Source organism: Paenibacillus sp. J5C2022, assembly GCF_025567625.1.
GTDB lineage: Bacteria > Bacillota > Bacilli > Paenibacillales > Paenibacillaceae > Pristimantibacillus.
The window spans coordinates 56,537-114,207 of record NZ_JAOQJC010000001.1 but is presented as its reverse complement, the minus strand read 5'-3'; the positions used below and the strand labels follow the sequence as shown (position 1 = coordinate 114,207).

The window sequence follows — 57,671 nt, the reverse complement described above, 5'->3', positions numbered from 1 at the left end:
GGGCGAAGCCCGGCTAGCGCCTCTAGAAGCGTCGATTTCCCGGCACCGTTTTGTCCGGTAATGAGCGTGATGTCCCCAGCCTTTATCGTTAGATCGATGCGACTAAGAATGACATCCCGATCATCTCCTCCCGCTACCGATACTTGTCGCAGTGACCAATCACCCATATCGCTTCACCGCCTTCAACAGCTGCTGAGGGGTGAACGGGAACGGCTCCAGCTCGATTCCCCGCTTCTGAAGCTCCCATGCCGCTTGGGCCGCGAACGGCGCAGTCAAGCCCAGCTGATTCACCAACCACTCATAACCGCTTGAGCCCGATTCGCGGAACAGCATTCCGGCCATCCCGTCATAGCGAATGACGCCATCTGCCAATACGATTACACGATCGTCGGAGAGCAGCTCCTCCGTCTTCTGCGTCACCCATATCACAGTTGTGCCCGCTTCATGCAGTTCTCTCACACGCCGCAGTACGTAGTCGGAAGCTTCCGTATCCAGCATGGAAGTCACCTCATCCAGTAGAAGCAGGGAAGCATCCACCGCGAGACATCCGGCAATAGCGGCAAGCTGCTTCTGCCCTCCCGACAACGTGTGTACCGGCTCTTTCATAACCGCGCCGAGGCCAAGCTGCATTAGAGCGCGCTCTGCCCGCGGGATGATCTCTTCCTGCGGAGCGCCGAATTGCTCCAGTAGCAGTACGACATCCTCCCAGGCAGTGCCTCCGATGATGCCCGCATCGGGCTGCTGCATCACAATGGGGACGAATCCATCCTGTAACCAGCCTAGCTCCCTCTCTCCTGTAATCCCCTTCTTCAATCGCCCTGCTATTGCTCCAGCAAGCGTGCTCTTCCCGCTGCCGTTCAAGCCGAGCAGTGCTACCCATTCTCCAGTTCTGATCGCAAGGTTAATATCCCTTAACAATTGCGGTCCCGCTTCATTCGTGTAGGTTTCCGGGACATAACTTAAGTTTTTCAAACGCACAGCATCCATCACTATTTTTTTCTCCTCAACTCTTCCCATAATCGCAAGTCTATGCTACAATCCACTTTGTTAACTTATTTTTAATATTAATAGGTTAACAATTATTATGCAATACATAAAGGAGACGAAATCAGAAATGAAGAGCACCAATATCCGTTCACTGGTCTACACCGCATTATTCGCTGCCTTGTTTATCTTGTTCAGCATGCAGCAGATGAAACTCAACTTTACCCAAATTCCGATTACGCTGCAGACACTCGCAGTCATATTGGCCGGTTTATTTCTCCGTCCCCGCGACGCGTTCGCCAGCATATTTGTCGTCATCATTCTTTGCGCTATGGGACTTAACGTTTTTGGCGGCAAGGGCGGAATCTCGCATTTATTGGGGTATACTGGAGGTTTTATCGCCGCTTTCCCAATCTGTGCAATGTTGATCAGCATCGGTGTCGGCAAATGGCTGAACAATGACAAGCTGCGCGCTAACAAACTGCTATCATTTCTCGCATTGTTCCTCTTGTTCGAGGTGTTCGGCTCCTTGCTCGCTTACGTTCCAGGAGTGCCTTGGATGATGCATGTGCTGGATTTTCCGCTCTCGAAAGGACTTGCTGCAGGCTTCTATCCGTTCCTGCCCGGAGATGCGATCAAATCGGTTGTCGCGGTCATCATTGCATTATCTCTGACACCGCAGATCATGAAAATCCGCTCCTCCGCGAAACCGTCAAATTGAGAAATCCACTACCGAAGTCCCTTCAAAGATAGGCGGCCAAGGTAAACAAAAGCCGCTTGCCTTATCGGGATAACCCCGATAGGAGCAAGCGGCTTCTCTGTGCTGCACGCATGCGAGATTAATCGCTGCAAGTTTCCGGATCGGGAGCGACAGCATTTTCAACATTGATTTTTTCCGATACCGTATCTCGGATGATGGATACGACCAATTGGAGCAAATAGTTGATATCTGCCTGACTTTGCTGGAATTGCGTTACGATCGGAATACCGTCCAACTCATCCTGCAGCGCCTCCATCTCGCCCTCTATCTTTTTGACCATGTCCGGATTTTTGAACGTCTTTTCGAAGGCGACAGCTTCTTTTTGCTTCTTCTTTATTTGCGCAATTAATCCCTGTATGCGCGTATTGCCGTTAATCTGGGCTTCCGCAAGCCGATACTGCTGCACTTCCTCCGAGCGGAATATCGCTTCCGACAGTTCTTTGGCTTTCGCCATAATATCTTCCTTCACGATCACGTCGCGGGAATGAATGGAGGGCATATCGGACTTGCCGCCGCCATGACTGCATACTGCGCCATCTTCATGTCCTGCCTTCAACTGTTGCTCTGCCATCTGTCATCTCTCCTATATATGCCGTTAGCTTACGGCTTCATCTTGAGCTAATTGCGTTGGTTCTGCTTTAATATACCAAGTCTGCGCATCCGTCACCCGGGCCTGAATGAACTGGCCAATCCATTCCTTCGGTCCCGGCAGATGCACCAGCTTGTTGCTGCGGGTACGACCGGACAGCATCTCGGAATTGTTCTTGCTCTCGCCTTCAATCAGCACTTCCACGATCTGTCCGCACATCTCTTCATTCTTCTCGCGCGCGATGGCAGCCAGCAGGCTGTTCAGCCTGCGAAGACGCTGCTTCTTCTCTTCCTCGGGAACATTGTCTTCCATCCCTGCGGCAGGCGTGCCTTCTCGAGGCGAGTAGATAAAGGTGTAGGCAGAGTCGAAGCCGACTTCCTCGACGAGCGATAACGTATCCTGGAATTGCTCCTCAGTCTCTCCCGGGAATCCGACGATAATATCCGTTGTCAGCACTGCATTGGGGATGGCCGCTTTAATTTTGCTTACCAGCTCCAAGAACAGCTCACGGGAATATTTCCGACTCATTCGCTTCAATATATCTGAGTTGCCGGATTGCACCGGCAGATGAATATGCTCCACCAGATTGCCTCCGGTAGACAGCACTTCGATCAAGTGATCATCGAAGTCACGCGGATGGCTCGTCATGAACCGAACACGTGGAATGTTGATTTTGGACATATCGTTCATCAGATCTCCGAACCGGTACTGGATATCTTCGAAATCCTTGCCGTAAGCGTTGACGTTCTGGCCCAGAAGCGTAATCTCCTTATAGCCTTGCCGCGCAAGCTCGCGCACTTCGGCAATAACGTCCTCGGGACGCCTGCTGCGCTCCTTGCCGCGCGTATACGGCACGATGCAATACGTGCAGAACTTGTCGCAGCCGTACATGATGTTGACCCAGGCGCGCATTCCTTCCCGCTTCTTCGGCATATTCTCGATGATGTCGCCTTCCTTCGACCATACCTCGACGACCATTTCCTTGCCGAAGTAAGCTTCCTGAAGCAGAGCAGGCAGCCGGTGAATATTGTGCGTGCCGAATATGATGTCTACGAAAGCATGCTTCTGCAGAATGCGGCCAACGACGGATTCCTCCTGCGACATGCAGCCGCATACGCCCAACAGCAGATCAGGTTTCTCCGTCTTAAGCCCCTTTAAATGTCCCAACTCGCCGAACACTTTGTCTTCCGCATTTTCGCGAATCGCACAGGTATTCAACAAAATGACATCCGCCTGATGACGATCTTCCGTCGCCGTATAGCCCATCTCCTCGAACATGCCCTTCATCACTTCGGTATCATGCTCGTTCATCTGGCATCCGTACGTATAGATCAAGTAATAGCGGCCTTCTCCGAAACGTCGAAGCTGTTCAGGAATGGAGAAGTCGTAATGCACCTGTACTTCTTCCTTGCCCCTCTTCTTCTCTTCTCTATAGGAAGGAGCGGAGTTGACCGTAATCTCGCGTCCGCTAATCCGGTATGTCGTCTTTCCTTCCTCTTCACGAACGACCTTCGCACTGGAGAAGTCGAAATACTTGGAGTAGTCCTTGCCGGACTTCGAAGATTCCGTTCCCGCTAATGCAGCCGTTTTCTTGTTCACCAGTTTCACGCCCCTCTTTTTATAGCCGAAATTCTCAACTTGTAAACAGACATTATTGATTATACCATTTTGGCAACTTGTAATCCATGCATGCCTACGAAAAAGCCGCCTCTTCATTAGGCAATTTGCTAGCCTCCCCGGAACTTGCGCTTTATGTATACAAGAAGGCTGCGACAAGTTGCCGCAGCCCCGATCCCTACCTTGTTAGTCAACAATATCGGCCAGATCGCCGTTATTGACGCCGGCAGCGTTCGCCTCATCCGTATCGATATGCATATCCAGCGCGTACTGGTCCGATACGCGGGCGATCACATTCTCGAATATGACGCCTCGGTCGCCGCCTACGCGAACTCTAAGCCTCTGCTTGTCCTGTACGCCCATGCGCGCTGCATCTTCGGTATGAAAGTGAATATGACGAGCAGCTACGATGACACCTTCTTCAATGGCCACTTCTCCCGCAGGTCCTTGTATCGTTATGCCCGCAGATCCCGCGATATCGCCCGATTCTCGCACTGGCGGCTTGACGCCAAGCGCGAATGCATCTGTACGGGATACCTCCAGCTGTGTCGCCTTGCGGGTTGGACCCAGTATTCTCACTTTATTGAACGATCCCTTCGGACCGACAACCGCTACAGTTTCATTTGCTGCGTATTGGCCGGGTTGAGACAACGGCTTCATCTCCGTAAGTTTATAGCCCTCGCCAAACAATAACGCGACATGCTCCTCAGACAGATGAATGTGTCTTGCTGATACGCCTACCGGCACTTTTTTTTCCATGATGCTGCACGCTCCAATTCCTGTTCTGATGGCTTCATCGTTCCTTTTATATAGCAAAAAGGCATACGACCTCATGCTGAGCCATATGCCTATCATATCATTTATTTGAATTCTGCGACAAGCTGATTGAACTCTTCCTCTGTAATTGCCGCATTCTGCTTGGCAAGCGCCTGCTCCTTGAACCCAGGAATAAGATTCTCGTACGATCTGCGCGACTTATCCTGATAGATGAGTCCTGTCAGCATACCTTCCGTCTCCATAATTTTGTTCATGGCTTGCATCCGGTTGGCCGGGTCGTATTCCGGGAAGTCTTCCAGCTTGACAATGTTCTCCTTGAACCAATCGTACGTATTGATTTTGTTGAACGTCACGCACGGGCTGAACACATTGATTAGCGAGAACCCATCATGCTGAATGCCCTGCTCAATCAAGCTAGTCAAGCCTTTCAAGTCGCTGGAGAACGATTGTGCCACGAATGTGGCTCCCGCCGACATAGCAATTTCGAGCGGAGACAGCGTAGACTCGATCGAGCCCTGCGGCGTTGATTTGGTCTTAAAACCTTCACCGCTGCGCGGCGATGTCTGTCCCTTCGTCAGACCGTATATTTGATTGTCCATGACAATATAAGTGAGGTTGAGATTGCGCCGAATCGCATGCACCGTATGGCCCATGCCGATCGCGAATCCGTCGCCGTCGCCTCCGGAAGCGATTACGGTCAGTTCGCGGTTGGCAAGCTTCACGCCTTGTGCAATAGGCAGCGCCCTGCCGTGAATGCCATGGAAGCCGTACGCATGAATATACCCGGATATCCGACCCGAGCAGCCGATGCCAGAGATGACCGCTACATCCTCCGGCTCCAGACCGACATTGGCAGCCGCACGCTGTATGGCGGCTTGTATGGAGAAATCTCCGCAGCCCGGACACCAATTCGGCTTCACATTGTTCCGGAATTCCTTAAAAGTAGCCATCTTTAGATCAGCTCCTTGCATGCTTGGTATACTTCCTGCGGCAAGAACGGATTGCCGTCGTATTTCAACAAGCTTTTGATTTTGTCCCCGTAACCGACGTGCATCTTGATCTGACCTGCGAGCTGACCGGTTGCATTGTTCTCTATGACGACCACTTGCTTCGCTGCATTAACATATGGCTTCAATTGTTCGCTCGGGAATGGATGAATTTGACGTACTGTTATATGATTGTTTGTTACCCCGTCATTGTTCAGTCGCTCTCTCGCGGCATCAATCGTTCCACCTGTAGAGCCCATTCCGATGATAAGCAAGTCGGGAGAGGCATGCGGCGCATCCGTGCGCAGCCCTTCCCTAATATAGAGACCATCCAGCTTGCCAAGCCGCTTATCCATCATCCGACGACGGTTATCCGCATTCTCGGACGGACGTCCCGTCTCATCATGCTCGACGCCTGTCACATGGTGAAGGCCGCCCTTCTCGCCAGGCAATACACGCGGCGACACGCCGTCTTCGGTAATCGCATAGCGCTTGAACAGCTCCTTGTCCTCCAGTTCCGGTACGTCCTGCACAAGTTTGCCACGATTGATCTGAATACGATTGTAATCCAGCGGTTCACAGGACTGCTTGCCTAGTGACAGCTGGAGATCCGTCATCAATATGACCGGCACTTGATATTGGTCGGCCAAGTTGAACGCTTCGATTGTATCGTAGAAGCAATCCTCGATCGAAGCGGGTGCGATGACCACCTTGGGAATTTCACCGTGTGTGCCGTATACCATGGCAAGCAGATCGGATTGCTCCTGCTTCGTTGGCAACCCTGTCGAAGGGCCGCCGCGCTGCGTATCCACGATAACAAGCGGCGTCTCCGTCATCCCCGCGAGCCCAATTGCCTCCATCATCAAGGACAAGCCGGGGCCAGCTGAAGCCGTCATCGTACGCACGCCGGCGTAATTGGCACCGATCGCCATCGTTGCCGCAGCGATTTCGTCCTCCGTCTGTATCACTGTGCCGCCGAACTTCGGCAGCTTCTTAATAAGATATTCCATAATCTCGGAAGCAGGCGTGATCGGATAAGCCGACATAAGCCTGCATCCTGCTGCAATAGCGCCAAGCCCGATCGCTTCGTTGCCGATCATGAACAGCTTCTGCTTGCCGTCCGCCTCCTGCAGCTTAAAGTCGTCCAGCGGGCCGCCCGCCAGGTCCAGTACATAGTCGGCCCCAAGCTTCACCGCTTCAATATTTTTATCTACAATCGCTCTGCCCTTTCGGCCGAACTCCTCTTCTACCGCTCCGTTGAACACTTCAAGCGGCAAGCCGAGCAGCGCCCAGGAAGCGCCGGAAGCGACCATATTTTTCATTAATGAAGTGCCGAGCTCCTCAGCCAACTTCGTAATGGGTACCGGGAACAGTCTGGCATCGATGCCTTCCGGCACGACGGGATTGAATTTTGCGTCGGCTACAATGACTCCTCCCGCCCGAAGCTCGCCGACATTCAGGTCGATGCTCTCTTGATCGAACGCCACCAGAATATCGAGGTCGTCCGAGATGGCCCTGATCGGTTCAGTGCTAATACGAATTTTATTGTTAGTATGTCCGCCCTTGATCCGAGACGAGAAATGACGATATCCATATAAATAATAGCCTAGACGGTTTAACGCCGTGGAAAAAATCCGGTCGGTACTCTCAACGCCTTCGCCTTGCTGACCGCCGATCTTCCAAGACAATTGACTAATCAAAGTGCCCATCTCCTCTTTTTTCATGAAATCTCAACAAATCGACATTTCAACCCATTATATAATAGAAGCGAGAATAGTCACAACAATTTTATGTCTCCACAGCGCAGATTGCAAGGGGTCTGCGAGGTTTTAAAGCATAGTTTGTTGCGATCATTCCCATACCCTTATGAGATGGGACGAGCCTGCTACTTTGGCGGCAATTGTTGAAGCAAGTATCGCAGGGCATTGCCTGACAGGAAGCCTTCCGTCTGGGCAGAAGAGTAGGTATTCAGCAGCGCTTCCCGCAGTGCCGGGAGATCGCCCGGATGAGCCAGTCCATTTATGTAGCTGTCGATGCCGTCAAAGTCCGAGCCCAGCATAATATGCCGCTCTCCTCCAAGCTCGCATATATGATCGATATGAAGCAGAAGCTGCTGGATCGTCACCCCGTCACCTTCCGCTGTAAACCATGGTACATAAGTGACGCCAATCATGCCGCCGGATTCGATGACGGCTCGAATCTGCGAGTCCGTCAAGTTGCGGGGATGATTGCATATGGTGCGCGCATTGGAATGGGAAGCTACGACCGGTCGATCGGATTCCGCGAGCACATCCCAGAATGCGCGTTCAGACAGATGAGAGACATCAACGATAATTTTCAGCTCATTGCACGTCTGTACGAATTGTCTTCCCGCTTCCGTCAGTCCGCCGCCTCTTCTCTCCATTATGCCGTCGGCTGCCCAATTGGCATTGTTCCAGGTTAAGCCTGCCGCCCGTACTCCAAGCTCATACAGCAACGGCAGCAGCCAGACATGACCCTGAAGACCGTCAACGCCTTCCAGCGACAGCAAGGCGCCAATCTTCCCCGTGTCCTGACAATGCTTCAGATCCGCCGCGCTCCGAACCTCGTGTAACCCTTCGACAGCCAGCACCTTCGTTCGGAACAACGATATGGATTCCAATATCGGCTCTATACGTCCGCCAAGCTTTGGCGAGATAAAGACTGCGAACGTCTGCAGCAAGGCATCCGACTGCTTCAGGCGCTCGTAAGTTACATCAAGCCCGACACTGCCCTCTCCTTGAAATTCCTTATCCGGATGATTCAACAACTTGCTCAATACATCGCAATGAAAATCGATGCTCCGCATTTCCATCCCCTCCTCATTATGCGCATAGCAAAAAACCTGTCTACAGTGTAAACAGGTGAAGGCTTTCATTCTCTTCGAGTTCCAATAACGAAATGGTACATTCTCGCAACCGGTCTCTCTTCATGTTGTTATCTCGGCTCGACAATTAACTTGATTGCCGTTCTGTCTTCACCGTCAATGACGATATCGGTGAAAGCCGGTATGCAAATCAGATCCACGCCGCTTGGAGCGACAAATCCTCTCGCAATCGCAACGGCTTTTATCGCCTGATTAAGGGCGCCTGCCCCGATTGCCTGCAATTCGGCGCCGCCGCGTTCGCGAAGAACTCCGGCCAATGCGCCTGCTACGGAGTTGGGATTGGACTTTGCTGATACCTTTAATACATCCATGAAAAGTACCTCCCCTGGAATGTTGGATGGACTCCACTTCTAAAATACTATTCGAGAGAGGTAGAAAAATTCCTTCTTTCTTGCTACAGCAACAACCAATCTTCTTCCGTCATGCGGATTTTCTCCAGGCGTTCGGCCCTTCCGGTCGCATCGTCGATTTGCACAAAAGCGCCATGCAAGTGCCACTTGCCCTCGTCCACAACAAAGCGTGCAGGCAATCCGGTTTTAAATTTATACAAAACGGAATCGCGCTGCATGCCCAGCACGCCTTCTTTGGAACCAACCATGCCGGAATCCGTCAAATATGCTGTGCCTCCTGGAAGGATCGTATCGTCATTCGTCTGCACATGCGTATGCGTACCGACGACGAATGAAGCGCGGCCGTCCAGATGCCAGCCCATCGCTATTTTCTCCGATGTCGCTTCCGCATGGAAGTCGACGAGTATCGCTTTCGTCTTCTCCCGCGCTTGCTCCACTAGCTCATCCGCCTTGCGGAACGGACAATCGTTGGGCGGCAAGAACGCTCTCCCCTGCAAATTGATGATCGCCAACTGCTTGCCGCCGGCCTTTATCATTGCCATACCTTGTCCCGGAGCTTCCGGCGCGAAGTTGGCCGGACGGACGAGTCGTGGTTCATCGTCAATCCACTCGAACAAGTCTCTATTGTCCCATGTATGATTGCCCATCGTTATGCCATGGATTCCCCATTCAAAAAACTCGTTGGCAATTTTTCGTGTAATGCCTCGGCCTGCCGCAGCATTCTCCCCGTTGGCTATAATAATGTGGGGATTGTACTTCTCACGCAATGACGGCAGCACACGCTTGACCGCATCCCGTCCCGCATTGCCGACAATATCGCCAATAAACAGCACCTTCATTCCTTACACTTCCTTACATCATTATTAATACGAAAGAAGTGGCTGTTACCAGCCACTTCTCTCGGCAATTACTTCGCATATTCGACAGCACGCGTCTCGCGAATAACGGTGACCTTAATATGTCCCGGATAATCCAGTTCACTTTCGATCTTCTTCGTAATGTCGCGAGCAAGACGGAACGCTTCCGTGTCGTCAATCTTCTCCGGTTGAACCATGACGCGAACCTCGCGTCCGGCCTGAATGGCATAAGATTTCTCCACACCTTCGAACGATTCCGTAATACCTTCAAGCTTCTCCAGACGCTTAATATAAGTTTCCAGCGTCTCGCGGCGAGCGCCTGGTCTTGCGGCTGACAGTGCGTCTGCTGCGCCGACCAGCATAGCGATAACGGAAGTAGCCTCCGTATCGCCGTGATGTGAGGCGATACTGTTGATGACAACGGGATGCTCCTTGTACTTCTTCGCCAGTTCAACGCCGATCTCCACATGAGAGCCTTCCACCTCATGGTCAAGCGCCTTGCCTATATCGTGCATCAAGCCTGCACGCTTGGCCAGCGTTACATCCTCGCCAAGCTCGGCAGCCATCAGACCAGTTAAATAGGCAACCTCCATGGAATGCTTCAGCACATTCTGACCGTAGCTTGTCCGGTACTTCAAGCGGCCCAATATTTTGATCAGATCAGGATGCAAGCCGTGCACGCCGACCTCGAACGTCGCTTGTTCACCATACTCGCGGATACGTTCATCGATCTCCTTGCGCGACTTCTCCACCATCTCTTCAATTCGGGCGGGATGAATGCGGCCGTCAGCGACCAGCTTCTCCAGAGACGTACGGGCAATTTCGCGTCTAATAGGATCGAATCCGGACAATATGACCGCTTCCGGCGTATCGTCGATAATCAGATCGATACCGGTCAATGTTTCCAGTGCACGAATATTCCGGCCCTCGCGTCCAATAATGCGCCCCTTCATCTCTTCATTCGGCAAGGTGACCACCGATACGGTCGTCTCCGCCACATGATCCGCGGCGCAGCGCTGAATGGCAAGCGAGATAATATCACGTGCCTTCTTGTCCGCTTCTTCCTTCGCATTCTGTTCAATTTCTTTGATCATCTGAGCAGTTTCATGACGAACTTCCTGCTCAACATTGGTAAGAATGATGTTCTTCGCTTCTTCCATTGTCAAGTTGGAAATCCGCTCCAGCTCGCTAAGCTGCTGCTTATAGATGGAATCAATCTGCTCTTGCGTTTCTTCGATTCTTTTCTCCTTGCTGGCTACAGTTTCTTCTTTGCGTTCTAGCGCATCTAATTTCTTATCCAGCGACTCTTCTTTCTGAAGCAGACGTCTTTCAAGACGTTGCACTTCGTTGCGTCGCTCACGAATGTCCTTTTCAGCTTCAGAACGTAGTCTGTGGACTTCGTCTTTCGCCTCAAGTACGGTTTCTTTTTTCTGTGCCTCCGCTTCCTTCTTCGCGTTCTCTATAATTTGAACTGCGGCTTGCTCGGCACTTGAAATTTTCGCCTCGGCAATGGACTTTCGAATAAAATAACCAATCCCAAAGAAAATTGCGCCAACAAGGACTGAAACCAAGAGTACGATCCACAAGTCGACCATCTTGTTCACCTCCTTGCTGCATACACCAAGGCATTGCTTGGGATGATATTAGGTTTTAACCGGTTCCATACCGTTTCATCTTACGCCATTTGACGAAATAATCCGATTTGAATCAACTTTTGGAAGAAAAATCGATTCAAATATAGAAGGAATACATCATCATTTTATCTTTTCATAAAATCAATTGTCAAGCAAAAACGGCTGCCGGCTTATCCCGGAAGGATGAAGAACAAGTGCATTTCTTCTTAAATGTCCTCCTCCCATTCCTCATCATCTCCCAGTTTGACCGACTTTAACGCCTCTTTTACAACATGGCCCGGAAACCCGCGGCGCAGCAAAAATCCCATCAGCTTGCGGCGCCGCTCCGCTTCATCGCCCTTCAAGCTTCTCGCTTTCTTCTCTGCCAGCTTCTTCGCCGCCGCTAATTCCTCTTCATCCGAGATCGCGGATACCGCTTCCGATGCAGCTGACTTGGACACTCCGCGCACACCCAGCTCCTGTCGGATCATCAGCCTTCCCTTCAGACTGTTGCGCATTCTGGTCTCAGCGAATTGCTGCGCATATTGTACATCATCGACAAGTCCTTCCCGTTCCAAACGGTCCAATGCAAACTCAATATGCTCGATTGCCAGCTCTTTGCGTTCCAAATACTGATGAAGCTGCTTTCTAGTGCGCGGCTTAGCCCCCAAGTAGGAGAGGGCCTTGCGATAAGCTTCGAATCGTTCGTCTTCCCGCTTGATCTCCGCTATTAACGCTTCCTGTAATACTCCGCCTTTCATCAAGCGGTAGCGGATAAGAATATCCTCATGAACGGTTAATACCGGTTCTTCTTCGCCAATATAAATTTCGTACCGCTTCTTGTCCTTCTTCTGCTGGCGAACACTGACAATGATCCAATCCTCCAGCCTTCCGCCTTCCCTCAATGCTCACCAGCTCCATCTCCTATAAAATGAAAGCCGCCCCCAAGCAGCGGGAGCGGCGATCTATTACAGCAAATCTCCGAGTACCTCTTCTTCGTCAGCATCTTCAGAGAGCTTCGCTCCCGGAGCGATTACGCCCAAATTGCTGGCTTCCCTAATCTTCGTCTCAATCTGCGAAGTAACTTCGGGATGATCCTTCAAGTATTGCTTCGCGTTCTCCCGGCCTTGTCCCAGCCGTTCTCCTTCGTAAGAGAACCAGGCACCGCTCTTCTGCACGAGATCCATCTCCACGCCGATGTCGATGATGCTGCCTTCCTTGGAGATGCCTTCACCGTACATAATGTCAATCTCCGCTTGCTTGAATGGAGGAGCCACCTTGTTTTTCACGACTTTGATACGCGTACGATTGCCCACCATATCGTTGCCTTGCTTCAAGGTCTCGATTCTGCGAACATCCAGCCTGACGCTGGCATAGAATTTCAATGCGCGTCCGCCAGGCGTCGTCTCCGGATTGCCGAACATGACGCCGACCTTCTCGCGCAGCTGGTTAATGAAGATGGCGATCGTCTTGGACTTGGCAATTGCGCCGGACAGCTTCCGCAGCGCCTGGGACATAAGCCGAGCCTGCAAGCCGACATGGGAATCTCCCATATCCCCTTCGATCTCCGCCTTCGGCACAAGCGCCGCGACGGAGTCCACGACGACAATGTCCACAGCGCCGCTGCGAACGAGCGCCTCCGCAATCTCAAGCGCCTGCTCGCCCGTGTCCGGCTGAGAGAGCAGCAGTTCGTCAATGTTGACGCCTAGCTTGCTGGCGTACAGCGGATCTAGCGCATGCTCCGCGTCTATGAAGGCAGCTTGTCCGCCTGCACGCTGTACCTCTGCAATCGCGTGAAGAGCAACCGTCGTCTTACCGGAAGACTCCGGCCCGTATACCTCAATCACTCTTCCCCGCGGAAATCCCCCTATGCCGAGGGCAATATCTAAAGCAAGTGAGCCGCTAGGCACGGTTTCCACTTGCATATGTCCCGATTCACCTAATTTCATAATAGAGCCTTTGCCGAATTGCTTCTCAATTTGACGAAGAGCATTGTCTAACGCAGCGCGACGATCACTCAATCCATTCACATCCTTCATGATTTATATTAGTATGATACCTCTTTTCGAAGCCGTTGCCAATAGTTTTTTCGAACAAACATTCGTAAATTTTATCATCCTTCCAGCTCCGAAAAGAAAATAAAAAAACCGCAGCAAAGTAATCTTCGCCACGGTTCTTCCGATAACTACCTATAAGTATAGCGCCATCCATCCCGCAAGGCAACCCGAAAATTTGACATTTTTTTGTACATCGCACGCCTCATACTATGAACCGGACCGTTCGCCATCAGCGTTATCGCTGCTCTCCTTAAGCGATTGCCACAGCCGATAAAGCACTGCCTTGACGGCACGCAGCCGGATAGAGCTGCGATCTCCACTGAGATGGGTCGTGTGAACGATCGTATCCTTCCCCCGCTCCGCGATGGCGAAGTAGACAAGTCCCACAGGCTTTCCTTCCGACGGTGCCGGACCCGCGACTCCCGTCAGCGAGATACCGTAATCCGCGCCGGCTATGTCCATCACGCGCTCTGCCATCATCGCTGCCGTAGTCTCGCTAACCGCCCCTGGCGCTCCTTCACCCTCCAGTTGCTCCATTGGGATGCCAAGCAGCTTGTGCTTCATCTCGTTCGTATAGGTTACAACGCCGCCTACGAACTCGCCACTGCTTCCAGGAACGCTTGTAACAAGCTCGGCGAACAATCCGCCGCTGCAGCTCTCCGCGCTTGCCAGACGCCGTCTGGAGGCTCTGAGAAGGCGAACGATAACTTCCTCGATTGGCACATCCTCTTCCGCATACAGGTGGTCCCCCAGTCTTCTGCGAATCTCGCCGACAGCTTCATCAAGCTTTCCGTCAGCTGCGACAGGATCTGAAGCCTTCGTGGATATGCGGATGGCCACCTCGCCTTCCTTGGCATAAGGTGCGAGAGTGGGATCGCTCTGTCTCTCGATGAGATCGATCAGCCGCTCCTCCAGACTGGATTCGCCGATTCCGGCGAATTTCAGTAAGCGGGAGTACAGCGGCCGCGACTCCCCAAGCATCGCCGTCAGCCATTCCGATGCCGCTCCTTCCAGCATCGCCTTCATCTCTCTTGGCGGACCGGGCAGCAGCACATACTTGGTGCCGTCCGCCTCCAGCGCATTGCCGACAGCCAAGCCCACCGTATTCTCAAGGGGATGGCTGTCATCCAGCATCAAGGCTTGACGGCGGTTGCTCTCCACCATCGCGATTCCGCGGGATGCGAACATTTCTTCAATGACCGCCATGGAAGGCTCATGAACGACAAGCTTGCGATTCAAGTACTCCCCCAGCACATCTTTGGTCAGATCGTCTTGGGTCGGTCCGAGCCCGCCCGTGAACAACAACAGATCCGCTCTGCTTCGCGCGATCTCGATCGCCTGACGAAGACGCTCCTTGTTGTCGCCCACTACCGTTTGGAAATAGACGTCAATGCCCAGCTCGGCCAGCTTGCGCGATATATCTCTGGCATTCGTGTTTACAATTTGCCCCAACAATAATTCCGTACCTACTGCAATCATTTCCGCTTTCATCTTACCCCTCCATCCAAACTGCGAATCGTATGACAAGCTTATTCTAATCAGACAGACAAGAAGCACTTCTATTGCTAAGATCAGCAGAAGTGCTTCCGGTGATTACTCGACAGGTATGAGATGCTTGTTCTTGACGAAGTAGTCAATGCCCGAATAGACCGTTATAATCGCGGCGACCCAGCTTGCAATAATGTCGAACGGGAAGTGGATCAGCGCGAACGGGAAGTTGTTCAGCAGCAATGCGACTATCATCGTAATTTGGATGGCCGTCTTCCATTTTCCCCATTTGCTCGCTGCCATCACGGAGCCTTCCAGCAAAGCGATCTGCCGCAGGCCCGTCACAGCGAACTCGCGGCTGATAATTACAATCGCAATCAGCGCATTCAGCTTATCCATCTCTACAAGCGAGATCAATACCGCCGCGACCAACAGCTTGTCCGCCAGCGGATCAAGCAGCTTGCCCAGATTGGTAACCAGCTTGTTCTTGCGCGCAATATATCCGTCCAGCCCGTCAGTACTGGCTGCAATGATAAAAATAAGGGCCGCTACTATCTGATTGTAAGTGATCGCAAAGTCGGAAATGCGCAGTGTACCCAAGTCAAATTGCACAAGCAAGAAGAACATAATGACCGGAACGAGAAAAATTCTGGCCAGTGTTATTCGATTCGGCAAATTCACGCAATTCCCTCCCCGGAAAGGTCAAACTCGTAGGCGTGCGTGACCCGAACTTTGCCAATGGAGCCGATCTCGGTCCGGCAGTTCGAAATGTATACTTCCCCGTCAATTTCCGGCGCATCGTACATGGAACGTCCGATATACACATCGCTTCGGCCGTCGTAGCGCTCGACAAGCACATCTAATTCCTTGCCGACGAAGCGGCTGCTGTTGTCTCTGGAGACGACGCGCTGAAGCTCCATTAACGTATTGACGCGCCATTCCTTCACGTCATCAGGCACATGATCCGGCAGTCTGACAGCCGGCGTATCTTCTTCGCTTGAATAAGCGAAAACGCCAAGTCGGTCGAATTTCATTTCCTTCACGAATTCACACAACGCATTGAAGTCTTCCTCCGTCTCGCCTGGAAATCCTACAATGAGGCTTGTCCGAATGGCTACGTCGGGAATGGCGCTGCGGATTTTGGCAATCAGCTCGCGTGCATCCTTTTCCCTGCCTGGCCTGCGCATGCGCTTCAGTATGCGATCCACGCTGTGCTGAAGCGGTATATCTATGTATTTGCATATTTTCGAATTGGATGCAATCGTCTCGATCAGCTCGTCGGTGAAAAATCCGGGATAGGCGTAATGAAGACGCACCCATTCGATCCCTTCCACCTCGCTCACGCGCTGCAGCAGCTGCGGAAGCATGAACGTATCGTACAAGTCCGTTCCGTAATTCGTGGAGTCCTGAGCAATCAGACTGATCTCCTTTACCCCTTGCGATGCAAGCTGTCGCGCTTCCTCCACAATGGATTCCATCGATCTGCTGCGGAATTTGCCCCGCATGATCGGAATGCTGCAGAAGGTGCACGCGTTATCGCAGCCTTCGGCTATTTTCACGTAAGCGGTATAACGAGGCGTCGTCACGACCCGCGGCATGCTTTCCTCGTAGTTGAATACGGGATTGCCCACCATTATCGGTTTCTTGCCGCGAAGCGCTTCATCGACGATTTCATTGATATGATGGAAGTCTCCCGTTCCGACGATACCGTCGATTTCCGGCATCTCCTCCATCAGCTGCTGCTTGTACCGTTGTGTTAGGCAACCTGACACAATCAATGCTTTTAGCCGTGCCGTTTCCTTCAAGTCAGCCATGTTCAATATCGTATTGACGGACTCTTCCTTGGCCGCGTCGATGAAGCCGCACGTGTTCACGATAATGACTGTCGCTTCCTCCGGCTCTTCGACAAGCTTGAAGCCTCGTCCATGAATTAGACCAGACATGATCTCAGAGTCGACCAAGTTTTTCTCGCACCCTAACGTGACTACCTTTACTCGTTCTGTCATTTCCCTTTGTTCCAATCCCTTCTGAAATTCCTATTCTTCCCCGATTGCCTCTGTCAGGGGACGCAACAACAGTGACTTAGTGCCTCCATTATCGCCATCGGGAACAATCACGCCATTAACCGTGATTTCGGTATAATCGGCGCGGCCGGTTCGAATGTAGATGTTCCCGGTCAATTCGTAAGTGAGCACATCGTCCTTGCTCGCATTGGCATAATAGAGCCTCTTCCCGCTCTTGTTGCTGCCTTCATACACTTCCAGCCATGTACGGCCGGCCAGCTTCAGCTCCACTTTACGAGCAATGCCTGCAGGACCGATATCGTATGTATCAACGGAGCCTGAATTGCCGCTCAATGTAACGGTAGCCGGCGCAGTTGACGGCTCTGGCGTCGGTTCAGCAGTCGCTGTTGGCGTCTCCTCTCCGGCAGTCGCATTATCAGTAACCCCTCCCCCAGACTGAGGCGAATCCGTCTCGTCGGTGAAGGGCTCGTTCCCTACTTTTTGCGGAGAATCAGTATTGTTGTTTAAAGCATAATACCACACGACAGCGACGATTAAAATGAGAAAGCTCCACATTAATAAATTAAACCCGACTTTCCCCAGTTTCTCGGAAGCGGGCGATTTCATTCGCTGGGGTTTTCTGGCAGGAAGGGGCTCATTGGACTGTTCGGCTTGCGCGACTGAGGGAACCTCATGCTGATAATAACGAAGCACTTCATCCGCATCCAACCCTACTGCCTCCGAGTAATTTTTCACAAATGCACGCACGTAAAAATTACCCGGCAGCACACGATAATCTCCGGATTCGATTGCTTCAAGGTAACGTTTTCTAATTTTGGTCAATTCCTGTATATCATCAAGCGTATAGCCCCGCTCTTCTCTCGCTTTGCGAAGCAGCGCGCCGAGTTCTGACATGGATAGGCCTCCTTCCGATGAGATGGGTGTTAAAATTCGTCTGAATAGTTGGCTGTAAAGGTCTCATAGGTGATCTCTTCTTCAGGCGTGTTCCGAAGCTCGACGATGATGTCGAAGTGACTGTAATCGTAATGGGACTCCTTCACAAATATGTCGGGATGCTCGATAACTTTCGTCGACGGCATCGTCATAATTTCCTGCAGCAAGCCGTGATGCCTCTCGTTGGATCGGATCGTGCTGACAATCCCGTCAATGATGAAGATGTTGTTGGGGTCCATCTCCTCCTCCGACAGTTGGCTTCTGACCGTCTGGCGCAGCAGCGTGGAGGATACGAATGTCCATCGCTTGTTCGAGCACACGCTTCCCGCGATGATGGACTCTGTCTTCCCGACGCGCGGCATCCCCCGCAGACCGATCACGTGGTTTCCTTCGCGCTTGAACACCTCGCCTAGGAAGTCGACAAGCAAGCCAAGCTCGTCCCGTGTGAACCGGAATGTTTTGCGGTCATCGGAATCGCGTTCTATGTACCGGCCATGACGAACAGCCAGAATGTCAACAATCGTCGGCGTCCGAAGCTTGTTGACCGTTATATTGTCCACCTTCTTCAACATCTTCCCGAGCAGCTCAATTTTCTCGTCGTCATTGGTTTGCAGCAGCATGCCTCTCGTCCGGTCTTCGACGCCGTTGATGGTCATAATGTTGACCTCAAGCATCCCCAGCAATGAGGCGATATCGCCAAGCAAGCCTGGGCGGTTTTTATGTATTTTGTACTCCATGTACCACATTTTTTGTTCCAATCTGCTTCACCGCCTATCGCTTTTTCATATTTTATTATAAAGGAAAATAAGTGCATTGTGCAGCATTCATTTGCATACTGCTTACTTGTCTATTCTACAAATTTCGGCACAATCCTGCAAACGATAGTAATCATGGCAGAAAAGCCTCCATGAGGGAGGCTTTTCTCATTTTACACCATTTAGTTGCGTACGGACGCGTCCAACAAGCATGATCGATATTAGAGCTACGATTTCTCGACGAGCTTGACCATCAGCCCTGCCATCGTTTTGCGTTCCGCTTCATCGCCTACATCCCAAAGCTGTTTCAGGACACGTTCTTCATTGTTTTGGGGATCGACCTTCTCATCGAGAAATGAGCCGATTTCGAATGCCAGGTTAGCGATCGTCTCGTCCGTTAAGCCGATTTTTTTGCCCTGCGCAACCCGATCCTTCAAAAAATGCTTCCATGTCTCGAACTTGGAAAGGACAGTTGACATGTCTCTTCGCCTCCTATAGTGGTGTTGGAAAAGAATCATCAACAGTCTTAGTATGTACGGATGGCGAAACGAATATGCGGGAGAATGACCGAAGCATCATTGTATTTAAGTAAGCCACCCGCCGTTCGGACTTATTATCTGTCCGGTAATATAAGAGGATTCCGGAAGCGACAGAAAGTAAACGAGCGAGGCGATTTCTTCGGTTGAAGCAAATCGCCCTGCTGGAATTTCCTGCTCCAGCGCAGCGCGTTCTGCCGCATCAAAGCTCTCCATCATCTGAGTATCCACAGCTCCGGGAGCGACCGCATTCACTGTTACGCCGGACGGAGCCAATTCCTTGGCAAGCGCTTTGGTGAATGCGTTCATGCCCCCTTTCGTCGTGGAGTACAATACCTCGCATGACGCTCCGGACAGCCCCCATACGGAAGAGACGTTAATAATCCGACCGTATCGCTGGCTGGTCATATGTGGCATGAATAGTTGAGAAGCCAGGAACATTCCCTTCAGATTAACAGCCATGACGTCATCCCATTCCTGCTCCGTTACATCCGCCAGCAGGCCGTAATGGGAGATGCCCCCGTTATTGACCAGCACATCCGGTCTAACGCCATGCGAAGCCAGCTTGTCGCGCATGCGAAGCAACTGATCATAGGAACGCAAATCCGCTGAGATGGTCATGACATTGGCGCCCAGCGCCATGCATTTGCGGGCCGTTTCATTCGCTTTCTCATGTGAGTTCAAATAATGAATGACAATATTGACCCCCTCCGCGGCGAATCGCTTCGCTATAGCAGCGCCGATGCCGCGGCTTCCCCCGGTAATCAATACCGTCGTTTCCTTTAATGTCTTCAATTCGCAGGCTGCTCTACAATGGATACAGCCATCTGATCGAAGTCGAACAGCTCTTGCAAGCGTGCGTTCACTTCGTTCAGCGTACAGTTCTCGTAACAGGCCAGCACATCGAACATATCGTTATCCCTGAAGCGGTATCTGGTGAACTCGCCTGCTATAGACTCAGGGGAATTGAGCATACGCAAATAACTTCCGATCTTCTTCTTCTTCGCCCGTTCGAACACCGCTTCTGGCACTCCAGACGACTTCGCTTCCTGTATTGCCGCACGTATCGCTTCAATCAACTGATCCGGATCTTGTGTATCGCCGCCCATAACGGAGAAGGCATAGCCCTTGCCGGCGTTATATTCGTGCCCGAAGGAATCAGAGATAAGACTCTGTTCGTACAGATTCTGATATAGCGCAGAGCTTGGTCCGATCAACGTCTCAAGCATTAGTTTCGTTGCGATTTCCCGGCGAAGCTGCTCCTTGCCGCCCCCGGCAGGCGCATGCTTCTCCTTGAATCCGATCATGCATTTGGGCAGTGAGACGGGAAGCTGAGACACTTTACGCGGAATTTTCACGCTGGTCGGCTCTTCCTGGAAGTAACGATTAATTTCTCCTTGCGGCTTGAAGGATTTGGCGGCTTGATTGCTCTTCACAAGCCGGAACACTTCTTCCGCCTCAACGCCGCCAACTACGAATAGCAACATGTTGGACGGATGATAGAACGTCTCATAGCAGTGGTACAGCGTCTCCTTGTCGATCTGGTAAATGGAGTCCACCGTACCCGCTATATCGATGTGAACGGGATGATGATGGTACAGCGCGTCAATTAACCCGAAGTATACGCGCCAGTCCGCATTGTCCCGATACATGTTGATCTCTTGCTCGATGATACCCTTTTCTTTATCTACATTTTCGTCCGTGAAATAGGGATTTTGTACAAAATTGATCAGTGTCTCAAGGTTTTCGTATATTTTCTCTGTTGCTGAGAACAGATAAACCGTTCGGTCGAACGTGGTATACGCATTGGCAGAAGCGCCCTGCGAAGCGAACACCGCAAATATGTCCCCTTCCGGTTCTTCAAACATCTTGTGCTCAAGGAAATGAGCAATTCCGTCCGGGACGCGTTCAACCTGCTGTTCCTCCACCGCGAACTCATTGTCGATTGATCCGTATTTCGTCGAGAAGGTGGCATAGGTTTTGTGAAAGCCTTCCTTGGGAAGAACGATAACTTCCAATCCATTGTCAAGCACTTCACGGTACAACGTTTCTTCTACATGCTTATAGGATAAAGTTTCCATTCGTTTACCCCTCCTTCCGATCGCGAAGGAAGTAGATCGTATCCAGCTGGACGCGACTGGCTACTTCCATAATATCCTTCGGCGTTACCGCTTCAATGCCTTGCAGCAGCTCATCGGCGCTTCTGAAGTTGCCTGTCAGGACGCCGTTGAAATCATAGGCGAGCATCTCGTAAGCGGAATCCTGCATTTCACGAAGATGATTGGAGATCATTGCCTTCGTCTGGTTCATCTCCAGCTCGGACAGCTTGCCGTCCCGCATGCTCTGCAGCTGCTCCTTGATGATCTCGACAGCTCGCCCGTAGTTGGCGAATTCAATACCCGATTGAATCGTGCACAATCCCTTATGCCCGTCAAGGCGCGATGAAGCGTAATATGCAAGGCTCGCCTTCTCGCGGACATTGATGAACAGCTTGGAATGAGGGAAGCCCCCCAATATGCCGTTATACATAAGAGCGGCCGGATATAGCGGATCGGAGTAGCCGATATTCGTACGCAAGCCCATATTCAGCTTGCCCTGACTAATATCCATCTGGTCAACGACCTGCTTTACTTGCTGCACATCATGCATGACGTGCGGAATGCCGTAAGCGGCCGGTTGGCGGTTCGAGAGCTTGAAGTGCCGGGCAACCAAGGACTGAACCTCTTCAAGCGTCGTATCTCCCACAACATACAAGTCCAATGCGGCTTGCTCCGTCCAATCCCGATATTGTTTATACAGGGAAGAAGGCGTAATCGCCTCAATATCCCCTCTTTGTCCCAGCGGATGGAGCCGATAAGGTTCGCCGGCGCACATTTCTTCCATACATCGTTCGGCTGCATAGCGAATTTTATCGTTGACGATAGCTTCAAGCCGCTTGCGAAGCGTCGTCTTCTCCGCTTCGATATAGCTGGATCGGAATGCGCCGTTATCCAGCAACGGATTGCTGATTACATCTCCCAGGAAAGCAATGGAAGACGCAAGCAAAGACGTATCGGTGGACACGAAGCGGTCATTAATAACATCCATTCGGAATTGCAAGATCTGAGACTCACCGCGCTTGAATACGTCGAAGCCGAATCCCGCGCCATACAGATCGTCAAGCTTCTCGCGGAATTGTATCGTCTCGGGCGTACTCGCCGTTCCTCTGCGCAGCACGAACGGAATGAGAGCTACTGGCGTCACCGTATCTTCTTGAAGCGGCACGCCCGCGAACAAGGAAATGGCAAACGTTTTGAATCTTTTCGTCGGCAGCACATGAAGACGTATGGCATGCTGCTGCCCTCTTTGAAATGAGGTCACGCGGTTTGCTCCTTTCAACATTGCCGTTTTCATTATTTTACCCCATCGGAAATGGAAGAAGCAACCACATCCGCTTATCGCGAATGCAGCTGCTCCCCTTCCTTGTACCGCCAATATTACATGCAAAAGATATGTTTACCGATCGTTTTCACCTGCGGTCTGGTCCATATCCATTTGGAAGTGGCTGTAACAGGATTGAAGTAGTAGAGACACCCACCTGACGGGTCCCAACCGTTAATCGCGTCCATGACCGCGTCTCGCGCTTTCTCATTGGGTGTCAAATAGATCTGTCCGTCAGCGACAGCCGTAAACGCACGCGGCTGAAAGATAACTCCGTATACCGTATTGGGAAAACTCTGCGATTTCACCCGGTTCAAGATGACTGCGGCAACCGCTACCTGACCTTCGTAGGGTTCGCCTCTAGCTTCGCCATATACGGCGTTCGCCATAATTTGAATGTCGTTGCTTGTCAAGCCAAGCCGATTGGAAGGGGCGAGATTGCTTCCTGATGATGTACCGCCGCCGGTACCGCCTGTACTTGGCTTGTTCGTCGCACCAGGTTTCCAGTTTTTCGTAGCGTTGACAAGCTTCTGCTTCGTCTTCGCCCCTACTAATCCGTCCGATTTCAACCCGAACTTCCATTGGAACCATGTAACGGCTCCTTTCGTCTTGGAACCGAACACACCGTCGATCTTGCCGTCGTAGTAACCCAAAAACGTTAGACGTCCTTGCAGCTCGTACACGTCCTGACCGGTTGAGCCAACCTTAAGTACCGCATTGCTGAACGTTTCCGCCGTGTTGCTGTTCCCCTTGAGCAGAGGATAAGAGCCTATCACAAGCAGGGCAACGAAGAGGATTGCGACAATTCTATATGTTTTCATTGGGATCTGCCTTTCTCTAGCTAGTTAGTCCGCCTTGGGAAGCGTTGCATGACACTAGTATGAGAAAGTAATCCATCTTCTATTCGTCTTCTTTGCTGTTATGAACTCACCCGCGATGCCTGATATTGCTCCGCCGTCATAAGCACCTCGCGCGGCTTGCTCCCTTCATACGGTCCAATTATCGACTTGGCCTCCAATTGATCGATTAACCGGGCAGCCCTTGTATAGCCGACACGAAGCCTGCGTTGAAGCAGCGATACGGAGGCTTGCTTGGCTTCCACTACGATAGTCGCCGCCTGGTCGAACAGCTCATCTTGCATAATCTCTTCTTCCGTCGATTCCTCGTCGATCTCGGGGACGAGATCTTCCTTGTATTCCGCTTCCTCTCCCTGATCCCTTACGAAGGAGACAAGCGATTCCACCTCCTGATCGGAGAGGAACGCACCTTGCACCCGGATTGGCTTGGACATTCCGACGGGCAAGAACAGCATGTCCCCTCGGCCGAGCAGCTTCTCCGCTCCGGCCATATCCAATATCGTTCTGGAGTCGACCTGTGAGGAGACGCCAAAAGCGATGCGCGACGGAATATTGGCTTTAATTACTCCGGTGATGACGTCGACAGACGGCCTTTGAGTAGCAATGATGAGATGAATGCCGGCGGCGCGGGCCATCTGCGCCAGTCTGGCTATAGCATCCTCTACATCGTTGGCGGCTACCATCATCAGATCGGCCAGCTCGTCCACGATAACGACAATATAGGGCAGCAAGGCAGCGGGATTATCGGCCATCAGTGTATTATACCCTTCAATGTTGCGCGTTGACGATTTGGAGAATAGCTCATAGCGCTTCTCCATCTCCACGACAATCTTCTTCAAGGCAAGCGAAGCCCGCCTCGGATTGGTGACGACGGGAGCGAGCAGATGAGGAATGCCGTTATATACATTCAGTTCCACCATCTTGGGGTCAATCATGAGAAACTTGACTTCATCCGGCTTGGCTTTATAAAGAATGCTCGTTATAATGCCGTTAATACAGACGGATTTGCCGGAGCCTGTAGCTCCCGCAACAAGCAGATGGGGCATCCGCGCCAGATTGCCAACGATCGACTGACCGGCGATGTCTCGGCCGAATACGATCGACAGTTTCGCCGTTGAGTTCTGAAAGGCCGGCGTCTCCATCACCTCACGCATCGTGACGACGGACACTTCCGTGTTGGGCACTTCTATTCCTATTGCAGATTTGCCCGGGATAGGCGCTTCCATTCGAATATCCTTCGCCGCCAACGCCAACGCTATATCGTCGGTCAGACCGACGATCCGGCTGACCTTTACTCCCGTAGCCGGCTGAACCTCGTAGCGGGTTACGGCAGGACCGCTGACCACATCCAGCACTTTCGCGCGTACTCCGAAGCTTTCAAGCGTTGCTTCCAGCTTCCTTCTTGATTCGTATGTATCAGTGGCATTGCCGCCCTTACCCAACCCGCTAGGCTTGTGCAGAAGCGTGTAAGGGGGCAACTGATAAGGCTTCGACTTGTTTTCCGGTACGCTTGACATCGCATCTTGTGCTGCTTCCCCTGCTTCATCCGACAGCAGCGCTTCGCTGCTTTCTGCAGTTCCGCCCTTATCGTACGAAGGGAAATCATCCTCTTCACCGCCAGATGCTTCCTTGGTCTCCCCTAATGCATTCGCCGTCTCATTGGAGTCTGCCATCTCGCTTACGCTGCTGGTACGTTGCTCACTGCCGTGCTGATCTTCCGGCTGTTCATGGTTAGATAGCTCCGGCATTGGAGCCTCAGGCTGCTTTGGTGTTAGCTCATCATCGGCCCACGGCGGATTCTCATCCGACGAAGAGGGTGCATTGGGGCTATAGTTGTCACCGGTCTTCTCCCATGCGGGATCTTGTTCCGTCTGCCATGATGGCAAGTTGTCTTGATCCGCTCCATTGGGATGCAACCACTCATCCGCATGCACCTCCGCTGCTTTGTTCTCCTTCTCCTCATCGTTGTGCCAAGAGAAGAACAGTGATTTTCGCTTCTTTGCAGTAGGCTGAACATAGAGATGCTCATCTTCGTCGTCATCGATCTTATCTTCATGAGCCGGGATTGTCTTTGCCGCCGTTACAGCCGCCTTTCTTCGCGCCGCCAGCTGATCACGCTTTGCCCTCAACAGCTTGAACATCGTCGCCGCGTGCGTTTTGACGGTTTTCAAGAGCTCTACGTAAGATTTCCCGGTTATCAGCATTAACGCAATAGCATACATCACAAAGTTAACAATAAGCGAGGCATAATAACCGAACAATGTGAACAGGATGGAATATTGCAACGCTCCGGCATACCCGCCGCTTATCGATTTATCCCGAATGGATACTTCATGCTCGGGCAAAGTGTAGATCAGTTGATCCTTCAGACTGCGGTCAAGTGTGACGAGTATCGCCTTCCCGCTTAGCGCTTCGCGATCCAGCCCTTCATACCTCGCGTTGATCTCGGAGATCGAGCTGCTCAGCGTAAGGGCAAGCACGAAGATAAGCAATCCCGTTCTTCGTTGCGTCCAGCCCTTCGGCCAAGCGCGCTTGACCATCACGGCAAGTCCGACAAATACGCCGACCAGCGCCAGCACAAAGTAAAATTTGCCTAGCAAAAGGCCGAAGAGCTTCGATAATGCACGGCCGACCGTAGCTTCTCCCGACAACGCAATGATGGAAATGGTAATGAGCAATATTCCGTATACTTCGTATTTTAGTGCTGCGCCAATTGATTTTTTGCGTCTCTTTTTTTTCGCCACTGCCTTCACCTCTGGATTCCCATTATAGCATAGGTAAGAGGTGTCGGCTATTGAAGGAAGGGAGATCGTGCCAATGAGATCAACTTGGCTAGCTGTAGTGAATGTAGCTTCCCGGAGTCAGCTCCGGATTCAAATAATCGTTCAGGGAGCAGTCCAGCAGCCGAACGATTTTCCCGATTCCCGGTGCTACAGGTGTTATCTGCATTCGAATGCCCTGAACAGTTACTTCCTGAAAATGTTCCTGTGCATCTTCTAATCCCTGAAGCACCATTTCAAGCGGCATCGTCGTATGAAGCATCATTGTACGACTCCTCCGATCGCATTTCCTCTTCGCTGCTCGATCATTTCGTTCAACGTTTTCAGCGCATCTCCCAATCCCCCTACTGCATCAATCAACCCATGCTTAACGGCATCGATTCCGATAACGGTCGTGCCGATATCCCGCGTCAGCTCACCTGTTTTGAACAGCAGCTCCTTGAACGTTCCCTCGGTGACATTGGAATGCGAGATCACGAATTTGACTACCCGCTCCTGCATTTTGTCCAAATATTCGAATGTTTGCGGCACTCCGATGACAAGCCCGGTCAGTCTGATGGGATGTATCGTCATCGTCGCGGTTTCCGCAATGAACGACTTGTCGCCCGCCACAGCGATCGGCACCCCGATCGAATGGCCGCCTCCCAACACCAGTGTCACGGTAGGTTTGGACAGCGAGGTAATCATCTCAGCAATGGCAAGTCCCGCTTCCACATCTCCCCCCACAGTATTCAGAACGATCAGTACCCCTTCAATTTTCGGATTCTGCTCGGCCGCCACCAATTGTGGAATAATATGCTCGTATTTCGTCGTCTTGTTCTGAGGAGGCAAGATGAGATGCCCCTCCACCTGTCCAATGATTGTCATGCAGAAAAGATTGGATTCCAGCGGGCTGGGAGGAGCGGCCGTTCCAAGTTGCTGTATATTGTCGGCAACCGTTCCCTTTCCTTTATCTTCTCCTGGCGGTACAGTTGATGGCGCTGGCCCCGGCTGATCCGAGCGATACGGCGTGTCGTAATTGGTCATGACGGTTCATTGTCCCCTTTGCTTCATAATGACAACTTGACACAGCATAGTATAAGAACATACGGAAATTTTATGCCCGGCCAAAATAACCCCACAAAGTGAGGCTTCGCGACCCCGAAAATTATAATTTCTAATAAAGGAATAAAGAACCGCTCTCCCTCTTCGTCAAGGGAAAGCGGTTCTTATGAGTGATGGGTCGGGATGATTAAACTTCCATGATGATCGGCAGAATCATTGGGCGGCGTCTTGTCTGCTCATACAGGAAGCGGCCAAGCGCATCTTTGACATTTGTTTTGAGTGAAGCCCACTCGTTCACTTTGTCATTCATGAGCTTGTTCAGCGTTGATGTGACGATGCGGTTGGCCTCATCCAGCAAGCCTTCGGATTCACGGACGTAGACAAATCCGCGAGAAATAATGTCCGGTCCGGACAAGATGGTCCCGTCTTGCTTGCTTAATGTAACCACGACAACAAGTATGCCGTCTTGGGACAACAGCTTGCGATCACGCAATACAATATTGCCTACGTCGCCGACGCCCAGACCGTCAATCAATACGTTGCCTGCTTGAACCTTGGAGCCTTTGCGTGCAATGCCGCCTTGAAATTCCACAGTATCCCCGTTATCCACGATGAAGATATTGTCGGGATCGATGCCGATGGCTTCGCCCAGCCTGCCATGATGGCGGAGCATGCGGTATTCGCCGTGAATCGGGATGAAATACTTCGGCTTGATCAGATTCAGCATGAGCTTCAGCTCTTCCTGGCTGCCGTGACCGGAGACGTGTACGCCCGATACGGAGCCGGGACCGTAGATCACGTTGGCGCCGAGTCTGAACAATTCGTCTACGGTACGACCCACATAGCGCTCATTGCCAGGGATCGGCGTCGCGGCAATAATAACCGTATCCCCAGGCAATATATCCACTTTGCGGTGTGTGGAACGCGCCATGCGCGTCAATGCGGACATCGGCTCGCCCTGGCTGCCTGTACACAATATGACCACTCGGTCCGCAGCCATTTTGTTCACTTCTTCCGGCTCGATAATCATGCCATCCGGAATGTCCAGGTAACCCAGCTCGGAAGCGATTCCGACGACATTGACCATACTGCGGCCGACGACTGCAATTTTGCGTCTTGTCGTAATCGCTGCGTTAATAATTTGTTGAATACGATGCACATTGGAAGCGAATGTCGCGACGACTACGCGCTGCGTAGCCTTCCGGAATATATCCTCCAGCTCGTTGCCCACATTGCTTTCCGAAGGCGTATAGCCAGGGCGCTCAGCATTGGTGCTGTCTGACAGCAAGGCCAGAACGCCTTTGCTCCCGATCTCGGCAATGCGCTGCAGATCGGCGAATTGGTCGTTCACCGGCGTGTGGTCGAATTTGAAGTCGCCGGTATGGACGACGTTGCCTTCCGGAGTCTCCAGGCATACGCCTACGGAATCCGGGATACTGTGATTCGTCTTGAAGAAGCTGGCCGTAATGGTTCCCATCTTGACTTCGGAAGTCTCGTTGATGAGAATACGCTTCGTCTCCCCAAGCAGCCCTGCTTCCTTCAGCTTGGCTTCGATCAGCCCTAACGTCAGCTTCGTACCGTACACCGGCACATTGAGATGTCTTAACACATATGGCAGTCCGCCAATATGGTCTTCGTGACCGTGTGTAATGAGAATGCCGCGAACCTTGTCGCGATTATCCGTCAAGTACGTAATATCCGGGATGACGATATCAATGCCAAGCATGTCCTCCTCCGGGAATTTCAGTCCGGCATCCACGACAACGATATCGTTGTTGTACTGGATGACATACATGTTCTTTCCGATTTCGCCTGCTCCACCTAGTGCGAATATAAGCAATTTATCCTGGTTGTTCTTCTTTGACAAGTGTATCTGTCCCTCCTAATTGTTACTAATAAAATAATTCTGTATCCAAAAAGCCATAGCTGACTTAGCCGTCAGATGCCGCTCTAACGGTTATGTTCAATGGATATTTCATTTGCCGCACCCATACACTTGCATTCATTATACATGATGAAAAAGCTGGAATACAAGTCGAAGCCGATAATCTCTTTTCAATTTACGTTGCCCCAAGCTCAAATGCCTTACACAATGCTAAAATATCCCTACAAAGTGGGGCTCTACTTCGAAGCTTACTGGGGTACTTTGCGGGGACCCCGGAACTTATAAATTCTAAATAATGCAAAAAAAGACGGCCAAAAGCCGGAAATGGCGGCGCCGGGAATCCGGCACCGCCATTTCCGTAACAGCGCTGACTGAAAATTCATGTTAATGAATAAGAGCCCTTATAAATTCCGCTTCCGCTTCATTCACTGTAACCAGCGGCAGCCTTACATCGCCCACCGGAAGCCCCTTCAATCCCAGCGCATATTTCACGGCAACGGGGTTAGGAACAGGATGCGGACATTGGAACAACCCCTTGAAGACAGGGAACAGCTTGCCGTTCAATCTGGCCGCTTCCTGCACATTGCCCTGCAGGTACGTCTCGATCAGCCGCTTCATCTCTGCACCAACGATATGGCTCGCTACGCTGACTATACCGTATCCGCCCACAGACAAGACAGGCAGCGTAGCGCTGTCTTCCCCGCTGTATACTTTGAAGCCGCTAGGCGCAGCGCTGACAATCTGAATCAGCTGATCGACAGATGCGCAATCCTTCGTCGCCACCACATTCTCGATCAGGGCAAGCCTCAGCGTCGTGTCAACGGATATGTTGACACCAGTGCGTCCTTCGACATTATACAACATAATCGGCAAGGAAGTGCTCTCGGCTACCGCTTTAAAGTGCTGGTATAATCCTTCCTGCGACGGTTTGTTGTAATAAGGAGCGACGAGCAATATACCGTCGACGCCGCAAGCTTCTGCAGCTTTCGTCAAGTGGATGGAATGTGCTGTATTGTTGCTGCCCGTCCCTGCGATGACTTTGCAGCGGCCCGCCGCATGCTTGACGACAAACTGGAATAACTCCAGCTTCTCCTCCTCGGATAGCGTTGGAGACTCGCCCGTTGTGCCGGCAACGACCAGGCTGTCGCTCTGCTGCTCCTCAATCAAGTAATCAATCAGCTTGCCTGCCGTGGGCCAATCAATTGCGCCTGACGCATCGAAAGGGGTCACCATTGCTGTTATCAATCTTCCGAAATCCATCTCGACTCCTCCTATAATAGTGGTGAATCAATCCATCTTGCTTATTGGAACTAGCGGTGAAGATCGAATTTGGCGTGCAGCGCCCGAAGTGCTTTCGCCATATCCGCCTCCCGTACCAGCACCCAGATCGTCGTATTGGAATCAGCCGATTGCATAATGGTAATGCCTTGCTCCGTCAAAGCTTCGACAATTTGCGCCATTACGCCCGGCTGTCCGTTCATGCCGCCTCCGATGACGGATATTTTGGCGCAGCCCGGTATACTCTTCGGGTGAAATCCCGCATCAGCCAACAGTTCTACCGCTTTGGCAGCCTGCTCATCGAATACGGTATAAAGCGCTCCGTTCGGGGTGACATTAATAAAATCCACACTAATGCCGTGCTTCGCCATCGTTCGAAAAACCTGCAGCTGCATGTCGTTGCGATTGTCCAAAGCCTCCACTGCAATCTGAGTAACGCCGCTTACCTGCGCTATGCCGGTTACATGGCGATCTGATACGAATGCCGCATGGATACCCGTCTGATCGGATACCAGCGTACCGGTCCCGCTTGCAAAAGTAGAGCGGACGCGAACGGGGATACGCGATTGCTGGGCAATCTCCACAGCCCGGGGATGAATCACCTTCGCGCCTTGCCGTGCCATATTGCATATTTCGGCATAACTGACGGACGGCAGCGGCTTGGCTTCATTCACATATTTGGGATCAGCTGTCAATATGCCGTCTACATCCGTATAGATATCCACCATCTCGGCGCCAAGCGCCGCTCCAAGTGCAGTTGCAGTCGTGTCGCTGCCTCCGCGCCCAAGCGTCGTCAGATCGCCGAGCGAATTCACGCCTTGGAATCCGGTCACGATGACAACCTCTCCCTCCTGAAGCAGCTTCAGGATACGATCGGGCTGTATCCGCTTGATCCTTGCGGAGCCGTGCTGGTCGTCCGTATAGATGCCTGCACCTGCACCAGTCAGCACTGATGCGGATATGCCGTGCTTTCTTAGCAAGCTGCATAATACAGCGGCAGATATGATCTCGCCGCAGCCAAGCAGCAAGTCCAGCTCTCGAGGCGGCAAGCTGTCGCCATTGTCGCGGATATATTGGATGAATGTATCCGTCGCATAAGGCAAGCCCCTCCGGCCCATCGCGGACACCACAACGACTGTAGCATAACTGGCTTCCCGTTCCCTGGCGATGTGCTGAATAACACATTCCCTTGCCTGCTCGTTAGACAGCGAGGTGCCTCCGAATTTCTGAATGAGGATGCGCATGTCAGAATCCTCCATCATCGATCAGAATAATGGGACAATTCCGATTAGACGTCATGTGCCATGACGCCTCTCGACGAGCAGAGGCTGCAGCTGCTTGCCTTGCAGCGCCGCTTCGCAAGCTTCCATCGCCAGATCCATGCGGGCAACCAGGGAATTAGGCTTCTCCAGCGGATTATCTTGGCCGAACGGCACAAAGTAAATATGTTTAGCTACCAGCAGCTTAGCGATGTTGGCAGCATTTAAACCTAGTCCGTCATTCGTCGATATAGCGAGCACGATCGGCCTGCCGTTGCGCATCTGCGCTTTGGCCGCCATCAGTACGGCGCTATCTGTAATTGCGTTGGCCAGCCGGCTTGTCGTATTGCCTGTGCACGGCGCGATGACCAACACATCAAGCAGCTTGGATGGCCCAAGCGGCTCTGCCTGAACGATTGTCGATATAATTTCATTGCCCGTAATCCCCTTCAACTGCTCCTGCCATTGCTTGGCAGTGCCGAATCGGGTATCCGTTGTGACAAGCGTTTGGGACACGATGGGCACAACGTTCGCGCCAGCATCGACGAACCGTTTAATCTCCGGCATCACTTCTGCGAATGTGCAATGCGAGCCTGACAGCGCATAACCTACAGTTAATCCATCCCAGTTCATTGTCCATTCCCCCGCTTGATGGTATCGTCCATAATCAACTGACTTAAGCATTCCGCCATAATTCGTCCAGCTGTTTTGGGAGCTACGATACCCGGAAGACCGGGGGAGAGCATAGCCTTTATGCCACGCTTCTCGGCAAAGCGGAAATCTGTCCCGCCCGGCTTCGAAGCGAGGTCGATAATGACCGCTCTGGATGGTAAATTCGCTATAATTTGCGCTGTGACTATCATAGTCGGAATTGTATTAAAAAGCAAGTCAATATTGCTGACATGCTTCAATAAATCACGGATGTATATTGGCTCAAATCCCATCTCCTCCGCTCTTGCATATAGCTCGGATCGCCGAACGCCGACCTTCACCTTCGCTCCCAATCCTTGCAAAGTGCGCGCCATTGTAAATCCGGTTCGACCAAATCCCAGAACCATGGACGACGATCCATGTATCGTAATGTCTGTATGCTGAATGGCCATCATCAGGGCGCCTTCCGCCGTAGGAATCGAATTGTAGATGGCTACGTCGTCACGGTCGAACAATTCCACAATTGCAAGCTGCCTCTTATTGCATAACTGGCGCAAATAAGGCTTCGCCATACCTGTATATACCGTGCAATGCTTGGGCAGCCGGGACAAATGATCTTCTGTCAATATCATCTCGCAATCGCTGAATACAGCATGGATGCGGCCTGAGTCATCCGTTCCCACTGCCGGGAGCAGCAGGGCGTCAACCTCCTCGAACAACGCTTCGTCATAGTCAGCCTGAAGAGCCCCGTGAAGTGACGTCGTCAGACCGTCGAACCCGCAAACGATCACCGTTGCATCCAGCTCGCATAGCTTCCGAATCACCTCCAGCTGTCTGGCATCGCCGCCGAGCAGCAATACACGAACGCCTGTAAGCACTGGCTTCACTCCTTTCCGGCAATTAGGTATAGACCATCCTATGCTTGCGCCCAGCTTGAGGTGAATTAAGACAGAAACAGCAACAGGCGTGCGCGATGATCGCTCATCGTGCACGCCTGTATTTATAATGACATCCTGCAGCAGGAATGCCGCTTGCCGTTATACGCCGGTATGTCCGAAACCTCCGGCGCCGCGTACGGTGTCGGGCAGCTCCCCGGCTTCCTCAATCGAGACTGCGGGTACAACCTGGAACACCATCTGGGCGATTCTTTCCCCTCGGATTATATTGAAAGGCTCTTGTCCCAAATTGACAAGCAGCACCTTCACCTCTCCTCTGTAATCCGCATCGATCGTTCCCGGTGTATTCAAGCAAGTAATGCCATGCTTGTAGGCCAATCCGCTGCGCGGCCTGATCTGCGCTTCCAGCTCCATCGGCATAGCCATAGCGAATCCGGTAGGAATGAGCTTGCGCTCCCCCGGCTGCAGCGTAACCGGCTCCTGTACAGCCGCCTGCAGATCGAAGCCTGCCGCCCAATCCGACATTTTCTTCGGTATGGCAATATCTTCATTTCCTTCCAATCTCTTAAACAGTACCTTATACAAGCTGATCCCTCCTTATGCCGATAGCATCCTTGTCGCTGCTTCCAACCATCGCTACCGCGAACGGAGCAGACAGGATCGATTTTATCACTTCCCGAATATCTTCTTCCGTAATCCCGTCAATGCGCTTCAGCAGTTGATCCATCGTGATGTGGCGGCCCAGCATCAGCTCATTTTTGCCGATCCGGTTCATTCTGCTGCTGGTGCTCTCCAGTCCGAGGATAAGCGATCCCTTCAACTGCTCCTTGCCGCGACTCAGCTCTTCGGAGTGCAAGCCGTTCAGGGACAGATCGTGAAGCTGCTCCATCGTCAGATCCAGCACGTCTTTCGTCTGCTTCGGAGCCGTCCCCGCATAGATCGTGAACAACCCGGAATCCGCGTACGAAGTGTGATAGGAATAGACGGAATAAGCAAGTCCGCGCTTCTCGCGGATTTCCTGGAACAGTCTTGAGCTCATTCCTCCGCCAAGCGCATTGTTCAGCAGCACCATGGCATAAAGCTGTGAATCGCCGATAGGACGCCCTTGGAACGACAGGCAGATGTGATTTTGTTCCGTCTTCTTCTTGAAGAAGATGTAATCTCCCTTGAATGAAGGCGCAAGCACTTTCGCTTCCGATGCGGAATGAAGCGAGAAGCTGCCGAAGTGCCGCTCCAGCAGCTCCAGCAACGATTTCTCTTCCACATTGCCCGCCACGCTCACTACCGTGTTCTCAATCGTATAACGCTCCGACATATATTGACGCAATTCTTCCGATCCCATGGCAGTCAGCCGTTCCTCCAGCCCCAATATGGAGTAAGCAAGCGGATGATCGCCGAATGCAGCTCGGGCAGCTTCATCGTGAACCTTGTCGTCCGGCGTATCCTCATACATCGCAATCTCTTCCAGAATAACGTTCTTCTCCTTGGCCAGCTCTTCCGCATCCAACTGAGAGTTGAAGAACATATCCGACAAGGTGTCAACTGCGATAGGCAAATGCTCGTCAAGCACCTTGGCGAAATAACATGTGTATTCCTTCGATGTGAACGCATTGACATTGCCTCCGATTCCGTCGAACTGGTCCGCAATGTCTTTCGCCGTGCGTTTACTCGTTCCTTTAAACATCATATGCTCAATAAAATGCGAGATCCCGTTATTGTCCAATGATTCATTACGCGAGCCCGTCTTCACCCATATCCCGAAAGATACGGAACGGACCGACGGGATATATTCCACCACAACACGCAATCCGTTGCTAAGCGTATACTTGTTCACATGCGTCCTCCTACTAATGCGAGTTCAATTTAAAACATCCTTATAAGATGAATGATTTCACTATATCAGATAACGTTCTGCTGCTCAACCGCGGGTTGCGTTCGCTTGGATGATAACGTCTCGCTCACCGTTCCGATTGCAAGACCTTTCTCCCTCGCGATGTCAATCATCCCTGCCAATGAGTCTCTCGTTGTTGCAGTGGGATGCATAAGAATTAACGCTCCGGGCTCCAGCTTGCTCCTCACTTTCCGGAGTACGGCTTCTGCGGGCGGTTTTCTCCAATCAATCGTATCGATTGTCCATAACACCGTCATAAGCCCTTGCTCTCTCGCTATCTGAACGGTGGCGTCATTGTAGGAGCCGGACGGCGGCGCGAACCACTTGTTGTCAACGCCCAATCGCTCTTTAAGCAGTCGTTCCGTCTTCACAATCTGCCCTCTTTGCTCTTCCCTGCCGAGCGCTCGCATGTCGGGATGGGAGTATGCATGATTGGACAGCTCATGGCCATCTTCTTGTATCTGCTTGGCAAGCTCCACATTGTTCTTCAACCAGCTGCCATCCAGAAAGAAAGTCGCTTTCACGCCTTCCTGGCGAAGCGTATGCAGAATGGGTTCCAAATATTCGTTGCCCCATGCGACGTTAATCATGAACGAAATCATCTTCTTCTCGCTGTTGCCGCGATAGATGGGAACCGAACCAAGCTGTCCCAGGCCGATCTCGGGCTCGATCTCCTTATAACGATAAGGGATCGCGCTGCCAAGGGGCATTTTCAAAGCCGCCTCGTACGTGCGATCGATATCTACAGCAAGACCATTGTAACCCGGTATCGCTTTCCATACCCGGTCAATCGTTGCATTAATCGGTGGCTCGTAATGGGTTTCCGCCTCTGTAACGATCGTGTTGTACAGCTCCTGTTTCTCCTCTTCGCTGAAGCCCCGGAACGTTCCGAATGCGAGTGCGGCTTCTCCGTGCTTCACCGCATTAATATATCGTCCCACGCTTCCGTTCATTTGGACGAACACCATAAGCATAAGCATCGTTGCCGCTACCGTTGCCGCTTTCCGAATCCGCATCTCCATCTCACTCCCGATTCATAGCCTGTTAACAGAAGCAGTGCGCATGAACATCATGAACACTCTTACTGTCATTTGTATGTGAATAGGGACAAGGTTATTCGGCGAGTGGCACAATAAAGTAATCCCGAAACTTATTTATAATGTAAAAAAAGAGACAGATGTAATCTGACTCTTCGGTGTTTGCTATTGGGGCTCGAAGCTTACGACTTCGGAGCCTCTTGGGCGACTAATACCGCTTTGCGTGACAAGTTGATCCGTCCTTGTCCATCGATCTCCGTCACTTTCACAGTAATCTGATCTCCGATCTTGACGACATCCTCACATTTCGCTACGCGCTCCGTCGATAGCTGGGAGATGTGCACGAGTCCATCCTTGCCGGGCAAAATTTCCGCGAATACGCCGAATTTCTCAATCCGTTTAACGGTTCCTACGTAGATTTCACCGACAACCACTTCCTTGACGATGCCTTCTATGATGGATTTCGCTTTCTGATTCATCTCTTCGTTCGAAGAAGCGATGAACACCATGCCATCCTGCTCGATATCGATTTTCACGCCGGTTTCTTCAATAATTTTGTTGATGATTTTTCCGCCGGCGCCGATAACATCACGGATTTTATCCGGATTAATACGCATCGTGACGATTTTCGGAGCATATGGCGACAGGTTCGTACGGGACTGGGAGAGCACCTCGAGCATTTTGCCCAGAATGTGCATCCGTCCTTCTCTGGCCTGCTCTAGCGCTTCCTTCAAGATGCTGCGGTCGATGCCGTCAATTTTGATGTCCATTTGAATAGCCGTCACGCCGGCGCTTGTGCCTGCGACCTTGAAGTCCATATCGCCGAGATGATCCTCCATGCCCTGAATATCGGACAGAATGGAGACGTGCTCTTCATTTTTGACCAGCCCCATCGCGATGCCGGCAACCGGCGCTTTAAGCGGTACGCCTGCATCCATCATGGCCAGAGTGCTTGCGCAAATACTCGCTTGCGATGTGGAGCCGTTGGACTCCAGCACCTCGGACACCAGACGAATCGTATACGGGAACTCTTCTTCCGAAGGGATAACCTTCGACAACGCCCGCTCACCTAATGCGCCGTGGCCGATTTCCCTGCGTCCCGGCGGACGCAACGGGCGCGCTTCGCCTACACTGAACGGCGGGAAGTTGTAGTGATGCATGAACCGCTTCTCTTCTTCCGGAGAAATGCCGTCCAGAATCTGCACATCGCCCATCGCCCCGAGCGTACATACGCTGAGCGCTTGCGTCTGTCCGCGTGTGAACAGTCCTGAGCCGTGCGTGCGCGGCAGCAGCGCAACATCGCACTCGATCGGACGAATTTCATTCAGTGCTCGTCCATCCGGACGAATTTTGTCATGAGTGATGAGCCTGCGCACTTCCTCTTTGACAATATCGTACAGCACTTCCTTGACGTCCGCCATCAGTTCCGGCGTATCCGCGTATACATCCCCGAAGTGCTCCACCGTCTCGCCGTTGACAGCATCGATCGCTTCCTGACGGGCATGCTTCTCTGGAATTCTTATCGCTTCCACAAGCTTGTCGGAGGCATATGCGCGCACTTCGCTGTTCACTTGATCGTTCACAGTATGTAATGCGACTGCCATCTTCGGCTTGCCTGCAATAGATTGAAGCTCCTCGATCTTCGCCACGATGGACTTGATCTCCTCATGTCCGAACATGATCGCTTCCAGCATCACGTCCTCCGGCACTTCATTGGCTTCCGCCTCAACCATCATGATGGCGTCCTTCGTACCAGCGACGACAACGAATATGTCCGTCTCCTGTTCCTGCTCAACCGTCGGGTTGATCAGGAACTCGCCGTTGATCCGGCCTACGACAACGCCGCCAATCGGTCCGTTGAACGGTACATCCGATATGGACAACGAAGCGGACGTTCCGATCATCGCTGCAATTTCCGGCGAGCAATTCTGATCCACGCTCATGACGATGTTGGCGATTTGCACATCGTTCCGGAATCCGTCCGGGAATAGCGGACGGATCGGTCTGTCCGTCAAGCGGCTGGACAGAATCGCTTTCTCGCTCGGTCTTCCCTCCCGCTTAATGAATCCTCCCGGGATTTTGCCTACGGCATAAAGACGTTCTTCATAGTTGACTGTCAGCGGGAAGAAATCCAGATCTTTCGGCTCCGATGAAGCCGTTACAGTACAGAGAACGACGGTGTCACCGTATTTGACAGTGACAGCCGCATTTGCCTGCTTGGCAAGTCGGCCTGTTTCCAATATGAGCGGCCTGCCGCCCAGCATCATTTCTACTCGATGCATCATTAACCCTCCTTCTCACATTCCAACATCTATTACAAAAAGCAACCCGAATCCCCCAAAACCCGTATACCGGATGGCAGGACAGCAGGTTGCTTTTCTTCTCGCAGGTTTTAACGGCGAAGGCCGAGTTTTTCGATCAATGCGCTGTAACGTTTGACATCCTTGTTCTTCAGGTAAGCAAGCAGCTTACGGCGCTGACCTACCATCTTGAGCAAACCGCGACGGGAATGATGATCCTTCTTATGTTCCCGAAGATGCTCCGTCAAGTTCACGATGTTCTCCGTCAGGATAGCGACTTGAACCTCAGGGGACCCTGTATCGCTTGCATGGGTTTTGTGAGTTTCAATCAGTTCTTGTTTACGCTCTTGTGTAATTGCCATCCTTGTCCACCTCCTTGTCGTAATCGCCTTGAGCCTCGCTGCCGTCGGTGAGATCGGATAGCCAAGCCCAGGTTTAGTATATGCGTGCGATCCACCCATACGGGATGGTCACAACCACAACATTCAACATTATAGCATACACCATGGACGCTTGTCGAGAAATTGCTTCTACTCCATTTCAAGAAGCTCTTCCGCCACTTTAGAATCGGAACGTATCTGGCCTATCAGCTCGTCAATTGAGCTGAACTTCTGTTCCGAACGGATAAACGCTATGAATTGGACTGTAATCGACTTGCCGTAAATGTCATTGTCGAACTGGAATACATGCGCCTCCATGACGGGAACAATCTCGTCTTTATTGAAGGTAGGCTTCATGCCGTGATTCAGAACGCCGTTGTAAGAAGCGCCGTCGATCCAGACCTTCACGGCATAGACGCCCAGCCGGGGAGCGACATAAGGATGATGCAGTTGCAGATTGGCTGTAGGGAATCCGATCGTGCGGCCTCTGCCATCTCCGTGCACAACTGTGCCAGTCACTTCATAAGGTCTTCCCAGCAAGGCGTTCGCTGTAGCGATATCGCCGTTCTCCAGCGATTCCCTCGTATACGTGCTGCTGACCTTCAACCCCTGCTTGACAAGCAGCGGCTCCACAATATGCACATCAATGTTGGGCGCACCAAGCTCGGCAAGCAGCTCTGCAGTGCCCGCTCCCTTGTGGCCGAATGTGAAATCGAAGCCGACCGCCGCATGGCTGACGCCGAGACCTCTCAAAATATCGTCCACGAACATGGCTGGGGATACAGCTGCAAAACGGTCATCGAAATTCATCACGAATACGATATCTACGCCCAGATTTCGAAATAGCTCCGTCTTCCTCTCGAGCGGCGTAAGACATTGATAGTAATGCTCCCCACGACCCAGCACTTCGCGCGGATGAGGGTGGAACGTCATCACCGCCGATTGCAAACCATGTCTTCTCGCTTGCTTAACGGCTTCCGAGATCACATTCTGATGGCCTCTGTGTACGCCGTCGAAATGTCCGATCGCAATTGAAACGCCTGCGTTCAGCCCCAACTCCGCCGCATTATTCATTGGATAGGTTAGATGAATGATTTCCATCGCTGACACACTTCCTGTTTACATTCTTATGAGAATATCTTGGCCGGACTGATCCTGCCGTTGACCCGATCGTTCTGGAACAGACCGACGAATCGCCGTCCCTGATCGTATACGCGAATGATATCCCCATCTTGCACATGCTCCGGTATGACGATATCCCTTGCAGCGATCTTAATTCCGCGCAATGCCTTCTCCGCCAATTGTGAAGACAGTGTCACTTCAGCCAGGTGGGACACAGCTTGATCAGGAGCGATCAGATGCTTGTCCAGCTCCCCGCTGCCGTGTAAAGCCTCAATCTGCTCGATGGTCAGGCAGTCAGCTTGCGTTAGCCCGCCGGACATCGTCCGCACCAGCTTCACCATGGCGGCAGGTACGCCCAGCGCTTTGCCGATATCTACACATAGTGTTCGGATATAAGTTCCCTTAGAGCAAGTAACCGCGAAGGCAATCTCGGGATAATTCTTGTCCAGTTCCGTCTTCAACAAGCTAATGTCGTGAATACGTACAATTCTAGCTTTGCGTTCAACCGTCTGTCCCGCCCGGGCAAGCTCGTACAGCCGTTTCCCGTCCACCTTAACAGCGGAATACATCGGCGGCACCTGCTCCACTTCGCCGAGGAACCGTTGAAGGACTTCCCGGACTGTGTACTCAGATAAGCCGGTCACCGGTTGCTCCTCCAACACCGTACCCGTCATATCCTCCGTATCCGTAGCGACGCCCAGCTTCAATACCGCTTCGTACGATTTGGGTCTCTCTTGCATATATTCCACCACTCGGGTGGCACGTCCCAGACAGAGAGGAAGTACGCCGGTCACCATCGGATCGAGCGTACCGGTATGCCCGATTCGCTTCATCCGAACAATTCTGCGAACTTTGGCAACCACATCGTGTGACGTCCAGCCCTCGGGCTTCCATACCGCCAGTACACCGTCCATCTCTTACATCAACGCCTTTCTTGCCGCTTCTACCAATTCCGCCATCGCATCCTCTAGCGGCTGCTCTATTCTGCAGCCTGAAGCGCGCACATGTCCGCCACCGCCGAACTGCTTGGCTATGACGGCGACATCCGCCTTGCCCGCGGAACGCAAGCTGGCCTTCACTCCACCGTCATCCGTCTCCTTGAACAGAATGCCAATCTCTACGCCATCGACGTTGAGCGCATAATTCACGATGCCTTCCATATCTTCCGAGACGGCGCCGCACTGCTTCAGATCGTCCTTCCGGATGTACAGCCAGCCGATCTCGCCATTGTCGCTGAACATCAAGCGGGATAGCGACAACTGAAGCAGCTTGAGACCCGCCATCGTCATCTTCTCCAGCAAGTGGTCGGCGAGCTCGCTTCCGGAGACGCCGACGGCCAGCAGCTTGGCAGCAATCTCCATTACCTTGGGACTCGTATTGGAATAGCGGAAGCCTCCCGTATCCGTCAGCAATCCCGTATAGATCGCATTGGCGCAATCCAGGTCGGGTGAATAGCCGGCTTGGAGGAGCAAGTCGTACAGAATCTCCACTGTCGCGGCGGCATCCGGCTTGACGATGTTGACGGTACCGTAATCGTTATTCGTCGGATGATGGTCGATATTGAGGAGCGGGCATCCTTCCGGAAAGAGTCGGGAAGGCAGTCCGATACGTCTGAAATCTGCACAATCAAGCGCGATGACGGCATCGAATGCGGGCCACTCCACCTGTTCGTCGCGATAGACACGAATAAGGTCATAATGGTACAGATAGCTTAGCCGGCCGGGCAGTTCACTTTCGTTCACCAGCACCGCGCGCTTGCCCATCTGCTGGAGCAGCCAGCTCATAACCGACGTGGAACTGATGGCATCGCCATCCGGCTGAACATGCGATACAACAAGGAATGAAGCATTGTCCTTGATAAAGTCCAATGCCTCATCCAACTGCTTACTATAGCTCAATGCCCCACTCATTCAGGCTCATTCCCGGCATTGATTTCCTCCAGCAGCGATTCAATCCGGCTGCCATACTCAATGCTGCTGTCGAATTTGAACAGCAGCTCTGGCGTATGCCGCAATTTTATCCGCTTGCCCAGCTCGGAGCGAAGGAAGCCTGTCGCTTTCGCAAGCGCTTGAAGCGTCGCTTCCTTCTGCTCGTCGCTGCCCAGCACGCTCAGGTACACTTTGGCTTGAGACAAGTCATTCGTCGTTTCCACGCCGGTAACTGTTATAAAGCCAATGCGAGGGTCCTTGAGCTCCTTTTGAATAATCATGCTGAGCTCTTTTTTAATTTGTTCGCTAACACGTCCTACACGGACTTTTGCCATGACTTACTCACCTCTCTACCGATTCCATGACGAACGCTTCGATTACGTCTCCTACATTAATATCGCTAAACCTCTCTAGCGTTATACCACATTCGAAGCCTTGCGTAACTTCCTTCGCGTCGTCCTTGAACCGTTTCAGAGAATCCACCTTGCCGTTGTACACGATAATGCCGTCGCGGATGATACGCGCTTCAGCAGCCCGTGTAATTTTGCCGTCGAGCACCATACAGCCAGCGATGGAACCGATTTTGGATACTTTAAATACGTTTCTGACCTCGGCATGACCAATCACGCGCTCACGATAGATCGGATCAAGCATGCCTTTCATCGCTTGCTCAATCTCATCGATCGCCTTGTAGATGACCTGATGCATCCGAACGTCCACTTTCTCCTGGTCGATCGTCCGCTCGGCTTGCGGATCAGGTCGCACATTGAAGCCGATTACGATCGCATTGGAAGCGGAGGCCAGAATAACGTCGGATTCCGTAATGGCGCCTACGCCTTTATGAATAATTTTCACCCGAACGCCTTCCACGTCAATTTTGGCCAGTGACCCCTTAAGTGCTTCTGCGGAGCCTTGTACGTCAGCTTTAATAATGACGTTCAGATCCTTCATTTCGCCTTCCTTGATCTGATTGTACAGATCATCCAGCGTTACGCGGGTATTGGCGCCCATCTCCGACTGGCGATGCTTGACCGCCCTGCGGTCGGCAATTGCGCGGGCTTTGCGCTCGTCCTCGAACGCCATGAACGGATCGCCCGCAAGCGGTACCTCCGTCAAGCCAGTAATCTCTACAGGAGTGGATGGTCCTGCTTCCTTCATGCGGCGTCCGCGATCGTTCACCATCGCTCTTACGCGTCCGAAGCAATTGCCCGCTACGAATGCGTCGCCGATCTTCAGTGTGCCGTGCTGCACGAGAATGCGCGCCACAGGACCTTTCCCTTTGTCCAGCTCAGCCTCGATCACTGTCGCTCTTGCACGTTTGTTCGGATTGGCTTTATAATCGTTCACTTCCGCTACCAGCAAGATCATCTCAAGCAAGTTCTCCAGACCGATGCGCTGCTTCGCGGACACTTCCACGAATATCGTATCTCCGCCCCACTCCTCGGGAACCAGCTCATATTCCGTCATTTCTTGCTTGATCTTATCGCTGTTCGCTTCCGGCTTGTCAATCTTGTTCACCGCTACGATAATCGGCACACCTGCAGCCTTCGCGTGGTTAATTGCTTCCACGGTCTGAGGCATAATCCCGTCATCGGCCGCTACGACGATAATCGTAATGTCCGTCACCTCCGCGCCGCGTGCGCGCATGAGAGTGAACGCTTCGTGGCCAGGTGTATCCAGGAACGTAATTTTCTTGTTGTTGATTTCCACCTGATAGGCGCCGATGTGCTGCGTAATGCCTCCCGCCTCGCCGCCTGTCACGTTCGTTTTGCGGATGGCGTCGAGCAGCGTTGTCTTACCATGGTCGACGTGTCCCATAATGGTTACGACAGGCGGACGCTCTTTCAGATTCGATTCCTCGTCTGTTTCTTCGATCGTTTCGAAATCGTCTTCCTCGACCGGAATTTTCACTTCTACTTCCACGCCGTATTCAGCGGAGATAAGCAGAATGGTGTCCAAATCGATCTCCTGATTGATAGTCGCCATTACACCCAAGAACATCAGCTTCTTAATGACTTCGGAAGCGTCCTTATGCAGCAGTTTGGCCAGATCGCCGACCGTCATCGTGCCGCGTACAATAATCTTCTTCGGTGTATTGTCGATCTTCTCGCGCGGCGGCTGCTGCGACTGACCTCTTCCGCCACGGCCTCTTCCGCCGCGTTGATTGGATTTGTAGTTCGGTCTGCCGTCGTCGAATCGCTTGCCGTTGCTGCCGTTTCGCGACTTGTTGTTCTTGGAGCCCTTGTCGGAGGATGGGCTGTTGCCGCGCGACTGCTCGAATCTGGATTCGAACGCGCGGGGTTGTCCGCCGCCTTGTCCTCCTTGCGCGCCTTGTCCGCCGCCTGCAGGTCGGCTGCCTCCTCTTGCTTCTTGACCGCCGGCATTGCCTCCGCGGCTCGCGTTGCCGCCGCCGCTTGCATTTTGCCTGACTTGTCCTTGTCCTGTTCCGCTCCCTTGCCTATTGCCCGGATTGCCGCCAGGGCGGCCTGCGCCGTTGCCTGCCGGCCGCTTGTTGCCTCCGCCGGCGGGACGGTTGCCTTGCTGCTGACTTCTTTGATCACGTTGTTGGTTGCCGTTTTGGTTTTTCGTTGTCGTATTAATAGAGTTCATAGTCCCCTGTCTATCGTGTGATGTATGGTTATTTTGCTGCTGCCGATTGGCAGGAGCCGTTGTCGTAGACACCGTTGCACCGCCGCTTTCTTGCGCGCGCTTCGCCGCAGCATTTGCTTTGATATCGCGGAAGAAGCCTTCCACTTTGCTTACCATCTCGTTCTCCATGACGCTCATGTGATTGTTGACGGGCAGGTTCAAGCGCTTAAGGATCGTAATGATTTCCTTGCTGCTCATATTAAGCGATTTCGCGTACTCGTATACGCGCAGTTTGTCTTTATTATCTTTGTTCTCCTGTTTGCTCAAGTAGGATCCACCTCCGTATTTGGGCTCAGATGATTGGCAATCATTTTTCCGAATTGCATATCCGTCACCGCCAGAACGACGCGTTCCGGTTTTCCGATGGCTCTCCCCAGTTGTTCACGGTCGCTTGCTTCGGTGAGTGGAATACCGTAGGTACTGCATTTATCCCGAAATTTTTTTTTCGTATTGTCGGAGGCATCGCCGGCAAGGACGACCAGATGGGCTTTCCCCGTCCGAACCGCCTTCAGCACGGTCTCATCCCCCGTCACCAGCTTGCCCGCCCGCATCGCCATGCCGAGCTGCGACAGCAACTTGTCCGGCTTCATTCCCCCGCCATCTCCTTGCTTGCCAAGAATTGCTCTTCCACCGCGATGAATTCCTTCTCCAGCTCATCGTAGATCGGCTCGCCTACGGGCTGCTTCAAGGCGCGATCCAGCGCCTTCGACCGCTTGGCCAGCCGGAAGCACTCCACCTTGCCGCACAGATAAGCTCCGCGACCGGCCTTCTTGCCGGTGAGATCGATGCTGATCTCTTCCGACGGTGTCCGTACTACGCGGATGAGCTCCTTCTTGGGCATCATTTCCTGACAAGCGACGCATTTGCGGAGCGGTATTTTTCTCGTTCTCATTGTACACCCTCCTTTAGCTTGACGGAGCTTAGTCGAAGGAGACGGAATCCTGATGCATCATCGTTGCGCTCGTGGATTTCGGTCGGCCATATTCCTGCTCAGCTTGCGTCTCGCTCTTAATATCGATCTTCCAGCCTGTCAGCTTGGCAGCCAGCCGGGCATTCTGACCTTTAATGCCGATCGCAAGCGATAGCTGATAGTCCGGTACGATGACTCTGGCCATCTTCTCCTGCTCGAATACGATAACCTCCAGCACCTTGGAAGGACTCAGTGCATTGGCTACATACTCCTCCACATTCTCGGACCAGCGGACGATATCAATCTTCTCGCCCTTCAGCTCGCTCACGATCGTCTGCACTCGAATGCCCTTCTGTCCGACGCAAGAACCTACCGGATCGACTTCTTCGTTGCGGGAATGAACGGCGATCTTGGAGCGGAAGCCGGCTTCCCGTGCAACCGAGCGAATTTCTACGACACCATCGTAAATTTCAGGTACTTCCAGCTCGAATAAGCGCTTCAGAAGACCAGGATGAGTACGCGAGAGGATAATTTGAGGGCCTTTCGTCGTGTTCTCTACTTTGGTAATATAGGATTTCACGCGGTCCAAATGCTTGAATTTGTCTGTCGGCATCAGTTCCGTCAGCGGCAGCACCGCTTCAACCTTGCCCAGATCGACGAACAGGTTGCGTGTATCCTGACGTTGAACGATACCGTTGACGATATCCTCTTCCTTGTCAATGAAAGCATGATAGATCAGTCCGCGCTCCGCTTCCCGAATCCGCTGGGTCACGACCTGCTTCGCCGTCTGAGCGGCGATTCGTCCGAAGTCTCTTGGCGTCACTTCAATCTCCGCCACGTCATCCAATTGATAATGCGGGTTGATTTCGCGCGCCGCTTCCACAGAGATTTCCAGACGCGGGTCCAGCACCTCGTCGACGACGGTTTTTCTCGCGTATACTTTAATGACTCCGTTATGGCGGTTCATATCCACTCTTACATTTTGCGCCGTATTGAAATTGCGTTTGTAGCTTGAGATAAGTGCAGCTTCAATCGCTTCCAGGAGCACATCCTTGGAAATGCCTTTATCTCTCTCGATCTCGTGCAAGGCCTCAATAAAATCCATACTCATTGGAACGGAGTTCCCCCTTTCAACTTATCCATTCAAATTAGAAAACAATCGCCAGTCTGGCGCTTGCGACCTTGCCGTACGGAAGACTATGTTCCTTCTTGCCGATGCGAACAGTAGCGGTATCGCCGTCAAAAGCGACCAGCTCACCCTCAAATTCCTTCAGTCCGTCAATTGGCTCATACGTCGTCATAAATACATGCTTGCCAACGGCCTTGCGGACATCTTCCGGCTTCTTGAGCGGCCGCTCCGCTCCGGGAGAGGACACCTCAAGGAAATATGCGCCGGTAATGGGATCGTTCTTGTCCAACTGTTCGCTGACATATTCGCTAATGCGCCCGCATTCGTCAATGTCTATACCGCCATCCTTGTCGACGAAGATACGTAAAAACCAGCTGCTGCCTTCTTTTATATATTCAATATCGACAAGTTCGAATCCATGCTCATTGAGATAGGGCAACACCATAGCCTCAACGGCGGCTTTGATTTTGGATGTGCTCACAGTGTGTAAACCTCCTGATTCTTTCGCGCAATGTAAATTTCCCGGATACAAAACGTAAAGAGTGGGTTTCCCCACTCTTTAAGCATCCCAGTCTTATCAACATCATTGCCACAAAAATTATATCATAATCCCCTATTAGTGACAAGAAATGATTTCTAGTTGGCAGGGCTTCATCCCGTGCGTGGCAATAGGTTTTGCGACTGCTAGAAAAGAGATAACTGGTTGGATTCCGGCAGACCTCGGAAGCAGCCCAGCGCCCCCAACAGCTCTACGATTGTTTTCGTCGCTTTGGATCTCATCTGGAAATCCTCGATGGACAAATATTCGCCGTCTTCCCGCGACGCCGCGATATTGCGTGCCGCGTTCGCTCCGATTCCCGCTACCGCCGCGAACGGAGGAATGAGAGAATTGCCGTCTACCAAAAACTGGACAGCATCGGAACGATACAGATCGATCGGCTTGAATGAATAGCCGCGGGAGGTCATTTCAAGCGACATCTCCAGCTGCGACACCATATTTTTCTCCTTCGGCGTCGCATTGAAGCCTTTCGCCTCAATCTCCACAAGCTTGCGAAGGATGGCGTCATAGCCTTGGCACAACAGCCCAAGGTCGAAGTCGTCGGCGCGTACGGTAAAGTATGTTGCATAGAATTCGATCGGGTAATACAGCTTGAAGAAGGCGGTCCGGACAGCCGATATGACGTATGCCGCGGCATGGGCCTTCGGGAACATATACTCGATGCGCAGACAGGAATCGATGTACCATTTCGGCACTTTGCAATCCTTCATTTCCTGTATCCACTCCGGTGTCAGGCCTCTGCCCTTCCGAACGCTCTCCGTAATTTTGAAGGCGAGCGAAGCGTCCATGCCGGCCTTGTAGATCAAGTAAAGCATAATATCGTCACGACAGCCGATAACCGTCTTGATCGTACATGTTCCGTTCTTGATCAGCTCCTGCGCATTGCCCAGCCATACGCCCGTCCCGTGCGACAAGCCCGAGATCTGCAGCAGATCGGCGAAGCTTGACGGCTGAGTCTCCTGCAGCATTTGCCGAACGAACTTCGTCCCCATCTCCGGAATGCCGTACGTGGCGACCGGAGAACGAACTTGCTCCGCGCTTACACCAAGAGCTTCTGTGGAATTGAAGAGACTCATCACCTTGGGATCGTTCATCGGGATCGTGGTGGGATCGACTTCCGTCAAATCCTGAAGCATCCGCATCATGGTGGGATCGTCGTGTCCCAGAATATCGAGCTTCAGCAAGTTCTCGTCGAAAGCATGATAATCGAAGTGCGTCGTCTTCCATTCCGCCTTCACATCGTCGGCAGGATACTGGACAGGCGTGACGTCTTCTACTTCCATGTAATCGGGCACGACGACGATGCCGCCGGGATGCTGTCCCGTGCTTCGCTTCACGCCGGTACAGCCGCTGGCCAGCCTGGACAGCTCCGCTCCTCGCCACTTCTTATGATGCTCCTCCTCATATTTCTTGGCGAAGCCGTAGGCGGTTTTCTCCGCCACCGTTCCGATCGTGCCGGCGCGGAAGACGCACTTCTCTCCGAACATCACTTTGGTGTAATTGTGCGCGACCGGTTGATATTCGCCGGAGAAGTTCAAGTCGATATCGGGAACCTTGTCGCCTTTGAATCCCAGGAACGTCTCGAACGGTATGTCCTGGCCTTCTCCCTTCATCGGCCGACCGCACTTGGGACAGTTCTTCGGGGGCAGGTCGAATCCGCTCGGCACGCTGCCGTCCAGAATCCAATCGCTGTGGCGGCAGTCGGAATTGCGGCACAGATAATGCGCCGGCAGAGGATTGACCTCCGATATGCCGAGGAACGTCGCGACGACGGAAGATCCTACCGATCCCCTGGACCCGACCAGATAACCGTCTTCATTCGACTTCTTCACCAGCTTGGCGGAAATCAGATAGTTCGCGGAGAATTTGTACTTGATAATCGGTACAAGCTCCTTCTCCAGACGGTCGATCACAACTTGAGGCAGTTCCTCGCCGTACATGGATTTGGCCGTATCGTAGCACGTATCGCGAATTTCCTCGTCCGCCCCTTCAATGTCGGGCGTGAACAGTTCCTTCGGGAACATGTCGTATTGTTCGAACCGGTCTGCCAGCTCGGAAGTGTTCGTCACAACGACCTGCTTCGCTCTGGCATCGCCCAGGAAGCGGAATTCCTCCAGCATTTCGTCCGTTGTGCGGAAGTGGGCTTCCGGCTTGCGCATGCCTTTCAGCGGACTGAAGCCCGTTATCCCGTGAATGGTTATGTCGCGGTAGAGCTTGTCCTCCGGATTCAAGTAATGAACGTTGCCCGTTGCAATGACGGGCTTTCCCAGCTCGTCGCCAATAGCGCATACGCGCCGCATCGCATCCTCAATCTCCGCTCGACTGCCGACAAGGCCTTTCTCCACCAGATGCATGTAGAAGTCCAGAGGCTGGATTTCAAGCACATCGTAGAAGCGGGCGACCTCCGTCGCTTCCTCCATCGACTTGTTCAGCACCGTTTCGAAGAACTCGCCCTTCTCGCAGCCGGATATGACGAGCAAGCCATCCCGCATCTCTACGAGCTTGCTTTTTGGAATGGTGGCCACCTTCTTGAAATATTCCGTGTGAGACAGAGAGATGAGCTTGAACAGATTTTTCTTGCCTGCGGCATTAAGTGCATAAATATTGCAGTGAAACGGACGGGCATTGCTGAGATCCAGTCCCACGTAATCGTTCAACTGATGCAGCCCCGTCACATTGCGCTCCGCTGCGTCGCCAATAAGGCCGAACAGCACGCCGCCAAGCGCAATGGAGTCGTCAATTGCCCTATGGTGATTGTCCAGGCTGATCTTGTATTTGTCGGCAAGCGTGTTCAGACGGTGATTCTTCATCGTCGGATGCAGGAAGCGGGCAAGCTCCAGCGTGTCGAGCACGGGATTTTGCACTTCTGGCAAGCCCAGCTCCTTGCAATTCGCTTGCAAGAACCCGATATCGAAGCGGGCGTTATGAGCAACCAGAATATCATCTTCTATAAATGCGATAAATTCCTTCAGCTTGGGCTCAAGCTCCGGCGCTCCGCGCACCATGTCGTCAGTAATATTGGTTAATTGCTGAATATGATAAGGAATCGGCTCATGCGGATCAATGAAGGTCGAGAAGCGGGCAATTTCTTTCCCGTCCCGCATCTTGACGCCGGCCAGCTCTATAATTTTGTTGTTGACGACGGACAAGCCCGTCGTCTCGATATCGAAGACGGTATATTGCGCTGTCGCCATTGCCTCTTCCCGGGGATTCAGCACCATCGGGATCGCATCGTTGACGACGTTCGCCTCTACACCGAACAGCACTTTCAGGTCATTCTTCTTGGCGGCCTTGACAGCGTCAGGATAGCACTGCACATTGCTGTGATCCGTAACGGCAATCGCCTTATGTCCCCACTTCGCCGCCGTCTTCACATAATCGCCGATGGAGGTGACCGCATCCATCGTGCTCATCGTCGTATGCAGATGGAACTCTACCCGTTTCTCCTCCGCTCCGTCCTTCCGGCTCGGCGGGGCATTGACTTCATGAAGATCGTTCGGCATCATGACGAGCTCCGGCTCCTGCATGAAGCGGTCATATTCCACACGCCCGCGTGCCTTCACCCATTTGCCGTTGGACAGCTGGGAGAGGATCTTCACATCCTCCTTCGTCTTGGCGAACATCTTCATCGCGATGGAATCGGTGAAGTCCGTCAGATTGAATATGAATAGTGTGCTGCCGTTGCGCAGCTCCTTCACGTCCAGTCCGAATACGGCGCCTTGCACTGCAATTCGCTTCTCTTCGTCTAGCACGTTCATGATCGGCACCGGTTCTTCCTTAATATCGTAACCGACTGCCAGACGAACGGCGTCCTCATCGCCTTCAGCCGCTTCATCTTCCTCGGATTCCGCCATAATCTGCTCTACCGCTTGCCGTTCCTCTTCCACAAGCCTCATCATGAACTCGTCATAGACTTCCTGGCTTGGCTGGCCGAGCAACATCTTAACGGACAACTGACGTGCAAAATTGTCGTTGTAGAAGGCAGAGATCAGTTCATCGATCCGCTTCTTCCGCGCCAGCTCGAGACCGGTGGAATCCAGCAGCGACAACGTGATCTGATCCCCTTGAGCTTCCATCCCCGCCTTCTGCAGCCAGCCGTTGACGGAAGCGATATTGGTCTTGGCCCACTCCAGGAAGAGCGGCCAATACTGGAGGACGATGTTCTCGCTCTCTACGATGTCATCGTAGAGAATCTTGAACGACGTATCGGCAATATGCGAGAATTTCATCTTCACCGCTTGCAGCAATGCGGTATAGGCCCCTAAAGGAACCATGGACGTCTTGCGAATGCAAAACGTCCATTCTCTATTATTTCTGCTTACAATGACTTTATCGATATACCCGTCCCGGAAATGGGCTTCTATCAAATCGCGCGGCAGCTCGGCTTGCTGCAGCAACAGCTCGAAACGATGCCGCTTGTCGCCGGTTTGGTTCATCATTTCTTCACTCCTCATCCCGAACTAAAAGGGAGGCTCCTAGTAAGCGCGGGCAAATACGACTGTATGCTTGGAAGCATCGCCGCAAACAAGACAAGTCGCCTTCGTCGTCGCTGGCTGAAACGGAATATTCCGGCTCGTCGCTCCCGTCTCTTCCTTCACCTGCTTCTCGCATGCAGCTGAGCCGCACCAGCCGGCCTCCACGAAGCCGCGCTTCTCTTCCATGAAGCTCTTCATCTCGTCCAACGTGTCCACAGTGGCAGAATTGTGCTGTCTGAACTGCATGGCCCGCTCGTACATGGCCGCTTGCGTCTCTTCCAGCATCTTGCTCACTTCGCCTGCTAGTTCATCCTGCTTCACGATGCGCTTCTCGCCCGTAATGCGCGAGACAAGCACAACGACACCGTTGTCCATGTCGCGAGGTCCCAGCTCAAGGCGCAATGGCACACCGCGCATCTCGTATTCGTTGAACTTCCAGCCAGGACTGACATCGGCACGGTCATCTACGCGAACGCGGATGCCGGCAGCTTTCAGCTCGGCGTACAGCTCGTCCACGCGGCCAACGACGGCTTCGCGCATCTTCGCCGGACCGATTGGTATCATGATGACCTGGGTAGGAGCGACCTTAGGCGGCAGTGCCAGACCGCGATCGTCTCCGTGCACCATAATTAACGCTCCGATGAGTCGGGTGCTGACACCCCAGGAAGTCGTATGCGCGAATTGCAGCTCGTTCTGACGGTCAAGGAACTTGATATCGAACGCTTCCGCGAACTTTGTGCCCATGTAGTGGGATGTACCTGCTTGCACGGCGCGGCCGTCCTTCATCATCGCTTCGATGGAATACGTATCCACCGCTCCGGCGAATCGCTCCGATGGCGTTTTCTCGCCTTTAACGACCGGAATCGCAAGGAAGTTCTCCACGAAGTCCGTATATACATCCAGCATCGTCAGCGTTTCCTTGCGTGCGTCCGCTTCGTCCTCATGCGCCGTATGGCCTTCCTGCCACAGGAATTCGCTCGTGCGCAGGAACGGCAGCGTCCGCTTCTCCCAGCGGACGACGTTGGCCCACTGATTGATCAATACCGGCAAGTCGCGATACGATTGAATCCACTTCGCATACATATGCCCGATCATCGTCTCCGAGGTGGGACGGATCGCAAGTCTCTCCTCCAGCTTCTCACCGGCCGCTTCCGTTACCCATGGAAGCTCGGGATTGAAGCCTTCCACATGCTCCTTCTCCTTCTGGAAGAAGCTCTCCGGAATAAACAACGGGAAATAGGCGTTGCGGTGTCCCGTATCCTTGAAGCGCTGATCCAGCTCTCGTTGCATGTTCTCCCAAAGCTCGTAGCCATCGGGACGAAACACGATGCAGCCGCGAACCGGCGAATAGTCCATCAGTTCCGCTTTCTTGATTACATCGATATACCATCTCGAGAAATCTTCGCTTTGCGGCGTAATTTCCGTAACAAACCCTTTATCCTTGGACATGAGCGACAGACTACTCCCCTCTCACTAAACGTAAAATATCATTATAGGTAACCACGACCATAAGCAGCATCAGCATGGCAAAGCCGATAAAATGAACCATGCTCTCCTTGTTGGGATCAATCGGCCGTCTGCGGACGGCTTCCAGACCCAGGAAGATCAGTCTGCTTCCATCGAGCGCCGGAATCGGCAGCAAATTGAAAATACCCAAATACAGACTGAGCAGCGCCGTCCAGCTTGTCAGCTGATCGATGCCTTGCCTTGCAATCTGGCTTGTCATCTCCGCCGTTCGAACCGGTCCGCCCAGATCATCCAGCTTGAACTGGCCAGTCACCAGCATTTTGAAGCCGTCAAATATGAGCACCGTCATATCTTTCATCAGCGTAGCCGACTTCGTGACGGTCTCCCCGATCGTGGCTGACCTCGTCTCATACATCGGAGCAATGCCGATCTTGCCTACGCCATGATCATCCGCCACCGGCGTAACTGTCACCGTGAAAGACTTGCCGCCCCGTACAATGTCGAGTTTGACCGGCTTGCCGACGGATTCGCCGATCAGGTCAATCATTCGCTCGAAATCGGTGCCAATCGGTTCACCGTTGATAGCGTAAATAACGTCGCCTTGCTGCAGCTTGGCTGCATGCGCCGGCATCCCTTTCGTAGCTTCTCCGATCATAAGTTTCTCCGGAACACCTGCCAACTGCACGTATACGCCGAACAAGACGAACGCCAGTATGAAGTTCATCATAGGACCGGCGAATATCGCCATTGCCCGCTTGCGTACCGGCTTGCTGCCGAACTGTCGATCATACGGCGCGATCTGCGTCTCTTGACCGCGAGTGATGATCAGCGCTTGCGGATGTACGGAGAACTCCTCGACGTCTCCTTCGATATCGAGCCTGATAACAAGCTTGTGCTCCAAGTCCAGTGACACGACTTCACCGCGAACAGTGTTGCTTCTGTCATCCAGTCGGTCGAGATACATTCGCGTGACGGCTCCATCCTTCATACGAACCGCAATCGTCTGACCGGGCTGAACCTCGACAAGCTCCGGGTCTTCTCCAGCCATTCTGACGAATCCGCCGGCCGGAATGAGACGGAGCGTATACCGGGTTTCCCCCTTCTTGACGGAGAATAGCTTAGGTCCGAAGCCGATAGCGAACTCCCTCACCAATATGCCTGCCCGCTTCGCGAAATAGAAATGACCCCACTCATGTATGGTGACGATCACAAAAAAGACGAGCACCGTGAAAAATATGACCCCCAACGTTCCCATTGCCCTGTAGCCTCCTGTTCGTTACGGCCTGTACATAGATTATCATTATTCTCCCGTCCGATACAAGAGAACCACTTTTTCCGGTTCTACACCTTTGCCGCCACGCTTCTGGCCCATCGATCGATCTCGTCTATCGCGTCAATATAATCGACGGCGCACACCTGATGGCGGTCGACGACTTCCTGCAGTATGCGTTCAATATCCAGAAACGCAATCTCCCCGTTCAAGAAGCGGGATACCGCAATCTCGTTGGCTGCGTTATATACAGTCGGAGCGGATTGTCCGAGCCGTCCGCATTGGAAGGCTAGCCGAAGCGCCGGATAGCGATCGTAGTCCATCTCTCGAAAGTGCAGCTTGCCGATCGCGGCCAAATCCAGTGGTTCCGTAGGTGTTGGTTGCCGATCGGGATAGGTAAGCGCGTATTGGATGGGAACCCGCATGTCGGGCAAGCCCAATTGCGCAACGACGCTGTTGTCCACGAATTCGACGTAAGAATGGATAATGCTTTCGGGGTGAATAAGTACTTTGATTTGGTCGTAATCGACATCGTACAGCCACTTGGCCTCAATGACTTCCAGCCCCTTGTTGACCATTGTGGCGGAATCTATCGTAATTTTGGCACCCATCGACCAATTCGGATGATTCAACGCTTGTTCCACCGTCACACTGGCCAGCTCGTCTCTCGTCCGGTCACGGAACGACCCGCCCGAGGCCGTAAGCGTAATGGTCTTGACCGTCTGAGCCCTCTCGCCGTTCAGGCATTGGAATATCGCAGAATGCTCGCTGTCGACCGGCAGAATGGAGACGCCGCGCTCCTTGGCTCGCTTCATGACGAGATGTCCTGCCGTTACCAGCGTCTCCTTATTCGCCAATGCAATCGTCTTGCCCGCATCGATCGCAGCCATCGTCGCGGGAAGTCCTCTGCTCCCCATGATGGCCGTCACTACAATGTCGGCGTCTGTACTTGCGGCGACTTCAATGAGACCTTGCTCACCGTAAGCCACTCGGGTGCCCGGCGGCAGATGCGGCGCTGCACGATCCGCCAATTCCTTCGTTGCCAGACTGACAAGCGCAGGTCTATATTTGTTCGCCTGCTCCACCAGCTCATCCACTCTCGAGCCGGCCGACAATGCGACAACTCGGTATAGATCGGGGTGATGGTCCACAATGTCCAGCGTCTGCGTGCCGATCGACCCCGTCGAACCTAACAAAGCAATTTTTTTCAACGTATTTGAACCTCCAATAATAGCTGTGTTAGGAAGCCCTTAATCTTATGCCGGTATAAGCGAACATAGCAACAGCAAAGGAAATACGATAATCCAGCTGTCGCAGCGATCCAGCACGCCGCCGTGGCCCGGCAATAAAGCGCCGGTATCCTTAATCCCCCGCACGCGCTTGTAAGCCGATTGGATCAAATCGCCGAATTGGCCTGCTATAGCCGCAAGCAATCCGATGAGAACGGCATGGCCCAGCGAGAGCGTCTCTGGAGCGAACAAGGCGAAGCAGACCGCGACGAGCAGGGATAGCAGCACCCCGCCCAGCGCTCCTTCTACCGTCTTGTTGGGGCTTATAGACGGCCATAGCTTGCGCTTGCCGATAGCTCGTCCGACGAAATAAGCGCCTATATCAGAGGCCCATATGCAGCCAAAGGACAGGAACGTCCAGAACATTCCGTCCAGCGACATGCCCCGAACCTCTATCATGGCGGAGAAGCCTACTCCTACATAAATTGCACCAAGCAGCATAAGAGCAGCGCCGTCAATCGTCATTGCATTCTTCGTTACAACGGTAACGGCCAGCAAGAAGAACGCAAGCAGCCAGATCATCGTAAGAAACGACGGCAGCTCCACTCCCCAGCCGGCCCACGGAGGCACAATATATATAACGCCGGCAAATCCAAGCAACGATGCGGGATGCAGCAGGGGGACGCCGTTCATCTTCGCATATTCGCTGAAACCGATCATAGCTAATAGAATAAGCAGAGCATCGAAATACGGGCCGCCTGCAATCGTTATGGCCAAGAAGAAGGCTCCTGCAAGGATGCCGGTAATTAGTCTTTGTTTCACTTAACAGTCACACTCCGTGTCTTGAAGCTACAAACCGCCGTACCTGCGCGCTCTTCTCTGGTACTCGTGAATGGCTTCATGAAAATGCTCTTCCGTAAATTCCGGCCAGTACACATCCGTAAACCATAGCTCGCTGTAAGCCAGCTGCCATAGCATGAAATTGCTTATTCGCAGCTCACCGCTCGTACGAATCAGCAGATCGGGGTCCGGGATATCGCTTGTCAACAATCGCGAATCCATCAGCCGATCGTCTATCGCCTCAGGCTCAAGCTCTCCCCGCTTGACATCCACGGCTATTTGTTTAATGGCTTCCAGCATTTCTTTCCGACTGCCGTAATTAAGGGCAAAATTAAGTACGAGTCCTGTGTTCCCTGCCGTTCGTGAAATGGCTTCTTCGACGGCCTTCAAGGTATGGGACGGAAGTTCCTCCTTGTAGCCCATCATGCGAACTTGGACATTGTTGGCCATTAAGTCCTTCAGCTCGACCTCAAGAAATTGCTCAGGCAGCTTCATAAGAAAGTCGACTTCCGCTCTTGGACGCTTCCAGTTTTCCGTTGAGAAGGCATACAGCGTTAAATATTTGACTCCTATTCGTTCCGCTGCGATCGTGATGCGCTTTACCGTCTTCATACCGGAGTGATGACCAGCCATTCGAGGCAATCCGCGATTTTTCGCCCATCGCCCGTTCCCGTCCATGATGATGGCAACGTGCCGTGGCACGTTATCGAACGCTTCCGAGTCAGCAGACGGCAAGGACGGCCTTCCCAGCTTGGCCCAAAGTCGCTTGATCATCTAACTTCCTCCCAACCAAACAAGTTTAAACGGCTAGCACCCGCCAATAAGTATAAAGGAACCCCACCTGTCGGAGGGGTCGCCTATCGTTTCCATTGCGAAAACCGCAATTAAACTTCCAGAATTTCTTTCTCCTTGGCAGAGATAACCTTCTCTACCTCGGCAATAAATTTATCGGTAGCCTTCTGAATATCGTCCTGATGACGGCGTGATTCATCCTCGGAAATATCCGTCTTCTCCAGCTTCTTCACATCGTCGTTGGCGTCGCGGCGAATATTGCGGATCGCCACCTTCGCATCCTCTCCGAACTTCTTGGAAGATTTCACTAGCTCGTTGCGACGCTCTTCCGTCAGCATTGGTACCGAGATGCGAATGACGTCGCCATCATTGGAAGGCGTAAGTCCGACATC

The 57,671-nt window shown here is 52.5% G+C and carries 53 protein-coding genes (2 of these 53 running past the window's edge); 1 reads left to right on the top strand and 52 read right to left on the bottom strand.

Features of this window, described 5'->3' with window-relative positions:
* Together M6D81_RS00585 and M6D81_RS00580 are read right to left on the bottom strand one after the other, a co-directional pair.
* A protein-coding gene (locus M6D81_RS00585; protein WP_262674820.1) for an ATP-binding cassette domain-containing protein crosses the window boundary here: on the bottom strand, positions 1–167 show its 5' portion. The gene continues 1,612 nt to the left of window position 1, outside the view; 167 of the gene's 1,779 nt are visible here — the first part of the coding sequence; the start codon lies at positions 165–167; its stop codon lies beyond the left edge, outside the window.
* Positions 160–987: an ATP-binding cassette domain-containing protein gene (locus tag M6D81_RS00580; RefSeq protein WP_262675078.1), complete on the bottom strand. Its 828-nt coding sequence runs from the start codon at positions 985–987 to the stop codon at positions 160–162. The genes M6D81_RS00585 and M6D81_RS00580 overlap by 8 nt, the downstream gene beginning before the upstream one ends.
* A gap of 127 nt (positions 988–1,114) precedes the next feature.
* On the opposite strand from M6D81_RS00580, the gene M6D81_RS00575 reads away from it, so the two are divergent.
* Entirely contained in the window at positions 1,115–1,705 is a 591-nt protein-coding gene (locus M6D81_RS00575; RefSeq protein WP_262674818.1) for a biotin transporter BioY, read from the top strand.
* A 118-nt stretch (positions 1,706–1,823) separates the two neighbouring features.
* Here the strand turns inward: M6D81_RS00575 and M6D81_RS00570 are convergent, their stop codons facing one another.
* The 50 genes from M6D81_RS00570 to frr form a co-directional block, all read right to left on the bottom strand.
* Positions 1,824–2,315 (bottom strand): YlbF/YmcA family competence regulator, encoded by a 492-nt coding sequence (locus tag M6D81_RS00570; RefSeq protein ID WP_262674817.1) that lies wholly within the window; start codon positions 2,313–2,315, stop codon positions 1,824–1,826.
* Positions 2,316–2,339: 24 nt separating this feature from the next.
* Positions 2,340–3,941: a tRNA (N6-isopentenyl adenosine(37)-C2)-methylthiotransferase MiaB gene (miaB, locus tag M6D81_RS00565; RefSeq protein WP_410795671.1), complete on the bottom strand. Its 1,602-nt coding sequence runs from the start codon at positions 3,939–3,941 to the stop codon at positions 2,340–2,342.
* A gap of 195 nt (positions 3,942–4,136) precedes the next feature.
* A complete protein-coding gene (pduL, locus tag M6D81_RS00560; protein WP_262674814.1) occupies positions 4,137–4,709 on the bottom strand; it encodes a phosphate propanoyltransferase in 573 nt (190 codons plus the stop codon).
* 101 nt (positions 4,710–4,810) lie between these two features.
* Positions 4,811–5,677, bottom strand: coding sequence for a 2-oxoacid:ferredoxin oxidoreductase subunit beta (locus tag M6D81_RS00555; RefSeq protein ID WP_262674813.1), 867 nt, complete (start codon positions 5,675–5,677; stop codon positions 4,811–4,813).
* A gap of 2 nt (positions 5,678–5,679) precedes the next feature.
* A complete protein-coding gene (locus M6D81_RS00550; protein WP_262674812.1) occupies positions 5,680–7,413 on the bottom strand; it encodes a 2-oxoacid:acceptor oxidoreductase subunit alpha in 1,734 nt (577 codons plus the stop codon).
* A gap of 185 nt (positions 7,414–7,598) precedes the next feature.
* Entirely contained in the window at positions 7,599–8,540 is a 942-nt protein-coding gene (locus M6D81_RS00545) for a dipeptidase (RefSeq protein ID WP_262674811.1), read from the bottom strand.
* Positions 8,541–8,668: 128 nt separating this feature from the next.
* A complete protein-coding gene (locus tag M6D81_RS00540; RefSeq protein ID WP_006036664.1) occupies positions 8,669–8,929 on the bottom strand; it encodes a stage V sporulation protein S in 261 nt (86 codons plus the stop codon).
* 83 nt (positions 8,930–9,012) lie between these two features.
* A complete protein-coding gene (locus tag M6D81_RS00535) occupies positions 9,013–9,807 on the bottom strand; it encodes a TIGR00282 family metallophosphoesterase (protein WP_262674805.1) in 795 nt (264 codons plus the stop codon).
* Between the two features lie 68 nt (positions 9,808–9,875).
* Positions 9,876–11,420: a ribonuclease Y gene (gene rny / locus M6D81_RS00530; RefSeq protein WP_262674803.1), complete on the bottom strand. Its 1,545-nt coding sequence runs from the start codon at positions 11,418–11,420 to the stop codon at positions 9,876–9,878.
* A gap of 245 nt (positions 11,421–11,665) precedes the next feature.
* Entirely contained in the window at positions 11,666–12,343 is a 678-nt protein-coding gene (locus M6D81_RS00525) for a RecX family transcriptional regulator (protein WP_262674801.1), read from the bottom strand.
* 63 nt (positions 12,344–12,406) lie between these two features.
* Positions 12,407–13,459, bottom strand: coding sequence for a recombinase RecA (gene recA, locus M6D81_RS00520; RefSeq protein WP_317259082.1), 1,053 nt, complete (start codon positions 13,457–13,459; stop codon positions 12,407–12,409).
* A gap of 243 nt (positions 13,460–13,702) precedes the next feature.
* On the bottom strand, positions 13,703–14,986 hold the full coding sequence (locus M6D81_RS00515; protein WP_262674797.1) for a competence/damage-inducible protein A: 1,284 nt from the start codon (positions 14,984–14,986) through the stop codon (positions 13,703–13,705).
* A gap of 102 nt (positions 14,987–15,088) precedes the next feature.
* Complete coding sequence (pgsA, locus tag M6D81_RS00510; RefSeq protein ID WP_262674795.1) at positions 15,089–15,664, bottom strand: CDP-diacylglycerol--glycerol-3-phosphate 3-phosphatidyltransferase; 576 nt, start codon at positions 15,662–15,664, stop codon at positions 15,089–15,091.
* Positions 15,661–16,989, bottom strand: a complete 1,329-nt coding sequence (gene rimO, locus M6D81_RS00505) for a 30S ribosomal protein S12 methylthiotransferase RimO (RefSeq protein WP_262674794.1) — start codon at positions 16,987–16,989, stop codon at positions 15,661–15,663. The genes pgsA and rimO overlap by 4 nt, the downstream gene beginning before the upstream one ends.
* A gap of 30 nt (positions 16,990–17,019) precedes the next feature.
* Positions 17,020–17,901 (bottom strand): helix-turn-helix domain-containing protein, encoded by an 882-nt coding sequence (locus M6D81_RS00500; protein ID WP_262674793.1) that lies wholly within the window; start codon positions 17,899–17,901, stop codon positions 17,020–17,022.
* Positions 17,902–17,930: 29 nt separating this feature from the next.
* Positions 17,931–18,698, bottom strand: a complete 768-nt coding sequence (locus tag M6D81_RS00495; RefSeq protein ID WP_262674792.1) for a DUF3388 domain-containing protein — start codon at positions 18,696–18,698, stop codon at positions 17,931–17,933.
* A 224-nt stretch (positions 18,699–18,922) separates the two neighbouring features.
* On the bottom strand, positions 18,923–19,174 hold the full coding sequence (locus tag M6D81_RS00490; RefSeq protein ID WP_262674791.1) for a DUF3243 domain-containing protein: 252 nt from the start codon (positions 19,172–19,174) through the stop codon (positions 18,923–18,925).
* 105 nt (positions 19,175–19,279) lie between these two features.
* Entirely contained in the window at positions 19,280–20,026 is a 747-nt protein-coding gene (gene ymfI, locus M6D81_RS00485) for an elongation factor P 5-aminopentanone reductase (RefSeq protein ID WP_262674790.1), read from the bottom strand.
* Positions 20,023–21,312: an EF-P 5-aminopentanol modification-associated protein YfmH gene (gene yfmH / locus M6D81_RS00480; RefSeq protein ID WP_262674789.1), complete on the bottom strand. Its 1,290-nt coding sequence runs from the start codon at positions 21,310–21,312 to the stop codon at positions 20,023–20,025. Before yfmH ends, ymfI begins: the two co-directional genes overlap by 4 nt.
* A gap of 4 nt (positions 21,313–21,316) precedes the next feature.
* Positions 21,317–22,612, bottom strand: coding sequence for an EF-P 5-aminopentanol modification-associated protein YfmF (yfmF, locus tag M6D81_RS00475; protein WP_262675077.1), 1,296 nt, complete (start codon positions 22,610–22,612; stop codon positions 21,317–21,319).
* Positions 22,613–22,707: 95 nt separating this feature from the next.
* A complete protein-coding gene (gene sleB / locus M6D81_RS00470; protein ID WP_262674787.1) occupies positions 22,708–23,472 on the bottom strand; it encodes a spore cortex-lytic enzyme in 765 nt (254 codons plus the stop codon).
* Positions 23,473–23,570: 98 nt separating this feature from the next.
* Positions 23,571–26,252, bottom strand: a complete 2,682-nt coding sequence (locus M6D81_RS00465; protein ID WP_262674786.1) for a DNA translocase FtsK — start codon at positions 26,250–26,252, stop codon at positions 23,571–23,573.
* A gap of 88 nt (positions 26,253–26,340) precedes the next feature.
* Positions 26,341–26,553, bottom strand: a complete 213-nt coding sequence (locus M6D81_RS00460; protein WP_262674785.1) for a YlzJ-like family protein — start codon at positions 26,551–26,553, stop codon at positions 26,341–26,343.
* Positions 26,550–27,314 carry a ClpP family protease gene (locus M6D81_RS00455; RefSeq protein WP_262674784.1) on the bottom strand — a complete coding sequence of 255 codons (765 nt, stop codon included), beginning with the start codon at positions 27,312–27,314 and terminating at the stop codon, positions 26,550–26,552. Before M6D81_RS00455 ends, M6D81_RS00460 begins: the two co-directional genes overlap by 4 nt.
* 205 nt (positions 27,315–27,519) lie before the next feature.
* A complete protein-coding gene (locus tag M6D81_RS00450; protein ID WP_262674783.1) occupies positions 27,520–29,199 on the bottom strand; it encodes a ribonuclease J in 1,680 nt (559 codons plus the stop codon).
* A gap of 402 nt (positions 29,200–29,601) precedes the next feature.
* Positions 29,602–30,477 carry a 4-hydroxy-tetrahydrodipicolinate synthase gene (gene dapA, locus M6D81_RS00445; RefSeq protein WP_262674782.1) on the bottom strand — a complete coding sequence of 292 codons (876 nt, stop codon included), beginning with the start codon at positions 30,475–30,477 and terminating at the stop codon, positions 29,602–29,604.
* Between the two features lie 50 nt (positions 30,478–30,527).
* Positions 30,528–31,739 (bottom strand): aspartate kinase, encoded by a 1,212-nt coding sequence (gene dapG, locus M6D81_RS00440; protein WP_262674781.1) that lies wholly within the window; start codon positions 31,737–31,739, stop codon positions 30,528–30,530.
* 51 nt (positions 31,740–31,790) lie between these two features.
* Entirely contained in the window at positions 31,791–32,387 is a 597-nt protein-coding gene (locus tag M6D81_RS00435; protein WP_262674779.1) for a dipicolinate synthase subunit B, read from the bottom strand.
* Positions 32,384–33,283, bottom strand: coding sequence for a dipicolinate synthase subunit DpsA (dpsA, locus tag M6D81_RS00430; RefSeq protein WP_262674778.1), 900 nt, complete (start codon positions 33,281–33,283; stop codon positions 32,384–32,386). The genes M6D81_RS00435 and dpsA overlap by 4 nt, the downstream gene beginning before the upstream one ends.
* Before the next feature lie 159 nt (positions 33,284–33,442).
* Positions 33,443–33,886, bottom strand: coding sequence for a dUTP diphosphatase (gene dut, locus M6D81_RS00425; RefSeq protein ID WP_262674777.1), 444 nt, complete (start codon positions 33,884–33,886; stop codon positions 33,443–33,445).
* Positions 33,879–35,135 (bottom strand): M16 family metallopeptidase, encoded by a 1,257-nt coding sequence (locus tag M6D81_RS00420; RefSeq protein WP_262674775.1) that lies wholly within the window; start codon positions 35,133–35,135, stop codon positions 33,879–33,881. The genes dut and M6D81_RS00420 overlap by 8 nt, the downstream gene beginning before the upstream one ends.
* Positions 35,136–35,200: 65 nt before the next feature.
* Positions 35,201–36,214, bottom strand: a complete 1,014-nt coding sequence (locus M6D81_RS00415) for a polysaccharide deacetylase family protein (protein WP_262674774.1) — start codon at positions 36,212–36,214, stop codon at positions 35,201–35,203.
* 197 nt (positions 36,215–36,411) lie between these two features.
* Positions 36,412–38,514: a polyribonucleotide nucleotidyltransferase gene (gene pnp / locus M6D81_RS00410; protein ID WP_262674773.1), complete on the bottom strand. Its 2,103-nt coding sequence runs from the start codon at positions 38,512–38,514 to the stop codon at positions 36,412–36,414.
* A 107-nt stretch (positions 38,515–38,621) separates the two neighbouring features.
* Positions 38,622–38,891, bottom strand: a complete 270-nt coding sequence (gene rpsO / locus M6D81_RS00405; RefSeq protein ID WP_262674771.1) for a 30S ribosomal protein S15 — start codon at positions 38,889–38,891, stop codon at positions 38,622–38,624.
* Positions 38,892–39,059: 168 nt separating this feature from the next.
* Positions 39,060–40,010, bottom strand: a complete 951-nt coding sequence (locus M6D81_RS00400) for a bifunctional riboflavin kinase/FAD synthetase (RefSeq protein WP_262674770.1) — start codon at positions 40,008–40,010, stop codon at positions 39,060–39,062.
* A gap of 26 nt (positions 40,011–40,036) precedes the next feature.
* Positions 40,037–40,945, bottom strand: a complete 909-nt coding sequence (gene truB / locus M6D81_RS00395; RefSeq protein WP_262674768.1) for a tRNA pseudouridine(55) synthase TruB — start codon at positions 40,943–40,945, stop codon at positions 40,037–40,039.
* A 3-nt stretch (positions 40,946–40,948) separates the two neighbouring features.
* Positions 40,949–41,941, bottom strand: coding sequence for a DHH family phosphoesterase (locus tag M6D81_RS00390; RefSeq protein ID WP_262674766.1), 993 nt, complete (start codon positions 41,939–41,941; stop codon positions 40,949–40,951).
* Entirely contained in the window at positions 41,938–42,294 is a 357-nt protein-coding gene (gene rbfA, locus M6D81_RS00385) for a 30S ribosome-binding factor RbfA (RefSeq protein WP_262674765.1), read from the bottom strand. Before rbfA ends, M6D81_RS00390 begins: the two co-directional genes overlap by 4 nt.
* A gap of 7 nt (positions 42,295–42,301) precedes the next feature.
* On the bottom strand, positions 42,302–44,875 hold the full coding sequence (infB, locus tag M6D81_RS00380; RefSeq protein ID WP_262674764.1) for a translation initiation factor IF-2: 2,574 nt from the start codon (positions 44,873–44,875) through the stop codon (positions 42,302–42,304).
* Positions 44,872–45,198 (bottom strand): L7Ae/L30e/S12e/Gadd45 family ribosomal protein, encoded by a 327-nt coding sequence (locus M6D81_RS00375; RefSeq protein ID WP_262674763.1) that lies wholly within the window; start codon positions 45,196–45,198, stop codon positions 44,872–44,874. The genes infB and M6D81_RS00375 overlap by 4 nt, the downstream gene beginning before the upstream one ends.
* Positions 45,195–45,500 carry an RNase P modulator RnpM gene (gene rnpM / locus M6D81_RS00370; RefSeq protein ID WP_262674761.1) on the bottom strand — a complete coding sequence of 102 codons (306 nt, stop codon included), beginning with the start codon at positions 45,498–45,500 and terminating at the stop codon, positions 45,195–45,197. Before rnpM ends, M6D81_RS00375 begins: the two co-directional genes overlap by 4 nt.
* Before the next feature lie 28 nt (positions 45,501–45,528).
* On the bottom strand, positions 45,529–46,629 hold the full coding sequence (nusA, locus tag M6D81_RS00365) for a transcription termination factor NusA (RefSeq protein WP_262674759.1): 1,101 nt from the start codon (positions 46,627–46,629) through the stop codon (positions 45,529–45,531).
* Between the two features lie 37 nt (positions 46,630–46,666).
* Entirely contained in the window at positions 46,667–47,128 is a 462-nt protein-coding gene (gene rimP / locus M6D81_RS00360; protein WP_262674758.1) for a ribosome maturation factor RimP, read from the bottom strand.
* 203 nt (positions 47,129–47,331) lie between these two features.
* Complete coding sequence (locus M6D81_RS00355) at positions 47,332–51,642, bottom strand: PolC-type DNA polymerase III (protein WP_262675076.1); 4,311 nt, start codon at positions 51,640–51,642, stop codon at positions 47,332–47,334.
* Positions 51,643–51,681: 39 nt separating this feature from the next.
* Positions 51,682–53,130 carry a proline--tRNA ligase gene (gene proS / locus M6D81_RS00350; protein ID WP_262674757.1) on the bottom strand — a complete coding sequence of 483 codons (1,449 nt, stop codon included), beginning with the start codon at positions 53,128–53,130 and terminating at the stop codon, positions 51,682–51,684.
* Positions 53,131–53,140: 10 nt separating this feature from the next.
* Complete coding sequence (gene rseP / locus M6D81_RS00345) at positions 53,141–54,403, bottom strand: RIP metalloprotease RseP (protein ID WP_262674755.1); 1,263 nt, start codon at positions 54,401–54,403, stop codon at positions 53,141–53,143.
* An 86-nt stretch (positions 54,404–54,489) separates the two neighbouring features.
* A complete protein-coding gene (locus M6D81_RS00340) occupies positions 54,490–55,629 on the bottom strand; it encodes a 1-deoxy-D-xylulose-5-phosphate reductoisomerase (protein ID WP_262674754.1) in 1,140 nt (379 codons plus the stop codon).
* A gap of 45 nt (positions 55,630–55,674) precedes the next feature.
* Positions 55,675–56,469 (bottom strand): phosphatidate cytidylyltransferase, encoded by a 795-nt coding sequence (locus M6D81_RS00335; protein WP_262674753.1) that lies wholly within the window; start codon positions 56,467–56,469, stop codon positions 55,675–55,677.
* 27 nt (positions 56,470–56,496) lie between these two features.
* On the bottom strand, positions 56,497–57,261 hold the full coding sequence (uppS, locus tag M6D81_RS00330) for an undecaprenyl pyrophosphate synthase (RefSeq protein ID WP_262674752.1): 765 nt from the start codon (positions 57,259–57,261) through the stop codon (positions 56,497–56,499).
* A gap of 110 nt (positions 57,262–57,371) precedes the next feature.
* Positions 57,372–57,671, bottom strand: partial view of a ribosome recycling factor gene (frr, locus tag M6D81_RS00325; protein WP_262674751.1) — the 3' portion only. Its footprint extends 255 nt past the window's final position; only the last 300 of its 555 coding nucleotides appear in the window; the start codon falls outside the window, past its right edge; it ends in the stop codon at positions 57,372–57,374.

Bases quoted from the DNA above. Each gene is read 5' to 3' on its own strand.
- rbfA (WP_262674765.1), bottom strand. From the start codon at position 42,294: ATGGCAAAAGTCCGTGTAGGACGTGTTAGCGAACAAATTAAAAAAGAG.
- proS (WP_262674757.1), bottom strand. From the start codon at position 53,130: ATGTCCAAGGATAAAGGGTTTGTTACGGAAATTACGCCGCAAAGCGAA.
- rny (WP_262674803.1), bottom strand. From the start codon at position 11,420: ATGGTCGACTTGTGGATCGTACTCTTGGTTTCAGTCCTTGTTGGCGCA.
- M6D81_RS00570 (WP_262674817.1), bottom strand. From the start codon at position 2,315: ATGGCAGAGCAACAGTTGAAGGCAGGACATGAAGATGGCGCAGTATGC.
- M6D81_RS00390 (WP_262674766.1), bottom strand. From the start codon at position 41,941: ATGAGTGGGGCATTGAGCTATAGTAAGCAGTTGGATGAGGCATTGGAC.
- yfmF (WP_262675077.1), bottom strand. From the start codon at position 22,612: ATGTTGAAAGGAGCAAACCGCGTGACCTCATTTCAAAGAGGGCAGCAG.
- nusA (WP_262674759.1), bottom strand. From the start codon at position 46,629: ATGAGTATGGATTTTATTGAGGCCTTGCACGAGATCGAGAGAGATAAA.
- M6D81_RS00580 (WP_262675078.1), bottom strand. From the start codon at position 987: ATGGATGCTGTGCGTTTGAAAAACTTAAGTTATGTCCCGGAAACCTAC.
- pduL (WP_262674814.1), bottom strand. From the start codon at position 4,709: ATGGAAAAAAAAGTGCCGGTAGGCGTATCAGCAAGACACATTCATCTG.
- M6D81_RS00490 (WP_262674791.1), bottom strand. From the start codon at position 19,174: ATGTCAACTGTCCTTTCCAAGTTCGAGACATGGAAGCATTTTTTGAAG.
- dapA (WP_262674782.1), bottom strand. From the start codon at position 30,477: ATGGATTTCGGAAGATTGATAACAGCAATGGTGACCCCTTTCGATGCG.
- M6D81_RS00455 (WP_262674784.1), bottom strand. From the start codon at position 27,314: ATGACCAATTACGACACGCCGTATCGCTCGGATCAGCCGGGGCCAGCG.
- M6D81_RS00545 (WP_262674811.1), bottom strand. From the start codon at position 8,540: ATGCGGAGCATCGATTTTCATTGCGATGTATTGAGCAAGTTGTTGAAT.
- dapG (WP_262674781.1), bottom strand. From the start codon at position 31,739: ATGCGCATCCTCATTCAGAAATTCGGAGGCACCTCGCTGTCTAACGAG.
- rseP (WP_262674755.1), bottom strand. From the start codon at position 54,403: ATGGGAACGTTGGGGGTCATATTTTTCACGGTGCTCGTCTTTTTTGTG.
- M6D81_RS00460 (WP_262674785.1), bottom strand. From the start codon at position 26,553: ATGATGCTTCATACGACGATGCCGCTTGAAATGGTGCTTCAGGGATTA.
- M6D81_RS00435 (WP_262674779.1), bottom strand. From the start codon at position 32,387: ATGAACTGGGATGGATTAACTGTAGGTTATGCGCTGTCAGGCTCGCAT.
- M6D81_RS00500 (WP_262674793.1), bottom strand. From the start codon at position 17,901: ATGTCAGAACTCGGCGCGCTGCTTCGCAAAGCGAGAGAAGAGCGGGGC.
- yfmH (WP_262674789.1), bottom strand. From the start codon at position 21,312: ATGGAAACTTTATCCTATAAGCATGTAGAAGAAACGTTGTACCGTGAA.
- M6D81_RS00555 (WP_262674813.1), bottom strand. From the start codon at position 5,677: ATGGCTACTTTTAAGGAATTCCGGAACAATGTGAAGCCGAATTGGTGT.
- M6D81_RS00400 (WP_262674770.1), bottom strand. From the start codon at position 40,010: ATGGAAATCATTCATCTAACCTATCCAATGAATAATGCGGCGGAGTTG.
- rimO (WP_262674794.1), bottom strand. From the start codon at position 16,989: ATGACAGAACGAGTAAAGGTAGTCACGTTAGGGTGCGAGAAAAACTTG.
- M6D81_RS00415 (WP_262674774.1), bottom strand. From the start codon at position 36,214: ATGGAGATGCGGATTCGGAAAGCGGCAACGGTAGCGGCAACGATGCTT.
- truB (WP_262674768.1), bottom strand. From the start codon at position 40,945: ATGGACGGTGTACTGGCGGTATGGAAGCCCGAGGGCTGGACGTCACAC.
- M6D81_RS00575 (WP_262674818.1), top strand. From the start codon at position 1,115: ATGAAGAGCACCAATATCCGTTCACTGGTCTACACCGCATTATTCGCT.
- uppS (WP_262674752.1), bottom strand. From the start codon at position 57,261: ATGATCAAGCGACTTTGGGCCAAGCTGGGAAGGCCGTCCTTGCCGTCT.
- M6D81_RS00355 (WP_262675076.1), bottom strand. From the start codon at position 51,642: ATGAACCAAACCGGCGACAAGCGGCATCGTTTCGAGCTGTTGCTGCAG.
- M6D81_RS00540 (WP_006036664.1), bottom strand. From the start codon at position 8,929: ATGGATGTATTAAAGGTATCAGCAAAGTCCAATCCCAACTCCGTAGCA.
- pnp (WP_262674773.1), bottom strand. From the start codon at position 38,514: ATGATGCATCGAGTAGAAATGATGCTGGGCGGCAGGCCGCTCATATTG.
- M6D81_RS00515 (WP_262674797.1), bottom strand. From the start codon at position 14,986: ATGAAAGCGGAAATGATTGCAGTAGGTACGGAATTATTGTTGGGGCAA.
- rnpM (WP_262674761.1), bottom strand. From the start codon at position 45,500: ATGAGAACGAGAAAAATACCGCTCCGCAAATGCGTCGCTTGTCAGGAA.
- M6D81_RS00375 (WP_262674763.1), bottom strand. From the start codon at position 45,198: ATGAAGCCGGACAAGTTGCTGTCGCAGCTCGGCATGGCGATGCGGGCG.
- sleB (WP_262674787.1), bottom strand. From the start codon at position 23,472: ATGAAAACATATAGAATTGTCGCAATCCTCTTCGTTGCCCTGCTTGTG.
- M6D81_RS00535 (WP_262674805.1), bottom strand. From the start codon at position 9,807: ATGAAGGTGCTGTTTATTGGCGATATTGTCGGCAATGCGGGACGGGAT.
- rpsO (WP_262674771.1), bottom strand. From the start codon at position 38,891: ATGGCAATTACACAAGAGCGTAAACAAGAACTGATTGAAACTCACAAA.